The following is a 55,996-nucleotide window of genomic DNA, read 5'->3' as shown; positions in this document are numbered from 1 at the left end:
CACCCAGGTCCACATCCGCGGGCCCCAGCCGTGATAGCGGAAGGACGGGTGCCCGAACAACGCATCCTCGGAGGAGATCACCAGGTCGGCATCGGCGCACTGGTAGAAGTGCCAGCCGTAGCAGTAGCCCTTGGCCTCGACGATGCTGATCTTCTTGAAGTCCTGCAGCGCGCGGTTGCCGGCCTGGGAGTTCGCGTACCAGGCGCTGATCGTGGCGCCGTTGCGGAACGTGCCCTTCGGCGGGTAGGTCACCTCGCCGACGCCGTCATCCTCCAGCCGCAGCTCGGCCAGCCGGACGGCAGGGTCGTCGTTGCCCTCCATGAACTCCGGAAGGTCCGCACCACTGCCCAGGTTGTCTCCCACACCGCGGATCACGACGACCTTCACGTCGTTGTCCGCGTTGGCCGCGCGCAACACGTCGGCGTAACGCAGCCGAGCCATCGATGTCGGCGCGTTGAGGAAGTCCGGACGGTTGAAGGTGATCGTGGCGATCTTGATCTTCGGATCCTTCTCGTACAGGATGATCTCCTCGGGAGATGGTCGCTTCGATTCCGACATACCCTCTTCCTCAGCCGATTCCGGCGGCACTGTGGGCCGGCGACGGGCTCGCGGTCAACACCTCGGGGCCGTCCTCGGTGATCAGCACCGCGTCGCGGCGGAACACCGCTCCGATCCCGGCCTCCCACACGTAGGCGGTGATGGCCAGCACCATTCCCGGATCGAGTCGTTCCTGCGCCGACGTCTGCGCCAGGTCGGGCGAGATCACCGGCGGATCGAATCCGAGCCCGAGGCCGTGTGCCACCGGCATCGGCGGCAGCGACTCCCCCGCCGACTCGTAGGCGGTGAACAGTTCGCTGGCCGCGGCTCCGGGCCGGCAGGCCTCGACGAGCCGGTGCCAGAGCCGGTCGGACCGGGTGAACAGCTCATCGGCACCCTTGACCTCGCCGACCGGCCACGTCCGGCCGACCTCGCCGACGTAACCGTTGGCCAGCGCACCGGCCGCGAACGCCACCAGGTCACCCTCGGCGACCTGACGGTCACGACGTCCGACCCGCCATGCGTTGTCCCGCGGGGTGATCCAGGCACCGTCCTGGGTGGCCGAGGTACTCACCCCGCCGGCGGCCATCGCCTCGAGCATGACGCCGGTCAGGGCCTGCTCGGAGGTGCCGGGGTTCAGCTTCGCCACCGCCGCGGCGAGCCCGGCCTCGGCGATCTCGAGGGCGCCACGCAGAGCGCGGATCTCGTCGGGAGTCTTGATCCGGCGGGCCGCGCGCATCGCGGTCTCCCCGTCGACCAGCTCGGCGTTGGGGAAGGCCATCGGCAGCAGCTGGCCGAATGTCGGCGACAGCGCGTCGGTGCCGACCTTTCGCGCGCCGGCTGCGCCCTTGATGTTCTTGAGCACCTCGATCAGCGTCATCGGGTTCCAGGCCAGACCGTAAAGGTGTTCGTGGCCGATCTCGGGCGGCATGCCCTCGTCCCAGGTGCTGTTGAGGTGGATCTCACCGGTTTCGCGGACCAGCACGCAGATCGGGGCGAACGGGCGGGTGCCGGCCACCCAGAGCTGCGGCGCGCCGGTCACGTAGCGCACGTTGGCCTGCCGGCCCAGAACCAGGATGTCCAGGTCACGGGCGGCCATCTCGGCCAGCGCCCGTTCCCGGCGACCGGTGCGCAATGCGTGGTCGTCAGCAAGGATCTCGGTGCTCATGCGGCACGTCCGTACGGCGCGTAGGAGTAGTCGGTGATGGACTGATAACCATCTTCGGTGATGATCACGATCTCCTCACTGCGGTAGCCACCCGTTCCGTCTTCCCACACCACCGGCTCGAGGACCAGCGCCATGCCGGCGGGGAAGATGAAGTTGTCGTCGAACTCCTGGCCCAGATCCGTTCCGATCATGGGCATCTCGGCGGCGTTGGTGCCGATCCCGTGTCCCAGGTAGAAGTGCGGAAGCCAGGGTTTGACCCCGCCGTTGGCCGCGATCGCCGCCCGCGCGAGATCTCCGCACGAGGCACCGGCTCTGGTCACCGCCAGCACCGCGTCGAGGATCTCGCGCCATTTGCCGAACTGGGCCTGCTGGCGCACCGAGGGCTCCTCGCCGATCAGCCAGGTCCGGCCGAAATCCGAGCAGTAGCCGTCGTAGGTGATGCTGACGTCGGTCCACAGCACGTCACCTTTCTCCAGCTCCTTCTCGGTGGTGAGCAGCGGCAGGGCCAGGTCGCCCGTGGTGGTCCACACCGCGCCGCTGTCGCGCGTGGTGGGCATCACCTGCCAGATCGCTTCCAGCATGTTGGCGGTGGCTCCGAGTTCGAACGCGCGGCGGACGAACTGCGCCGACAGGTCGATCTGGCGCACCCCGGGGGCCAGCGACTTCTGCACGTCGACGACGGCCTGCTCGGTGATGCGGCAGGCCTTGCGGATCGCCGCGATCTGGTCGATGGTCTTGACCAGCTTGGCCGGTCCGATGACCTGGGCGGCATCCGACGGCGGGCCGGCCGGGAAGAGCTTGTCGACGTTGCGCTGCATCGCCCCGGTCAGCTCGTCCACCGCGACGCTGCGGCCGGCCGGAACCAGATCCGCCAGCACCTTGGCGAAATGCTCGACACCCTCGTCGAACTCGAGATAGAGCGGTCCGTGCACGTGATCGGCGGGAAGCTCGGACTCGAACGAGGAACCCTCCCGGAAGGGCATGAACAGATGTGGGTGCTCGTCATCGGCCAGCACGACCGCGATCGGGCGCTCGACGTGGGACAGCCCCGCGTCCAGCAGCGGCCAGCTGGCGCCGGTCGCGTACACCACGTTGCCGTTGCCGAGCAGAACCAGCGCGTCTACACCCTTGTCCCGCATCGCGTCCCGCAACCGCGCCCCACACTCCCGGTACATCCGGGCCCGATCCGGCAGCTCGGGAATGTCGAGCAGCGCGGTACCGGAATGCGTGGCCGAGGCGGTCATACGAGCCCCAGGAACTTCTGGACGTTGGTGCTGACGATCTTGACCGCGGCCTCCGGGCCCACCGCGTCGACGACGGTGGCCAGTGACTTCTCCGAGTAGCCGAAGGTGCTCTCGTTGTGCGGGTAGTCCGAGGACCACATCACGTTGTCGACACCGATCTGGTCGATCAGCTGCAGGCCGAGCGGGTCGACCATGAACGAGGCGCACATGTGGTCGTCCCAGTAGCTGCGAACCGGATGCTGGAGTTCGTGGTTGAACATGTGCCGGTAGGAGGCCAGCATGTGCTCGGAATCCTGCAACGCGGTGGGAACCCAGGCGATTCCGCCCTCGAACCAGCCGATCTTCAGCGACGGATGGCGGTCCAGGATGCCCGAGAAGACGTACTTGGCGAACTGCTCGCGGAACGAGTCGACGTTGACCATCATTCCGACGACGACACTGTTGTTCTGGCACGGCGTCTTCGGCGGGGTCTCACCGATGTGGTGGCTGACCGGAATACCGGACGCCTCGATCTCGTCCCACACCGCGTCCATGTCGGTGCTTCCGTAGTCGTAGATGTTGCCGTCGTCGTCCTTGCCCGGGTTCAGCGGCAGCAGGAACGTCCGCAGGCCCAGCGCCTTGAGCTCTTCGAGCGTGCTGCGGGTTCCCTTCGGGTCCCACCAGTTGATCAGCCCGACGCCGTAGAAGTGCCCCTTGGAGCGTTCCTGCAGGTCGGCGATGTGCTCGTTGTAGATCCGGAACACCCGCTCGCGCAGCGCCTTGTCCGGGTAATGAAACAGGGCCAGTACAGCGTTCGGAAACGCCAGCTCCTTGTCGATGCCGTCTTCCTTGAGCTCGCGGATGCGGGCCTCGATGTTGTTCGAGGCCGCGCCTGCCAGATCGTCGTACTGCATGAGCACCCGACCGAAATCACCGCCGGTCCAGGCCTTGCCCTTCATTCCGACCATGTAGGCGCCATCCTCGTACCAGATGCGCGGCGCCGCCCCCTTTAGCTCCTCGGGGAAGCGCTCGTAGAAGATGTCGTCGGCCACCGAGATGTGGTTGTCGGCCGAGAAGATCTCGGTGCCGACCGGCAGACCCTTCACCCCGCCGGTGAAGTGACCGTGGCGATTCTTGGGCGCCCCGAAGCCTTCGGGCGGATAGAGAGTGGCTGTTGCGCTGGTCATTGCGGTCTCCAATCGGGCTGTAGGACTGGTGTTTCGGTAACTACCAGGTCACCGGGACTTCGTAGACGCCGAAGGCGAGGTGGTCTTCGGCGAACGGCACATCCTCGAACGGGATCGCCAGTTTCATGTCGGGCATGCGGCGCAGCACGGTGGGGAACACGATCTGCATCTCGGCGCGGGCCAGCTGCTGTCCCACACATTGATGGCGGCCGTAGCCGAAGCCCAACTGCCCGCTGGCATCACGGGTCAGATCCAGCGTGCCGGGGTCGGCGTACATGGCGGGATCCCAGTTGGCCGGGGCCAGATCCAGGATGACGCCCTCACCGGCCTTGATGGTCTCGCCGCCGATCTCGATGTCGTCGAGGGCAACCCGGCGCTGACCGGTCTGGATGATGGACAGGTAACGCATCAGTTCCTCGACCGCGTTCGCAATGAACTTCGGATCCTCGGAGTCACGCAACAGCGCGGCCTGTTCGGGGTTCTCCAGCAGCGCCAGCAGACCGAGCCCGATCATGTTGGCGGTTGTCTCGTGGCCGGCGATGAGCAGGCCGGTGCCCAGCTGCGCGGCCTCCTTGACGTCGATCTCACCGGCGGTGACGCGCTCGGCGAGGTCGGAGATGGCGTCCTCGGCAGGCTCTTCCTGCTTCTTCTTCACCAGATTGATCAGGTACTGGTGCAGGGTCATCGCGCCCTTTTGCATGGCGTCGGCCGCCGCGTAGCGCGCCAGCCCGGCATTGGCGTGCTCCTGGAAGAACTCGTGGTCGGAGTAGGGCACGCCGAGCATGTCGCTGATCACTCGCGTCGGCACCGGCAGGGCCAACTTGGCGACCATGTCGGCGGGCTGGGGCCCGGCCAGGATCTCGTCGATGCACTCGTCGGTGACCTGCTGGATCACTTCACGCAGCGTCTCGACACGGCGGAACGTGAACGGCTTGGACAGCATCCGCCGGAAGCGGGTGTGCTCCTCGGCATCGGAGGTGAAGACCGACCGCGGCCGCTTGTCGACCGTGGCGCGCATGTGCTCGTTCCAGTGCGGGAATCCCGGGTAGCGGTCGTCCACGCTGATCCGCGAATCGGCGAACAACGAGCGGGCCGCCTCGTAGCCGGTCACCAACCACGGGGTGCTGTCGTCCCAGATGCGCACCCGGGACAGCGGCTTGGTGTCGTTCATCTCCAGCAGCTTGGCCGGTGGCGCGAACGGGCAGCTCGCCGCGCGGTCCATCGGGTAGGCGGGAACGTCGGCGTGGGTGGTTTCGTCCACCACTGTGTCTGTCATACGTTTTCACTCCTCAATGTGGATGGCCAGGGCTGGGCAGGCGGCCGCGGCCTTGCGGGTCTGTTCTGCGTATTCGGGTCCTGGTTCGGCGATCAACAACTCGACGACGCCGTCGTCGTCGCGCTGGTCGAAGACTTCGCCGGCATTGAGCACGCACTGGCCCGAGGAGACGCACTTGTCCTGATCGACGGTGACCTCCACGTCACGACACCTCCGTGACCGGGGCGTGCCAGAGACCGATGATCGCGTCGATCAATCCGGATGCGGCGGCCTGCCAGGTCGGGCGGCCGACCGCCGCCCCCTGGGCCAGCAGCCGTTCGCGTTCGGCGCAGCTGTGCATCAACAGGTTGCGCCCCATGATGTTTCGCTCGACGCGAACGTCGACCGGCAGATCCGGCAGACAGCCGTTGATGCCGTCGAGCACGCGGACCAGCGACTCCGAGGACAACGCGTCCTTGATGATGATGCTCTGGTAGGCCGGATCGGTCATCACCTGCGCGGCGAAGCGCGCGTACCAGGTCGGGTTCCCGAGCGCCGCGAGATGGTCGGTGAGCGGGCACACCAGCGCGGCCACCCAGTCGCGCATGTTCCCCGACTCACCGATCTGGGCGATGCGCGCCTCGCGGAGGTCTTCGATAGGGCCCCGGTGCTTGTGCTCGATGGCGCGTACCAGGTCGGCCTTGGTGCCGAAGTGGTAGCCGACGGCGGCGTTGTTCCCCTGCCCGGCGGCTTCGCTGACCTGCCGGTTCGACACCGCGAAAACCCCATGCTCGGCATAGAGGCGTTCGGCCGCCTTCAGGATCGCCTCTTGAGTGCTGCTGGCGCGGTCGGCGCGCACGCTTCTGGCCGTCGTCACGCCTCTAGTGAAGCGCGTCACATCGGCTAAGTCAAGCGACTGCTTTAAATGCATCATGGGCTGCCGTTTTCCGGTTTGACCGACTTGCGCACCATCACTTTGCCCGCGACGGTGCCGCCGTCGACCGGCAGCACGGTGCCGGTGACGTAGCGCGAGCGAGAGGTCGCCAGATACAGCGCCGCTTCGGCGACATCCTCGGCGGTGCCCTCCCGCTTGAGCGGACGATCGTCGCGCATCTGCTGACGGATGCGGGCCTCGAAACGCTCGAGGCGCGCGCGGTCCTCGTCGGTGGCCGAGGTCGCCAGGATCGGGGTGGGGATGTTGCCCGGCGCGACGCAGTTGACCCGCACCTCGTAGTGCGCCAGCTCGATCGCGGCCCCCTTGCTGAAATGGATGATGGCGGCCTTGGACGCGCGGTAGCTCGACACTCCACCGCCGGCCTGGATGCCGCCGATCGAGCCGAGGTTGATGATCGACCCGCCACCGTGCTCGGCCATGTGGCGCGCGGCCTCCCGGGTCCCGGCCATCACCCCGAGCAGGTTGACCCGCATCACCCGGTCGAACTCCTCGAAGTCCTCATCGAACAGGCCCTTGCGCAGCGGGCTCGAGATCCCGGCGTTGTTGACCATCACGTCCAGCCCGCCGAACGACGACACCGCAGCCCCCACCAACTCCGCGACCTGGGCCTGGTCACCGACATCGGCATGGCGATAAGCCGTCCGATACCCCTGGGCGTTGAGTTTGCCGACCAGCTCCTCGCCCAGATCGTCGCGGACATCGGCGACCATGACACTGGCCCCTTCGGCGGCGAACCGCTCGGCGATACCGCGGCCGATCCCGGATGCCCCGCCGGTGACGATCGCGACCTTGCCCGCCAGTTCGTCGGTCATGTGTTGTCGATCCCTTCGAAGAAGTCCAGCAGCAACGAGTTGACGGCGTCGGGCTGCTCGATCTGCGGGCAGTGGCCGGCATCGTCGACCACCGCGGAGCGGCCCAGCTTGATCTGCTCGGCGATCTGCCCAGCCCAGCCGGCCGGCAGCAGTTTGTCGCCGGCTCCGGCCACCACCAGGGCCGGCACGGTGATGCGTTCATAGGCCCGGGTGCTGCTCGGCGTGGCCGGCGCCTCCAGACCCGGCCGGCGGAACCTGGCCGCCGCCAGCGACTCCCACGCGCCCGGCGCGATGCTGGACTCGTAGCGCCGGCGCACGTAGTCCTCGTCGGCGGGATAGGACGGGTCGTAGAACAAGGCCGTGACGATGCTGCGCATCGCCTCGTAGGTGGCGTCGTAGTCGTAGAGCGCGCCGACGTGCTCGTTGCGCGCAATCTCACCGCCGCCACAGATCGCCACCATGCTGCGGACCGGCAACACCGGCGCCTCGGAAGTGGCGTCGACGAGGATGTTGATGGCGCCCATCGAGTTACCGACGAAGTGCGCCGACTCGACCCCCATCACCTCACAGAACCGGGCGATGTGGCGGATGCGCATGCCCCGGCCGTCGGTGAAGTCGACGACCTTGGCCGACTCGCCGAACCCGAGCATGTCCGGGGCGAGCACCCGATGCCGCGAAGCCAGCGCCTCGATGTTGCGCTCCCAGCCGATCCGGGCGTTGGCACCGAACTCCCCACCGTGCAGCAGTACGACCGGGTCGCCCCGGCCGGCCTGCAGATAGCCGGTCTTCAGGCCGTCGACCAGCACGCTGCGCTGGTCGATCACGCCGACTCCCGGGAGGTCTGGGCGAAGGCCAGCAGCTGGGTGGCCAGCAGCTCGAGCTGGTTGGCGACCACCTTGCCCTGGTCGCTGTCGGCGAGCTCGCCGCTGGGAGCCCACACCGGTTCGGCCGAGTTGATCGCCACCCCCAGCGGGGTCGGCCAGGCGCGCAGCGCGTGGCCGATGCTGCGCAACTGGGTCAACGTGCCGACCGCAGCCTGCCAGCCGTAGGCACAGCTGATGCAGCCCCACGGGGTGTTGTCGAGGTAGACGCGCGGATCCTCGCGCAGATCCTCGATGTAGTCCAGGGCGTTCTTCACCAACCCCGAGATCGCACCGTGGTAGCCGGGCGAGCCCACCACCACCGCATCGGCGTCACGCAGCGTCTTGACCAGCTCGAGCGCCCGCGGAGTGCGCTCGAGCTCATGCGGGGCGTACATCGGCAGGTCGAGTTCCTCGGCGGCGAACAACCTGGTGCGGCCGCCCTGACGTTCCACCGCCTGCAGGCAGAGCCGCAGTGCGCGCTCGGTCGACGAGTTCGCGCGCAGGGTTCCGCCGAGGCCGACGATGAACGGTTGATGTGTGCTGGTCACTTCGTCACTCACTTGATCGCAATCGGGCTGACAGGTGCTCCGACCGCACCGACCACCTTCAGCGGCGGTGCGACGAGCTGACATTCGTACACGCCGTCGGCGGCACAGTCGGCCGCCAGCGGGCCGAGATCCCAGTATTCGCCGAGCATCAGGCCCATGTCGCGCAGGCACAGCATGTGCATCGGCAGGAAGGTCCCGTCGACGCCGTTGCTCGGATCGGGGTCTTCCACCATGAGGTTGTCCGCGGCCACCGCGGCCACCTCGTGCTCGTGCAACCAGGCCGCACACGTCCAGTGCAGCCCGGAGCCCGCTTCGGCACCATCACCGGTGGCCAGGAACCGTGTCCACCATCCGGTGTGCACGATCACCACGTCGCCGGAACGGATCTCGACGTTCTGCTCGGCCGCGATCTCATCGAGTTCGGCAGGCGTGATCGGAACCCCGGGTTCGCAGAACACCTCTGCACCACGGTGCGCCACCACGTCCAGAAGCACCCCACGGGAGGTGATTCCCTTGGCGTCGACCTTGTCGATACCGCAGTGGAACGCCCCGAAGCTGGTCACCGAGTCAGCTGGGAAACCGTTATAGAGCTTGTCTTCGTAGTACACGTGCGAGAGCGCATCCCACTGGGTGGCCGCCTGCAACGGCATCACGATCAGGTCGTCGTTGAACCGGAACGGGTTGTCGGCGAAGAATGCGCTCACGTCCGAGGCCACCGCGTTGCGCAGCCATTGCGGACCGTACTCGACCAGAGTCGACGCGTCGCCGCCGTCGACGGTCATCACGTGTACGGGGTTCTGCCGGAACTTGAACGCGCCCTGCGGACCTGCGGCGCTGAAGTCGCCGCCCAGTGAGATGACCTTGCCCTGCTTCACCGTCGCTGCGGCCTCGGCGACCTTGTCGGCGGTGATGAAGTTCAGCGTGCCGATCTCGTCGGCCTCCCCCCACCGGCCCCAGTTGCGCACCTGGTCGGCCATCGCGCGGAAGTCGCTCATGTTGTCTGCCATGCTGCCTGCCCTCGTCAAGGTCCTGTCAGATCCGGTCAACGTCGCGTCCCGGCGGCGCCCCTGCGCCGGTCATCCGGGCCGAGGCGCATTGTGCATCGACTCGGCGAACCGCTGGGCCAGAATCCCGCCGTCGGTCCACAACACCTGGCCGGTGATGTATCCCGCCGCCGGACTGCCGAGGAACGCCAGCACCGCCGCCTGCTCCGCGGCATCGGAGACACGACCCAGCGGTGCGGTGAAGGAGTCGAGAAACTGCTGTCCGTAGGCCGACCGCAGCTGGTCGAGGATCGGGGTCTCGGTGACCCCCGGCGCGGTGCAGTTGATCCTGATGCCCCGCGCCCCCAGCGAGACCGCCCGGTTCATCCCGTAGAGGATGATCGCCTCCTTGGACAGCCGGTACCCGCCGTCGGCGAGCGCGTCGGGGTTGCGCGCACACCAGTCGAGACCCTCCTCGACCGAACCGGTGTCCAGCAGAGCGGCTGTCACCCCGGCGTTCTCGCGGTACCCCGAAGCCGCCAGCGAGGACACGTTCGTCACCGCCGACCCGGTCGGCATCCGTTCGGTAAAAGCCTCGGTGAACTGCCGCATGCCGAGGAAGTTGATTCGTACGACCAACAGCGGGTCGCCGATGCCCGAGGAGACCCCCGCGACGTTGAACAACGCGTCGACGTCGCCGTCGACCGCCGCCGCGGCCGATCGGACCGAGTCGGGGTCGGCGAGGTCCAGGGCGATGAACTCCGAGGGCCCGGCGCCGTTTTCGGGCGTCGGCGTCGGCTCGCGCAGGTCCAGGCCGGTCACCCGGGCGCCGAGTGCGGCGAGCTGGTGCGCCACCTGTGCTCCGATCCCGGAGGCGCAGCCGGTGACGACGACGTGCTTGCCGTCATAGCGCACCAGCTCGTCGAGTGCGGTCACCGTCAGCTCGCGGCTTCCCGCGCAGCCTTCTCTTGCTGGGCGGCCTTGACACGACCCTCGTTGATCTCGGCCATCGCCTCGGGGATCTCACCGGCGGTGAACTTGTTGCGGCCGGTGGGCAGACCGCCGAAGGCGTAGGTCTCGTCGAACATCGGGGCCTCGGACGGCTTGCGGCGCGCCTCGGCCTTCTCCAGCACCGGCTCCAGGCGCGTGGCCTTGTCCGCGACGGCCTTCGCGTCGCGTTCGATGAACTCGGGCAGGATCTCCTTGCCCATGATCTCGATGGACTCCATGGTGCCCTCGTGGCTGCGCGGGTTGAGCAGCAGGATGATCTCGTCAACACCGCTGGCCTCGTAGCCGCGCAGGAACTCCCGGACGGTGTCGGGACCGCCGATCGCGCCGCGACCCGGGCCGTAGGCCAGCGTCGGATCCTCCTTGACGGCCTCCTCGTAGCGCTCCCAGACCTTGGTCCGGCCGGGGGTGTGCATGCCGGTCAGGTAGTAGTGCATGATGCCGAACGAGAAGAACCCGCCGCCGATGCCGAGCCGCTTGAGCGCCTCCTCGTCGTTCTTTGCGACCATCATCGACAGGTCACCGCCGATGGCCAGGATGTTCGGGTTCATCGCCGGAGTGATCGGCGAAGCCTGCTCCTCGAAGTCCCGGTAGTAGCCGTCCACCCGCTCCTTGAGCGCTTCCGGGCCGGTGTAGGCGAAGCTCAGCGCGCCGATGCCCTTCTGCGCGGCCATCTCCACCGACGACGGACGGGTGCAGGCCACCCAGACAGGCGGGTGCGGCTTCTGCAGCGGCTTGGGAACCACGTTGCGGGCGGGCATCTCGACATGCTCGCCCTTGAAGCCGGAGAACGGCTCCTCCATCATGCAGCGGACCGAGACCTCGAGCGCCTCTTCCCACTGCGCCCTCTTGTCGGCCGGGTCGACGTTGAAGCCGCCGAGCTCGGCGACCGAGGAACCCTCACCGGTGCCGAACTCGACACGGCCGTTGGAGAGGTGGTCGAGCGTGGCCACACGCTCGGCGATGCGGGCCGGCGGGTTGATGTTCGGCAGCAGGTGCATGACACCGAAGCCGAGCCGGATGTTCTCGGTGCGCTGGCTGGCTGCGGCCAGGAACATCTCCGGGGCCGTCGAGTGGCAGTACTCCTCAAGGAAGTGGTGCTCGGTGAGCCACACAGTGGAGAAGCCGGCCTTGTCGGCCGCCTCGACCTCGGTCAGGCCGTCCTGGAACAGCTTGTGCTCGTCGCCTTCGGCCCAGGGCCGCGGCAGCGGGAATTCGTAGAACAGGGAAATCTTCATACTTGGTTACCTCCTTGAAGTTCCGGGTAGATCGATGGCTGATTCGGGTTGGTCAGAAGCAGGCCGGTCGGCCATATCGGTGGTGCTGTCGGCCATGTGCCTGGCAGCCACATAGCCGAACGTCATGGCCGGGCCGATGGTGGCTCCGGCGCCCGCATAACTGCGGCCCATCACCGCGGCGGAGGCGTTGCCCACCGCGTAGAGACCGGCGACCACGTTGTCGTCGGCGCGTAACACCCGCGCATGCTCGTCGGTACGCAGGCCGCCCGAGGTACCGAGGTCGCCCAGGATGATCTGGAACGCGTAGTACGGCGGCTTGCCCAGCGGGTGCAGATTGGGGTTGGGCAGTGTCGGATCGCCGTAGTAGTTGTCATAGGCACTGTCTCCGCGGTTGAAGTCGTCGTCGTGGCCGTTGCGCGCCAACTCGTTGAAGCGTTCGGCGGTGGAACGCAGCCGGTCGCCGGGGACGCCGATCGCCGCGGCCAGTTCCTCCCAGGTGGACCCCTGCTTGACGACTCCCGAATCCAGCCACGCCTGCGGCACCTTCCACCCGGTCGGAACCGGGGCAAACGGAATCTTCGGCAGCGGCAGATGCCCACCGACGACATACCGGTGGAAGGACGTGATGTCGGTGATCAGCCAGCACGGGATGTGAGTGACCCCGGACCGCTCACCGTCGATCATGGCGTGGGCGAAGTCCATGTAGGGCGCCGCCTCGTTGATGAACCGCTCCCCGTCGCCGTTGACGACGAACTGCGCGGGCATCATCCGCTCGTTGAGCATGAACTGCAGGCGCCCGTCCGGCCAGCAGATCGCCGGGAACCACCAGGCTTCGTCGAGCAGTTCGGTGGCTGCGCCGACCTTCTCCCCCGCCCGGATGCCGTCGCCCATCGACGCGGGATTGCCGAAACTCCAGTCCTCGGCCTGCCCGGGCAACTCCCGCACCCGGTTGAGTTCGGGCAGATGCTGTGCACGCCAGGCCATGTCGTGGTCGAACCCGCCGCTGGCGAGCACCACGCCACGGGTGGCCTGGACCCGCAGCGCCCGGCCGTCCTTCTCGATCACCGCGCCGACGACCCGACCGTCGACATCGGTGATCAGTTCGCTCATCGCAGCGTCCAGCCACAGCGGGACGTTCTGCTGCTTCATCGCCAGTCGCAGCCGCGCCGCCAGCGACTGGCCGATCGCGGCCATCCGCTCGCCGAACGCCCGCGCCCGGAACATCCGCCAGATCAGCTTGACCAGCACCGCTTTGCCCCGCCAGGACTGACGGACCTGGTAGAACAGCCGCAGGTCCTTGGGGGCGAACCAGATTCCCTTCGGCGCCAGCGCCAGCGGCGCCAGCAGGTTCTGTTCCTCGTCGCCGAGGACCCGCAGGTCGATCTCCGGCACGTTGATGGTGCTGCCCAGTGCCGAGCCGCCCGGAAGTTCGGGATAGTAGTCGGCGTAGCCGGGTTTCCAGACGAATTCCATCCACGGGCTGAGCTTTTCGAGGAAGTCCATCATCTCCGGAGCAGCCTCGACGTACTTGCGCAGCCGCGCGTCGCTGACCGTTCCCTCGGTGATCGTCTTGAGATAGGTGAAGACCTCGTCGGGGTCGGGCACGTGGCCGGCCCGGCGCTGCGACGGCGCCCCGGGCACCCAGATCCCACCGCCGGACAGTGCGGTCGAGCCGCCGAAGCGAGAAGCCTTCTCCACCACCAGTGCGGCCAGGCCCGCGCCCTCGGCGGCCAGCGCGGCGGTCATCCCGCCACCGCCGGAGCCGATCACCAGCACGTCGGTGACGTGGTCGAAGGGCTGATCCGTTTCCGGGGTCATGATGTCGTCACCGCCGTCCTGATCGCGAAGCCGGCGATGAGTTCCGGCGCCGCGCGGTAGAAATGGTTGCCGGTCTGGTAGCCGCCCAGTGCGGACATCGCCGCGAAGGCCGCCACCCAGGTCCGCACCTCATGCGCGGAGTTGCCCGCCTGTTCGGCGATCCAGGCGTTGTCCCAGCCGTCCACCTCGGTCAGCCGCCCGGTGTCGAGCAGGTCGAGGAACGCATGGTCCCAGTCCGGGTTGAGCGGGGCCAGCCGCCCCTGCCCGGCGGCGAACTCGCGAGCCGCCTCCATCACCGCCGTCTGCCGGGCCTGGCGTTGTTCGGTGGTCATCGGCACGCCGTGCACGATGCGCTCGAGCGCGGCCGGCGGCGCCGTGGCCAGGGTCGGCACCGGGGGGTCGTGGGACAGTCCACCCGAACCGACGACCAGCACCCGCTTGCCCAGACCGGCCAGATGCCGCCCGACGGCGGCGCCCAGGGCCCGCACCCGGCGTAGCGGTCCCAGCGGAGTGGCCACCGAGTTGATGAACACCGGGATCACCGGTACGTCCGTCGGGTCGCCGAACAGGCTCTGCAGCGGCTGCACGGTGCCGTGGTCGACCTCCATCGCCGCCGAGATCGCAACGTCCACGTCGGCGTCCAGCACGGCGCGGACGCAGTCGGTGGCGAGGTCGGCGGGCACGTTCAGTGGGCCCCGGTGACTTCCGTAGTCGCCGACCCCCTGGGCGGCCGTCCCGATGCAGAACGGCGGCATCGCCCGGTAGAAGAACCCGTTGTAGTGATCGGGCGAGAAGATCACCACCAGTTCGGGATCGAACGCACTGACGAATTCCCGTGCTGCCGTGATGGCCGCGTCGATGTCGTCAAGGAGTTCTCGTGATGGTCCCGGAAGGTTCAGAAGCGGACTGTGCGACATGCAGCACAGCGCCATCTGGCTTATCGCCGTCGGTGGGTTCGCCATGGGTACCGGAGCCTCCTCCCTGAGTCAGATGGAGCACACCGAACAGCGAGTCGGACAACTCGGGTGCGCTTTGGGCGATACACGCCCCGGCCACGCACCGGTCGGGGCGCAGGAACAGCACCGAGTCGGTGTAGACGTCGAACCAGGCCTTCAGCGCACCCGTGCGGTCGCCGACCACGACCACATCGGGGTCGTCATGGCCCGGCCAGTGCAACTGGGTCATGGGACGGGCCTCGATGAATTTGGCGCCCAACGCCTTCCATCGCTCGAAGGCGTCCTCGCCCAGCACGGCGCGCAGATTGTTGCTCCAGCACAACACGGCGAAGCCGGTGCCCAGCACCTCGTCGAGCATCACGTTCTGGTCGACCCGCGTGTCGACGCGGGGCTGGATGAACAGCGTGCCCGTCGGCGAGTTCTCCGACCGCGGCTCGCTGTGGAAGACCGCCCCTTGCTGATAGCGCGGCATGGGCTTGAACCGCATCTCGAGCACGTAGCGCTTGAGCGTCGGCACCACCGACGCCGCGTGGATCACCCGGTCACGCAGCGCGGCGACCTTGCGGTTGGTCGGTGAGATGACCCGGCCGACCATGGTGGACAGGTCGATCATCGCCCTGGCGTGTTTGCGGCGCTCCAGGTCGTAGGTGTCGAGCAGTTCGTCGCCCGCTTTCCCGGTCACCACGGCCGCCAGCTTCCACCCCAGGTTGGCCGCATCGCGGATGCCGCTGTTGTAGCCCTGGCCCTGCCACACCGGCATCAGGTGCGCGGCGTCGCCGGCCAGCATCAGCCGGCCCTTGCGGAACGACCCGGCGATGCGGGAGTGGTGGGTGTAGACCCGGTGCCGGATCATCTCGACGCGCTCCGGATGGGGCACCAACCGGCCCAGCATCCGCCGCACGAAGGCCGGGTCGTCGGCTTCCTCGTCGGTCTCGTCCGGGTGGATCATGAACTCGAACCGGCGGATGCCGTGTGCGATCGCGATCGACACGTAGGGACGGCGGGGATCGGCACCGACCTCGCTGTTGGGATGTCCCAGTGGATCGTTGGCGCAGTCGACGACAAGCCAGCGGGTCGACGACGTGGTGCCGTCGAACGACACCCCCATCAGCCGTCGGGTGGCGCTGCGGCCACCGTCGCAGCCCACCAGGTAGCGCGCCCGCACCGGTTCCCGACCGTCGGCGAATTCCACAGTGACCCCGTCGGACGACTCCACGCAGTTCTGCATCCGGTGCCCGAAACGGACTTCGACACAGTCGAACCGCTCCAGGCCGGCGAACAGTTCGGCGTCGACCATGGGTTGAACGAAGCCGTTGCGCTTGGGCCAACCGAAGCGGGCGTCGGGCGGGGCCATCTCGGCGAGCAGCTGCCGCTTGGCGTCGAAGAACCGCAGAATCTGGTTCGGCACGGTGTGCGGGAGCACCCGATCGACCAACCCGATCGACTGGAACGTGCGAAGCGACTCGTCGTCGAGACCGACCCCGCGCGGATAGTCGATCAGCGCGTCACGTTCGTCGACGACGAGGGTGCGGACCCCCTGCAGCCCGAGGATGTTGGCCAGGGTCAGACCCGAGGGGCCGGCACCGACGATGACGACATCGACGTCTGTGTCCGAGGTTCCGTCCGAAGCGGCGGCAGTCATCCGCGCCCCAGCAGGAAGTCCAGGTGCAGCCGGTCGAAGGTCTTGGGATCCTCGTACTGAGGCCAGTGCCCGCATCCCGGCATCACCTCGAACCGGGCGCCGGGGATCATCGAGGCGATGCGCTTGCCCTCTGCCACGTCGGCGGTCGGATCGTCACTGGTCCACACCACCATGGTCGGGGCGGTGATCGCGCCGTAGTCCTGGGCGCCGAGCAGGTTGCGGGCGCGGATCTCGGGATCCTGCAGCGCCATGATGTCGCGCATGGCGGCGGCGAACCCGGGCTGGCGGTAGACACGCTGCCTGCTGGCCACGATGTCGTCGTAGTCCTTGGTCTTGTCGGCCATCAGCCACTTGATGCGGGCCTGCACGGTCTCCCAGGTGGGGTTCTCGGCGGCGGCCATCGACAGCGTGATGATCCGCTTCATCACCTCGGGGTCGGCCTGTGACCCGCCGGCGGTGTTGAGCACCAGCCGATCGACCCGCTCCGGGTGGTCCACCGCGAAGCGCGACGCGACCCAGCCGCCCAGCGACTCACCGCTGATGTGCGCACGCTCGGCGCCGATCGCGTCCAGCACGGCGACCAGATGGTCCATGTAGTGGGTGATTTCGAGTGGATGCCCGGGTTTGTCGGTATAGCCGTGTCCCAGCATGTCCACCGAGTAGGTCGAGAAGTGTTCGGCGTGGGCCTCGAGGTTTCGCACGTACGCCTCGGCATGACCACCGGACCCGTGCAGGAACACCAGCACCGGCGCGTCGGGCGCGCCGGCGTGCAGGTAGCGGGTGCGGACCCCACCGGCATCGAGGTAGCCCTGCGAGAACGCGACGCCCTGCAAGTCGCTCCACACGCTCTCGAATTCGGTCACTGCGCCCCTTCCCGGGATCTTGACTGCGAGAATCCGATTCTCATATTTTGTAAGCAGTCTGCTCATTTATCGCACATACGTGTGCACTATAGTCAGAGCATCACTCTCCCGAGAGTGATCTGTCAAGGAAGGCCCGCATGAACCGACCGACCACCGAAGCCGAGGGGACCGCCGCGGGCCTCGGCGCGCCCGGATCGCAGACACTGGCCCGCGGCCTCAACGCGCTGCAGCTGGTCGCCAGCTCTCCGACCGGGATGACGGTGGCGCAGGTCGCCGACGACATCGGCGTGCACCGGACGATCGCCTACCGGCTGCTCAGCACCCTGGCCTCGTTCCGGTTCGTCACCAAAGGAGAGGACGGCCGGTACCGTCCGGCGGCGGCGCTGGCAGTACTCGGGGCGTCCTTCGACAACAACGTCCGTCAGTTGGCTGTGCCCACGCTGCGCAGCCTGGCCGACGAACTCGGCAGCACGGTGTCCCTGCTGGTGGCCGAGGGCGACCAGCAGGTCGCGGTTGCGGTGATCGCGCCGACGAACGTCTACTACCAGATGTCATTTCACGAGGGCAGCCGGTATGCGCTCGACCGCGGCGCCGCCGGCATCGCGCTGCTGGCCTGCATGCCGCCCCGCCCGGGCGAGCGCGACCTCGTCCCGCAGACCCGGATGCGGGGGTGGGTGATCACCCACGGCGAGATCGAACCCAACACCTACGGCCTCGCGGTGCCGGTGCACCGCAGGCCACCGGCACCACCGACATGCCTCAACCTGATCTCGCACCGCGAAGACGTGGTGCTCAGCGGACGACCCGCGGTCGTCGAGGCGGCCCACGAATTGTCGGCGATCCTGTCCTGAAGGATCGCCGGAAGGCACGACCCACAGCGCCGACAGGCCAGCAGAGAGGAGACAGCGGTGACCGACTGGGACCACGACATCGACGTCGTCGTACTGGGCAGTGGAGGTGCGGGGCTCACCGCCGCACTGGCCGCCGCAGTCAACGGCGCCTCGGTGGAGGTGTACGAAAAAGCGGCGACGGTCGGCGGAACAACCGCCGTATCCGGCGGAATCATGTGGATTCCCGCCCACAACCGTTCGGCGACAGGCGAACTAACCGCCACGGACGCGATGTCCTACCTGCGCGCGCAGTCGCTGGGGTACATGGATGACGAGTTGGTCGAGACATTCGTGCAGACCGGCGCATCCATGCTGGACTTCGTGGAGGCCCACAGCGAGCTGGAGTTCGAGGTCGCCCAGGGCTTCCCCGACTACAAACCGGAGCTTCCCGGCGGACAGCCCGAGGGCGGCCGCTCACTGAACACCAAACCGTTCGACCTGGCCGGAATCGGCGAATGGCGGGACCGGATCACCTCATTCCCGGCCGATTTCAGCAATGTGGGGATCGACGCCGAGACCCGGGCACGCATTCACGCCGCCGTGGACGACCAGGACGGCGACTACTGCGTGGCGGGCACGTCGCTGATCGCCGGACTGCTCAAGGCGCTGCTCGACGCCGGCGTGGTACCGCAGACCGAGGCGCGCGCCGTCGAGCTCGTCGCCGACCCGCTGGGGATCACGGGGGTGCGGATCCAGCAGGGCGACAGGGACTTCTACGTGCGAGCCCGCCGCGGCGTGGTGCTCGGCACCGGCGGTTTCGAGTGGGACGAGCGTCTGGTCGAGGCCTACCTGCGCGGGCCGATGCGCGGTGCGGTGTCACCACCGAACAACACCGGTGACGGATTGCGGATGGCGATGGCGCACGGCGCCGATCTGGCCAACATGGGTGAGGCCTGGTGGGTCCCCATCGTGCAGATCCCGGGCGACACCTACGAAGGCCACCCGCGCAGCCGCAGCGTCCGACTGGAACGCACCCGGCCGCGCAGCATCATCGTCAACCGGGCCGGCAGGCGCTTCCTCAACGAGGCCGGCGAGTACAACTCGATGGCCGGTCCGTTCCAGTTCCTCGATCCCCGGCACGGGTACGCCAACGACCCGGCCTGGATCGTGTTCGACTCATTGCATCTCAAACACTACGGATTCCTCGGGGTCGACCAGGACGGCCCGATCCCCGATTGGTTCTGCCAGTCGACGGATCTCGAGGAGCTGGGCGAGAAGACCGGGATCGACCCGGCCGGGCTCGCCCGGACACTGGCGGCGTGGAACACCAACGTCGCCGCCGAGCAGGATCCCGAGTTCGGTCGCGGCGCAAGCGCCTACGACGGCTACTGGGGCGACGACAAGGCGTCCACCCAGGCCGGCAAGACCCTCGGCCCGATCGACACCGCGCCGTACTACGCCGTACCGGTGCACATCGGCGCGATGGGAACCAAGGGTGGGCCGCGCACCGATCGCGACGGACGCGTCCTGCATGTCAACGGCACCGCCATCACGGGGCTGTTCGCCGCGGGCAACGCAATGGCCGGCCCCACCGGCAAGGCCTACGGCGGTGCCGGCGGAACCCTCGGCCCGGCGATGGTGTTCGGCTACCGGGCCGGCTACGCGGTGGCCACCGGTCAATCGGCCCCCTGAGGGCTGCCCTCAGGACGCCGACATTCCCATGGCCGAGCCGACGAAGTAGGTGGCCAGCAGCGAGACGCCGATGAGCACCACCCAGAAATCGGCGAGCCGGGACAACAGTGCGGGCGCATGCCGCACTTCCATGAACTCGCGAAAGATGATGCGGACCTTGATCAGTGCGATCACGATGGCGCTGACGGTCACGGCGGTACTGGCCCGCAGCACCCCGTCCTGATCGGCGGTGTGATCGAGCCAGACGTAGATCAGGGTCAACCCGGACAGGATCGCCCAGACGATCAGCAACCTCTTGTTCGACAGCGCGCTCATGGTCACCTCACGACGTAGAGAAGGGCGAAGATCAGGACCCATAGGAAATCCACTGTGTGCCAGTACGTCGCGCCTGTCTCGATGAGCTGCTGGGAGCGGCGCTGCGGGCCGCGCAGCTGGTAGACGACGACGCCGAGCACGACGAAACCGATCAGCAGGTGCAGGAGGTGGATCGCGGTCAGGAAGTAGTAGTGCGAAAAGAACTCGTCGGTGGTGACCGTGTTTCCCCGGCCGATCTCGGCCGTCCACTCGATCACCTTCGACACCAGGAACACGACTCCGAATGAGATCGTCAGGTAGGCGCTGGTCAGCGCGGCCCGGTAGGCACCCTGGCGGGCGGCCTGCACGACCCGGGCCATCGCCCACGAGCTCATCAGCAGTGCGATGGTGTCGAAGACACCGAACCGCAGGTCGAGTTCGCCCTGCGACGCCAGGAACAGGTCCTGGTTCTGGGTGCGGGTGAACAGGTACACGCAGAAGTACCCGGTGAACAGCAGCGATTCGAAGAATACGAACATCCACATGTCGGGCTGGCCCGGAATGAATTTCGTCCGGGCGACCTCGGGGGTGTCGGCGGCGGCCGTCTCGGTCATCGGGCACCTCCCGCCGGCTGGGGCTGGTCCGCTGCCGTGGGCGCCGGGTCCGGTAACGGGCCGGCGCCGAAGTCCTCGCGCTCGATCAGCCGGCGCAACAGCATGATGAACACCACCGTGTAGATGCCGAAGACCGCCACGTTGATCCACCAGGCGATCGCGCCGTTCCATGCGAAGGCGCCGCGCTGGAAGATCCATGCCGGTGCGACGACGACCTCGGTGAGGGCGTTGCACAGGTTCAGGTAGCCGAACCACTTCGGGAAGACCCGGTTCTTGTCGATCAGTATCGCGAGCATCCACACCAGCGAGCCGACCAGGAAGACCCCCATCGTTCCGCTGAAGGACAGGAAAGCCAGGTCGTAGAGCCACACGATCAGTTCGGGATCGCGGTCGGGGCGCAACGCGGCGACGGTGATCGCGACGGCCATCACCAGCATGCCGGGTATGGCGCTCAGGGCGTACATGATCATGTACGAGTACGCGAACACCCGGCTCACCGACATCCGCAGCATCGAGTAGGCGAGCAGGGCGTTCATCGGTCCGCACATGCCGGCGACGAGGAAAACCACCGCGAAACCCGTGGTGATGCCCCAGCTGTGACCGTTGACCCAACCGGTGATGGTCTCCGTGTCCCAACCGGGGCTCGGTGGCGGCTGGACGCGGGTGACGACGAAGAACAACAGGCCGTAGAGGTTGTAGAAGACCACCATCACCACCCACGCGAACCACAGCTCACGTTTGGGACCGTGTCGCAGCTTCCACCACATCCCCGCGCCGGGCGGTTCCACGGCGACGGCGCCGCGCTGCGCTGCGGCGGTCATGCCGCCACCCGGTCCTCGGCTCGTTGCGCATGGATGGTGCGGCCGACGACCACGGCGGTGACCACGATCCACACGGCGATGGCGATGTTCTTGACCCAGAACGAGAGCAGGCCGTCCCAGGCGAACGGTCCGGTCTTGGCCAACGCGGTGAAGGCCGCCGGCATCAGGGCCACCGCGATCAGAATGTTGAAGTGCGCGAACCACTTCGGGAGCACAAGCGCGGTCTGGTCATCCCAGTGGATCGCCAGGGCCACCAGCAGACACTGGGCGATCAGGTACCCGACCAGGATGGTGAACGACACCCAGGCCAGGTCGTTGTACATCTGGGTGAGCTCCGGCGCCCGATCCGGCCGGAACGCGCCCAGCAGCCAGAACATGTTGGCGATGAGGAACATGGCCGGAGGTCCACCGGCACAGGCGATCAGGCTGAAGGTCAGGATCGGGGTGCGGTGGGCCATCCGGTGCACCTGCGTCGCCAACATCATCACGACCGGAATCAGCCCGACGCAGAACCAGTTGAACAGGATCATGCTGTACCGGATGCCTGCGGCCTCTTCGCGATAGAAGGCGGCGACCTCGTCCGCCGACATGGTCGGCGACATCGGCTGCACGAAGCCGGGGAACAGGAAGAAAGCCGAGATCCAGATGACTGCCAGCACGGGCAGTGTCCAGAACAGGATCAACTCGCCATCAGGTCGTCTCATTGTCATGCCTCTTCGCCGAGCCCTGGTTGCCGATCGGCAACTTCGCCGACGGTAGCCGCTCGGCAACCAAGGCGTCAACAATCGGCTAGCGTGGCGATCGTGGCCACCTCACCGGGCAAGTTCAGCGAGATCAGCCGCACCGCCGCGCAGACCCGGGTGCTCGACGCGGCCCTGAAGCTGATCGCCGCGCACGGGGTCAGCGGAACCTCGCTGCAGATGATCGCCGATGCGATGAACGTGACCAAGGCCGCGGTCTACCGCCAGTTCAAGACCAAAGAGGAGATCGTCATCGCGATCACCGAGCGCGAGATGAGCACGCTCGAGGACGCGGTGGAAGCCGCCGAGGCCGAAGGGCACCCGATGCGGGCGCGAGAGGTTCTGCTGGAGCGGATGATCGACCAGGCCATCGAACGCCGCGGAGTGGTCAGCGTTTTGCAGTTCGATCCGGTGATCATTCGCCTGCAGGCCGAACACGAGCCGTTCCAGCACTTCATCGAACGGCTCTATGCGGCACTGCTCGGCACCGAAGCCGGCGTCCAAGCGCGCTTCCACGCGGCCATGGTGTCGAGCGCGATCAGCGTGGCGGTCATGCATCCGCTGCTCGCCGACGTCGACGGCGATTCGTTGCGCGCGCAGATCACCGCGATGACCCGGCGGATGCTGGATCTACCGGATCAGGAGTCGGCCGGGACGACGAGTCGCTCGGCGGCGGTGTAGGGGTCGTCGCGTCCCTCGGCGACAGCTTCGGCCAGCCCCTCGAGGTGGGGGTGCTGACGCAGCAGTGACGCAGCCAGCGACAGAATCTGCGACCGGGCCCGGGCGCCTCTGCGCGCCGGGCTGTCGGCCCGATGATGCGCCTCGATCGTGTCGACGAGTTCGGCGATCCCTTCGCCACGGGCCGCGATCAGTTTGAGGATCGGCACGTCGGTCTCGGCACGGAGGTCGCGCACCGTCTGGTCGGCGCCATCCCGGTCGGCCTTGTTCACCACGACGATGTCGGCGACCTCGAGCAGCCCGGCCTTTGCCGCCTGCACGGCGTCGCCGGCGCCGGGGTTGAGGATGACCACGGTGGGATCGGCCACCGCGGCGATCTCGATCTCGGACTGGCCGACCCCGACGGTCTCGAGGACGACCAGATCGTAGGACAGCGCCGAGCACAACCTGATCGCCGCGGGCACCGCCGCGGCGAGCCCGCCCAGGTGGCCGCGGGTGGCCACCGAACGGATGAGCACATCGGGATCGTTGATGTGGGCAGCCATCCGGATGCGGTCGCCGAGCAGCGCTCCCCCGCTGTAGGGCGAGGACGGGTCGACGGCCAGCACCGCGACCCGCCGCCCCCGGGCACGGTATGCAGCCACCAGCGCACCGACCGTCGTGGACTTGCCCGCACCCGGCGGTCCGGTGATACCGACGACGGGCACGGGTTCGACGCCCCCGAGCGCGCCCAGCACCTCGTCGCGGCGAGCGCTCTCGACCAAGCTCAGCAGCCGCCCCGTCGCACGGGCCGAGCCGCCACGAGCCGCGCCGATGAGCTCATCGATGGTCACGTGACTGAGAGTACGCAGGCTGGTTCTCGCGCTGCCGCCGGTCCCTTGCATGATTGAGAATGATATTCTCACATGCCGAGAGGCATCGTCTCACTGGAGCCCGAGAGTCACCGTTTCAAGGAGGACGCAGCATGCAGATCACCGGTTGTTCGGCCCTCGTCGTAGGCGGCGCGGGCGGCTTGGGCGAGGCGACGGTCCGGCGTCTGCGCAGCGCGGGCGCCAAGGTCGTGATCGCCGACATGGCCGACGACAAGGGCAAGGCTTTGGAGTCCGAACTCGGCGTGCACTACGTGCGGACCGACGCCACCTCCGAGGAATCGGTGAACGCCGCCATCGCCGAGGCACAAGCGCTTGCACCGCTGCGCATCTCGGTGGACACCCACGGCGGCCCGGCCAGCGGTGGGCGGCTGGTCGGCAAGGACGGCTCCCCACTCGATCTCGAGGGTTTCAAGACGACCGTCGAGTTCTACCTGACCGCGGTGTTCAACGTGATGCGGTTGTCGGCGGCCGCCATCGCCAAGACCGAACCGCTCGAGGAAGGCGGCCGCGGCGTCATCGTCAACACCGCCTCGATCGCCGGCTACGAGGGACAGATCGGCCAGCTGCCGTACTCGGCGGCCAAGGGTGGCGTGCTCGGCATGACGCTCGTCGCGGCCCGTGACCTCTCGCCGCTGGGCATCCGGGTGTGCACCATCGCCCCCGGCACCATCAACACACCGGCCTACGGCCAGGCAGCCGATCAGCTCGAACAGTACTGGGGCCCGCAGGTCCCGTTCCCCAAACGGATGGGGCGCGCGAGCGAGTACGGCCAGCTGGCACAGAGCATCATCGAGAACGACTACCTCAACGGCGAGATCATCCGTCTCGACGGAGCGCTGCGCTTCCCGCCCAAGTGACGAATCCACTTCCGCTGAGAGGAAAGGTCGCGTTCGTCGCGGGCGCGAGCCGGGGCATCGGGGCCACCGTCGCGGCGGCCCTGGCCCGCGCCGGCGCAGCGGTGGCGGTGGCGGCCAGATCCGAGCACGAGGGAAAGCTGCCGGGCACGATCGGGTCGGTGGCCGCGGACATCGTCGCCGAGGGCGGCCGGGCACTGCCGGTTGCCTGTGACGTCACCAGCGAGGAGTCCGTCGACTCCGCGGTGGCCGCGGCGGTCGCCGAGTTCGGCGGCCTCGACATCCTGGTCGCCAACGCCGGCGTGCTGTGGCTGGGCCCCATCGAGTCCACCCCGCTCAAACGCTGGCAGCTGTGCCTGGACGTCAACACCACCGGCGTCTTCCTGGTCACCAAGGCAGTGATCCCGCACCTGCGGGCCCGCGGCGGCGGCTCGTTGATCGCGGTGACGACCACCGGGGTGACGATGACCGACCAGGGCGCCAACGCCTACTGGGTGTCCAAGGCCGCCACCGAACGGCTCTACCTCGGCCTGTCCACAGACCTGCGGCCCGACAACATCGCGGTGAACTGCCTGAGCCCGTCGCGGGTGGTGCTCACCGAGGGCTGGACGGCCGGCGGTGCGGGAATGCAGATCCCGCCCGAGATGGTGGAGCCGCCCGAGGCGATGGCCGACGCCGCGGTGCTGCTGGCCCAGCAGGACGCCGGCGGGGTGACCGGCACCATCCAGCGCTCGGAGTCCCTCACCCTCTGAGGCCGAACGTTTTTCGCTCTCCGGGGGTCAGGACTTGGCGATCAGGCCGTCGACGATCTTGTTGAAGTCCGCGGTGCCGAACGACACGTACTCGGCCAGGTTCGCGTAGTCCAGCGAGGCCATCACCGACTTCTCCAGCTGAAGGTTCATCAGCCGCTTGGTCGCCTCGACAGCCTGCTGGGGAAGCTCGAGGAGCTTCTTGGCGCAGGCGGTGGCCTCGGCCAGCGGGTCGCCGACGACGTGGTTGGCCAGCCCGAGTTCGACGGCCCGCTGCGCCTTGATCCGCACCCCGGTCAGCGCGAACTCCTTGGCCTGCAGCAGGCTGATCTGGCTGCCCCACACCAGCGGGCCGCCGTCGGCGGCGACGAGACCGATGGAGACGTGCGGATCGGCGAAGAACGCGTTCTCGGCGATGTAGACGACATCGGACAACGCGGCCAGGCTGCAGCCCAGGCCGACCGCCGGCCCGTTGACCGCGGCCACGACCGGGATCCGGCAGCGCACCATGCCGATCACGATGTCGCGTCCGTGTTTGATCGTCTTCTGCCGCAGCGCTTCGTCATTGCGCAACTCGTCGAGGTAGTTGAAGTCGCCGCCGGCCGAGAACGCCCGGCCCGCACCGGTGATCACCGCTGCCCGGGCGCCCGCGTCCTCGTTGAGCGCGTCCCACAGTTTCGCCAGACCGACGTGCAGGTTGTCGTTGACCGCGTTGAGGTCGTCGGGCCGGTTCAGGGTGATGATGCGCAGCGCGCCATCGGCCCGGACGTCGATCTCTTCTGGCATGTCGTACATGAATAACTAGCCTCCCAGGCCGAGAATGCGTTGCGCGATGATGTTCTTCTGGATCTGTGACGTGCCGCCCATGACACTCTGGGCGCGGCTGTACATGTAGGCGCCGAACAACTCGTCGTCGCCGGTGCCGACCGTCTTCAGCGCGGCATGGCCGACGGATTGCTCGACCCAGGTCATCAACAGTTTGTCCAGCGAGCCCTGCGGGCCGTGGGTCAGACCGTCGAGTTGCTCGGACAGCCGCCGGCGTACGTGCAACCGGAGCATCTCGGTCTGCACCCACGCCCACGCGAGTTCCTCAGGCGGGGTCCCGACCAGGCCGGACGCCATCTGGCGCACCGTCTTTCCGTATCGTGCCGAGAATCCCAGCGTCGAGGGTTCGCGCTCATGGCTGACGACCGTCATCGCCAGCTTCCAGCCCTCCCCCGGTGCACCCACCATGTTCGCCGCAGGTACCCGCGCGCCGTCGAAGCCCACCTGGCCGAACTCCTTGGTCACGCCGCTGATCATCTTCAGCGGCCGCTGCTCGATGCCGGGCTGGTGCATCGTGACGATGAATGCCGAGATGCCCTTGTGCTTGGGCACATCCCGATCCGTGCGGGCCAGCACCAGACACCAGTCGGCCACATCGGAGTAGCTGGTCCAGATCTTGTGCCCGTTGAGGATGTAGTCGTCGCCGTCACGGGTCGCCGTGGTGGTCAGCGAGGCCAGGTCGGAGCCGGCACCGGGCTCGGAGAAGCCCTGGCACCAGCGTTCGGTGCCGTTGATCATGCCGGGCAGGAACCGCTGCCGCAGTTCCTCGCTGCCGTGGTGGCTCAACCCCACGACGAGGTAGCCGAGGCTGGGCCGGGCCGGCGCACCGGCCTTGGCGATCTCCTCGTCGACGATGACGTCGTAGACCGGCGGCAGATCCTGTCCGCCGTACTCCTTGGGCCAGGAGGTGCCGAAGAAACCCGCCGCGTAGAGCGCCTGGTGCCACTCCCCCGCCTTGGCCCAGTACTCGTCGCCGGAGGTCGGGAACTTGCCCTTCTGCTCGGTCAACCAGCCGCGGAGCCGTTCCCGGAATGCGGCCTCGTCGGGTGAATCACGAAAGTCCAATGGTCAACTCCTCCAGCTCGACCGGCCAGGCCTCGGTAGCGGCCAGCACCCGGCGCAGATAGATGTGGGCGAGGCATTCCCAGGTGTTGCCGATGCCGCCGTGCACCTGGATCGACGTCTCGCACACCGTCATCGCGGCGCGCGCACAGTAGAGCTTGGCCACCCGGGCGGCCTCCACTGCCTCGGCGACCGGCAGTTCGTCGACCGCCCAGGCGGCGTGCCGCAACACGCTCACTGACCCCTCGATCAACGCGAGGGATTCGGCGAGCAGATGGGCGACCGCCTGATACGAGCCGATGGTCGAGCCGTACTGCTCCCGCACTTTCGCGTATTCGGTTGCCAGCGAATGCGTTCCGCGCGCCGCTCCGAGGATGTCGGCGGTCGTGGCGGCCAGCGCCAGGGCATACCACCGGCCCGCGTCCTGCTCGGAGAGCTCGGCGAGCTCCACGGGGGATTCGACCGTTCCGGCCAGGCTTCGGGTCAGGTCGACCGTCTCCGGCCCGTCGGCCGCGGCCGGCAGCTGGCGACCGAGCCGGCGCTGCAGGTCGTCGGTGAGCACCGGGCCCAGGTACGGGACGTCGACGAGCCCACGGGCGAGTTCCTCGGCCACGATCGCGACCTCCACGCCCGAGGCGCCGTCGGAGCGAAGGGTCCGGAATCCGGTGGCGTCCAGCGCCTTCTCGAGACGGGTCAGCCGGGCCTGGTCGTCCAGGTCGGCCACCGATCCCGGCCCGAGATCGCCGGCGAGGTCGGCGGCCGCAGCGCGTAGCTGCTGCTGCTCTTCGTTCAGACGGACGTCCATAGACGCTCCTTCAGCACTCGGCGTAGCACCTTGCCTGATGGCAGGCGCGGAATATCGTCGACGATGACGACCCGGCTGGGTCGCTTGTAGCCGGCCAGCTGATCGGCGACCAGCGTCGCCAGCTCTTCGGGCGCCACGGTGGCCGACGTCGTCACCGCGGCGACGATGGCCTCGCCGTCGGCGCCGGCCGGGACCCCGAACACGGCGCAGTCCTCGACGGCGGGATGCCCGTGCAGGACGGCCTCGATCTCGGCCGGGGCCACCTGGAATCCGCGGACCTTGATCATCTCCTTGGCCCGGTCGGTGATCCGCAGCCATCCCTGCGGGTCGAGGGTGCCGACGTCGCCGGTGCGGTACCAGCCCTCGGCGAACGCCTCGGCGGTGGCCGCGCTGGGCAGGTATCCGTCCATCACCGATTCCGAGCGCACCTGGATCTCCCCTTCGGCGCCGGCACCGACCGGCTCACCGGTGTCGAGGGACACGATGCGGACGTCCACGCCGGACACCGGACGGCCGACGGTGTCCAGCCGGGCCTGTTCTAGGTCGTTGCAGGCGATCACCGGCAACTCGCTGGCGCCGTAGGCGGTCACCCAGCGCACCCCGGTGCGGGCCGTGACCGCGTCGGCGACGCTCTGGGTGACCGGCGTGGCGCACCACATGATGTAGCGCAACGACGTCAGGTCGAACGACTCCAGCCGCGGGTGGGCCGAGAGCGCCAGCGCGATGGGCGCCACCGCCATCTCGATCGTGATCCGGTCGGATTCGATGTGGGCAAGCATCTCGTCGATGTCGAAGCGTCGGTGCAGCCTGATCCACGCGCCGGTATCGAGCGCCATCACGATGTTGAGCAGACCGAGGATGTGCGACGGCGGCGTCATCACCTGCATGCGGTCCGACGCGGACAGCCCCAGGGCCTCGCGCCAGTGCCGCACCGCGGCCGCCAGCGAGGCATGGGTGTGCCGGACGGCCTTGGGCATGCCGGTGGTGCCGGAGCTGAACACCAGTACCGCGTCGGTCGCCGGGTCGGCAGCGGGAGGGGCGGCCCGGGTGGCGGGGGTGATCGGCTCGTCGAGGTGGCGCATGGCCATCACCTCGGCCAGCGCCGGATGGTCGCCGATTGCATGGGTGAAAGCGGTCAGCGACTGCGCGTGGCGGACCTCGGCAACCTTCCACGCCGGGCTGAGCAGCACCGCGGCCGCTCCCAGCTGCCAGATCGCGCGCAGCGCGACAACGAACTCCGGCCGGTTCGACGACATCAGCGCCACCCGCGCACCGGCCTGCACGCCCCCGTCACGAAGCTCGTCGGCCATCCCGGCGGCGAGCGCGTCGAGCTCGCCGAGGGTGTACTGCCGATCATCGAAGGCGAGCGCCACTCGCTGTGTCACGTCGCGCGCGCCCTTTCCCGGTAGCGGAGGACCATGATTTGGAGAGGGCTACCGTTTGTCGGGGAGAATACTATTCTCCTATTATCAGAATGACAATGACAGACGGTGGTCAGATGGCCGCAGACAGGGGCCCGCAGTGACGGAGTTGGACGCAGAGTTGGACGCAGGCAAGGACCAAGCCGAGGGCACCATCACCATCCACCTGGACGGCAGCACCGCTTCGGTGGCGCCGAAGCCCGGCGAGACGCTGCTGGAGAGTGCCCGGCGCGCCGGGATGGGGCCGCCGTTCTCCTGTGAGGCAGGCAACTGCGGTACCTGCATGGCACTGCTCAAGGAGGGCAGCGCCACGATGCGCACCAACGACGCGCTGACCGACGACGAGGTCGAAGAGGGGTACGTGCTCACCTGCCAGGCAGTGCCTGACACTCCTTCGGTCACGGTCGACTACGACGAGTGAGCCGACTGGACCGGATCCGTCGGTGAGACCGACGACGCGGCACGGCCGATGATCGCGGCGTCCTGATCGAAACGCGGCGCCGGACGGTACACCGGGTCGTACCCCGAAATCCGGATCGAGCTGCGGACCAGCTCGAAGTCGCCGGCGGTGATGATCACCTCCGGGGCGTCCCGCAGCGCCTCGGGAAGCGTCCGGACCGCCGCGACGGGAATTCCCAGCGGCTTGAGCCTCGCTTCCCAGCCGGTAGCCGAATCGCGTGACAGCGCCGCGCTTACGGCAGCCAGGACCGCGTCGCGGCGAGCCGCGCGCTCGGCCATGGTGGTGAAGCCCTCGATACCGGCCTCCGCGGCGAACGCCGCCCAGAACGCGTCGTGGGTGATGAACAGCGCGAGATAGCCCTCGGCGGTGTCGAACAACTGGGCCGGAACGTAATAGGAGTGCGCGCCCATCGGGTATCGGCGCGGTTCAGCTCCGTCGTTGAGGAATGCCGCCGCACGGTAATTCAGCTGCGAGAGCATCACGTCGCGCAGCGACACGTCGACCTGGCCGCCGCGGCCCGAGACGATCTGGGCCAGCAGCCCCAACGCGGCCGTCAGCCCGGTGGAGTTGTCCGCCGACGAGTAACCCGGCAACGTGGGCGGCCCGTCCGGATCCCCGGTCATCGCGGCCACCCCGGTCGCGGCCTGGATGACATAGTCGAACGCCGGGTCATCGCCGCCGTCCAGCCCGAAGCCGGTCAGCGCCACGCACACGATGCGCTCGTTGAACTCACGCAACGATTCGTAGGTCAGGCCCAGCCGCCGGATCGCCGACGGTTTCATGTTCACCAGCAGCGCATGGGAATCGGCGACCAACGCTCCGAGGGCTCGGCGCCCCTGCTCGGACCGCAGATCCAGGCACACGCTCTGCTTGTTGCGGTTCAGGCTGGCGAAGTAGCTGTCGCCGACCTGCCGGGAGATCTCGCCGCCGGGCGGCTCGATCTTGATCACCTCGGCGCCGAGGTCGGCGAGCATCATCGTTGCGTACGGACCAGCCAGCATGACACCGACCTCGAGAATCCGGATACCCGCCAGCGGTCCCGAGTTGCCCACTACCGCACAGCCTTGGCGAGCTCGGCGATCACCTCACGGGTGCGGTACTTCGACGCGACGAGCTCATCCCGGGTGTCGCCGATCGGCAGCAGCCGCACCGACAGATCCGTCACCCCGGCATCGGCGAACTGCTGGAACCGCGCCAGGATGGATTCCTCGTCACCGGCGGCGCACAGATCCCCGACATTGCGGGCATCACCGCGGTCGAGCAGGCGCTGGTAGTTCGGCGACGTCTCCGCCTCGGCGAGGATCCGGTTCGCCCGCTCCTTGGCGGCGTCGACCTCGGAGTTGGCGCACAGACACACCGGAATGCCCGCCACGATGCGCGGCGCCGCGCGCCCGGCATCGGCCGCGGCCTTGGTGATCTTCGGCGCGATGTGTTCACCGATCGCCTTCTCGTCAGCCATCCACAGCACAGTACCGTCAGCGTGCTCGCCGGCGATCTGGAGCATCACCGGCCCCAGCGCGGCGACCAGCACCGGCATCGGCGACTGCGCGCCCAGCACGGTCGGGTTGTGCACCGTGAACGTGTCGTTCTCCACGTCGACGGGCCCCGGGCCGGCGATCGCGGTGTTGAGCACCTCGAGGTAGTCACGGGTGTAGGCGGCCGGCTTCTCATAGGGCAGCCCGAGCATGTCCCGGACGATCCAGTGATGCGACGGCCCCACTCCCAGCGCCAGCCTGCCGGCCGCCATGGCATGCACCGAAAGGGCCTGACGGGCCAGCGCGATGGGGTGCTGGGCCTGCAGCGGTACCACCGCGGTGCCCAGCTCGATCCGAGACGTGTGCGCCGCCATCAGCGCGACCATCGTCAGACAGTCGAAATCGTCGGGCACCTGGGGCATCCAGGCGGTGTCCAGGCCGGCTTCCTCGGCCCACTCGATGTCGGCGACCAGCTTCTTGACCTTGCGCGCCATGTCGCCGCGCTCGGCTCCGATCATCACGCCGAGGCGCATCTGAACTCCCCTTCCGTCACCATCTGACCGGCGCAAGCCGCCTCATTCGGCAGTCTGTTCGGTCAACTCGCGTACGTCACGCACCAGGTCGTCCAGCGAGGTGCCGGTCGGGAACACCGCGGCCGCGCCGGCGTCGAGCAGCTTCTGCACATCGCCCTGGGGAATGGTGCCGCCGACCACGACCGCGATGTCACCGGCGTCGGCCGCCCGCAACGCGTCGACGGTCCGGGTGGTCAGCGCGACGTGCGCGCCGGACAGGATCGAAAGACCCACCAGTGCAACGTCTTCCTGCAGAGCAATGGACACGATGTCCTCGATGCGCTGCCGGATCCCGGTGTAGATGACCTCGAACCCGGCGTCACGCAGAGTACGGGCGACGATCTTGGCGCCCCGGTCGTGGCCGTCGAGTCCGGGCTTGGCGACGAGCACCCGCACGCCCATTCAGCTCCCTCTCTTCTTCGCGCAAGCGCTCATCAGAACACCACCGGCTGCTGGAATTCGCCCCACACCGACTTCAGCGTGGCGACCATCTCGCCCACCGTGCAGTAGGCGTTGGCGCAGTCGATCAGCTTGTGCATCAGATTGTCGTCACCCTCCGCCGCGCGGGCCAGTTCGGCCAGCGCCATCTTCACCGCGGCGCCGTCGCGCTCGGCCTTGACCTTGGCCAGCCGCTTGAGCTGCAGGTCGCGGCCCTCGGCATCCAGTTCGTAGGTGGCGATCTCGGGCGCTGCCTCGTCGGTGACGAACTTGTTCACCCCGACCACCGGCCGCTCGCCGGACTCCACCTCGTGGTGGATCTTGTAGGCCTCGTCGGCGATCAGCCCCTGCAGATATCCGTCCTCGATGCAGCGCACCATGCCACCGTGGGTCTCGAGATCGTGCATGATCTCGATGATCTTCTCCTCGGTGGCGTCGGTGAGCGCCTCGATGAAGTAGGAGCCGCCGAGCGGATCGGCCACCTTGGTCACACCGGTCTCGTAGGCCAGGATCTGCTGGGTGCGCAGAGCCAGCGTCGCCGATTCCTCGCTGGGCAGCGCGAAAGGCTCGTCCCAGGCGGCGGTGAACATGGATTGCACGCCACCCAGCACCGCGGCCATGGCCTCGTAGGCCACCCGGACGAGGTTGTTCTGCGCCTGCGGGGCATACAGCGATGCGCCCCCGGCCACACAGCCGAACCGGAACATCGAAGCCTTGTCGATGGTGGCCCCGTAGCGCTCGCGCACGATCGTCGCCCAGCGCCGCCGGCCCGCACGGTACTTGGCGATCTCCTCGAAGAAGTCGCCGTGGGTGTAGAAGAAGAACGAGATCTGCGCGGCGAACTTGTCGATGGTCATCCGGCCCCGCTCGACCACGGTGTCGCAGTAGGTGACCCCGTCGGCCAGGGTGAACGCCATCTCCTGGACGGCGTTGGCGCCGGCGTCGCGGAAGTGCGCGCCGGCCACCGAGATCGCGTTGAAGCGGGGCACCTCGGCCGCGCAGAACTCGATGGTGTCGGCGATCAGCCGCAGCGAGGGCTCCGGTGGCCAGATCCACGTCCCGCGGGAGGCGTACTCCTTGAGGATGTCGTTCTGGATGGTGCCGGTGAGCTTCTCCCGCGGCACCCCCTTCTTCTCGGCGGCCGCCACGTAGAAGGCCAGCAGGATCGCCGCGGTGCCGTTGATGGTGAAGCTGGTGCTGATCTTGTCCAGCGGGATGCCGTCGAACAGGATCTCGGCGTCGGCCAGCGTGTCCACCGCCACCCCCACACGCCCGACCTCTTCGCCGTATTCGGGGTCGTCGGAGTCGTAGCCGCACTGGGTGGGCAGGTCCAGCGCCACCGACAGTCCGGTGCCGCCCTGGTCGAGCAGATAGCGGTAGCGCCGGTTGGACTCCTCGGCGGTGCCGAATCCGGAGTACTGCCGGAAGGTCCACGTCTTGCCCCGGTATCCGGAGGCGAAGTTGCCGCGGGTGAACGGATAGGTCCCCGGCGGCGGCGGGTCGGCGGCGCGGTCGCCCGGCCCGTACACGGGTTCCAGCGGAATCCCGGACGGGGTCTGTACGAGGTGGTCGACTGGGTCGGTCATCACGGGATAACGTACTTGCAAAAAATGAGAATGCCAATACCGCCTGAGGGAAAGCTGCACGCCGCAGCGGGTGCCGACGCCCGTGGCGGCCGCTCCAAACCCCGGTACACAGCGAATATGGGATTCCCGTAAAATGAGAACGGCACTATCCGGTGCCGCGATGAGGAGGCTGCGTTGTCAGAAGGGCCCACCACCAAACCAGGCCAGGCACCTTTCACCGACCGAACGCTGGTCGTGTCGGGAGGTAGCCGCGGCATCGGGCTGGCCATCGCACTGGGTGCGGCCAAACGCGGCGCCAACGTGGTGCTGCTGGCCAAGACGGCCGAGCCGCACCCCAGGCTGCCGGGCACCGTGCACACGGCCGTCGCCGACATCGAGGCCGCCGGCGGCAAGGGCGTGGCGGTGGTCGGCGACGTCCGCAAGGAAGAAGACGTCGAGCGTGCGGTGCAGACCGCCGTGGAGCATTTCGGCGGCATCGACGTCGTGGTCAACAACGCCAGCGCGATCGCCACCGAACCCACCGAAGACCTGTCGGCCAAGAAGTTCGACCTGATGATGGACATCAACGTGCGCGGGACGTTCCTGCTCACCAAGGCGGCCCTGCCGCACCTGCGCAAGTCCGCCTCGGCTCAGGTGATGACGATCTCCCCGCCGCTGAACATGAACCCCTACTGGCTCGGCGCGCACCCGACCTACACCTTGTCGAAGTACGGGATGACGTTGCTCTCGCTCGGCTGGGCGGCCGAATACCGTGACGCCGGAATCGGGTTCAGCTGCCTGTGGCCGCAGACCTACATCGCCACCTCGGCGGTGTCCAACCTCGCCGACGGCGACGATCTCGTCAAAGCGTCACGCAGCCCCGACATCATGGCCGATGCCGCAGTGGAGATCCTCGCCAGACCATCGACCGACGTCAACGGGCAGTGTTACATCGATGCCGACGTGCTCGCCGCCGCGGGCATGACCGATTTGTCGCGCTATGGCGGTGGCGACGACCCGATGTGGGATATCTTCCTGGATAAATCATGAGCATCTCTTTGCTGCTGGAAATGGCGTCCTCGACCGACCCGATGCGGACGGCCGTGGTCTCCGACGACATCCGGCTCACCACAGAAGAACTGGGCACCCTGGCCGACGGCGGTGCCGGCGTCATCGCGGCCTCCGGCGCGCAACACGTCGCCTACGTCGGCACCGGCGGGGCGATGTTGCCGCTGCTGTTGTTCGCCTCGGCGCGCGCAGCGGTACCGGTCACCCCGCTGAACTACCGGCTCTCGGCCGAGGGCCTGCGGGCGCTGCTGGACCGCCTGCCCGACCCGCTGGTCGTCGTCGACGACGAATACCGCGACGCGGTCGGAGACGGCTACCGGGTGATGGGCTCCGACGAGTTCCTGGAAGCTGCCCGCAACAGGCCACCCGGCGCTGAAATTCCAGTGTTCGCCGACCCGGATGCGGTGGCCGTGGTGCTGTTCACGTCGGGAACCACCTCCAAGCCCAAGGCCGTTGAGTTGACCCACAACAACCTCACCAGCTACGTCACCGGCACGGTCGAGTTCGCCTCGGCCGAGCCCGGCGACGCCGCGCTGATCTGCGTGCCGCCGTACCACATCGCCGGGGTGGGGGCGGCCCTGTCCAACCTCTACGCCGGCCGGAAGATGGTGTACCTGCGCCACTTCGACGCCGCGAAGTGGGTGCGCCTGGTGCTCGACGAGGGCGTCACCTCGGCCACCGTCGTCCCGACGATGCTCGACCGCATCGTCACCGTGCTCGAGGCCGAGGGCACCGAGCTGCCGAAGCTGCGCACCCTGGCCTACGGCGGATCGAAGGTCGCGCTGCCGTTGGTCCGCAAGGCGCTGACCCTGCTGCCGGCCGTCGGGTTCGTCAACGCGTACGGCCTGACCGAGACCAGTTCGACGATCGCGGTGCTGACTCCCGAGGATCACCGCGCCGCGCTGGCCGCCACCGATGCGGCGGCGGCCCGTCGGCTCGGTTCGGTGGGTCAGCCGGTGCCCGGCGTCGAGGTGCAGATCCGCGGCGAGGACGGCACGGTGCTCGGTGCCGGCGAGCCGGGCGAGTTGTTCGTCCGCGGCGAGCAGGTGTCGGGCAAGTACACCGACATCGGCTCGGTGCTCGACGAACAGGGCTGGTTCCCCACCAAGGACGTGGCCTACCTCGACGAGGAGGGCTACCTGTTCATCGGCGGCCGCTCCGACGACACGATCATCCGCGGCGGCGAGAACATCGCCCCGGCCGAGATCGAGGACGTCCTCGTCGAACACCCGCACGTACGCGACTGCGCCGTCGTCGGCGCCGACGACGGCGAATGGGGGCAGATCATCGTCGCGGTCGTGGTGCCCCGTCCGGGCGCCGAACCCGACCCCGAGGAACTGCGCGGTCACGTCCGCGACCAGTTGCGCGGATCCCGCACCCCCGACCGGGTCGTATTCCGCGATGAACTGCCCACCAACGCGACCGGCAAGGTGCTGCGCCGCGAACTCGTCACCGAACTCAACGCCCAGTCGAAGGAGCCCGCATGATCAAGAACGGCACACGGATGCAGAGCCAGGTCTGCGACACTCAGGTCATCGTGGTTCGCAGCGCCGACAGCCTCGACGACCTCCGGGCCGGAGGAGCACTCATGGTTGCGATGGGTGGCGAGGTGGACTCCTCCCTCACCATCGACCCGGCGTTGTCGGACGGCACCCTGATGGGCAAGCGTTACGTCGACGACAGCGGCGCCGAGGTGCTGGTCACCAAGGCGGGGGCCGGCACCCTCAGCATCGGGGCGACCCCGCTGACGCTCAAGGAGGCCAAGCCGCTGCCCGCCAGCGACTGAGATGGCCGGGCCGCCGACCGCATCGGCGCGGGTTTGAGGTACCTGATCGCGGTGTCGGTGATCTCCGCGGTCGCGGTGTGTTTCCTGCCCGGACCGTGGAAACCGTCGGCTCGCCCCGACGAAGCGGGTCCCGTCCCGGCACCTGGCTGATAGCTTCGGCGCTGTGAGGCCACGCCGCCTGCTGTTGCGCTATGCCGCCGGTCTCACTTGGGCATATCTGCTCACCCTCGCCGAGGTCGTCGCGATCGTGGTCTCGCTGGGTGGCCGCCGCACCCTGACCACCGAAGGGCTGATCACCCTCGCGGTGCAGGTGGTCGTCGGCACCGCCATCGTCGCCGTCGGCGCGGTACTGACCGTGCGGCCAACGCTGAGCTGGCTTGCCACCGGGGCGACGCCGTCGGACGCTCAAGTGCGCACAGCGTCGAAGATCACCCGCCGCCAGGCCGCGATCACCCTGGCGCCGTGGGGTCTTGCGGCGGCCATCCTGATACCGCTGACCGTCAGCACCGGCCTGGCGGCCGTCATCGTCGTCGCCTCGACGATGCTGTTCGGTGCGGTCGCCACGGTCAGCACCGGGTTCCTGTTCACGCTGCGCACTCTCCGGCCGATCCTGGCCGGTGTGCCGCCCGGGCGGCAGCGCCGCTCCGTGCCCGGGGTGCGTGCGCGGCTGCTGATCATGTGGCTGGTGTGCACGGCGCTGCCGGGTTCCGGCATCGCGCTGCTTCTGATCATGCGCTCCAATGGCTGGCTCATCGACGATTCGACCTCGATCGAGCTCGCGCTGCTGGTGCTGGCCCTGGTCGCGGTCCTGCTCGGGCTGCGGGCGATGATCCTGGTGTCGATGTCGATCTCGGATCCGGTCAGCCAGGTCATCGATGCGATGGCCGACGTCGAGCGCGGCCACATCGACCGCACGGTCGAGGTGTACGAGTGGTCCGAGATCGGCCGGCTGCAGAGCGGGTTCAACAGCATGGTCACCGGGCTTCGGGAACGCGACCGGCTCCGGGATCTGTTCGGCCGCCACGTCGGCGAGGAGGTCGCCCGCTACGCGGTCGCCGCCGACGAGTCGACCTCGGGTGACGAACGTGACGTGGCGGTGTTGTTCATCGATCTCGTCGGCTCCACCCAGCTCGCCGTCGATCACGAGCCGCACGAAGTCGCCGAGGTGCTCAACGATTTCTTCCGCATTGTCGTGGCCCAGGTCGACGCCCGGCACGGCCTGGTCAACAAGTTCCAGGGTGACGCGGCGCTGGCGGTGTTCGGCGCCCCGCTGCAGGTCGCCGGACCCGCTTCGGCCGCGCTGGCCACGGCCCGCGCGCTGGCGGCCGAACTGCAAAGCCTGCCGCTGGATTTCGGAATCGGGGTGTCGGCCGGGCCGGTGTTCGCCGGCAACATCGGCGCCGAGAACCGCTACGAATACACCGTGATCGGTGACGCGGTCAACGAAGCCGCGAGGCTGGCCGACTGCGCCAAGGAATGCCCCGACCGCGCGCTGGGCTCGGGCGCGGCCATCGAGCGGGCCGATGCCGCGGAGCGGTCGCGATGGGTCAGCCGCGGCGAGACGACACTGCGCGGGCGCTCGGTGAGCACCGCACTCTACGGACCGATCCCGCCGCCGGCGGCCGCGACCGTCGATTCGGCTGCGGGCTGATCCGTCGAAGGGCCCGAGGTCGGCGACCTCCGAGCTCAGCCCTCACCCATCGCGGCGGCGGTGGCCTGTTGGATCATCCGTACCGCGTCGTTGCGTGACATCGACCCCAGCAGTTGTGCCACCGTCCGCATGGTGTCGCCGACGAACCAGGTCGGCCCGTTGGTCAGGTTGGCGAATGCTTCGGTGATCACCTCGTCGACCGAGGAGGTGTCGGCGGGGCGGTGATCCAGCGATTCGAGCCGGCCGCGAGCGTGTTCGAGCCGGCGCAGTGCCGGGGTGTCGGTCTTGCCCAGGATGAGGCCCAGGACGTCGACGCCGCTGTCGTGCAGCTCGGTCCACAGCGCCTCGGCGAAGACCATGTCGAACGCCTTGGTGGCCCCGTAGGCCACCATGTTCGGGCCACCGGCGAATCCCGCCCCCGACCCGAGGATGACGATGCCGCCGCTGCCCCGCTGCACCATCGCCGGCGCGAAGTGGTGGCACAGCTGCATCGGCACCGCACAGTTGCGCTGCAGCATCTCCTGCGCGGAACTGATCGGCTGGGACAGGAAGGGCTTGAAGTCGGCGTCAGCTCCCGCGCAGTAGACCAGGAACCCGATCTCCAGGTCGGCGGCCCCCTCGAGTACCACCTCGGTCGCGTTCGCAGCCGCCAGATCGACGGGCAGCACCCGGGTTTGCCCGCCGGTGCGTGCTTCGATGCCGGCCGCCACATCGGCCAGCACCGCCTCGCGCCGGGCCAGCAGGACGACGTGCACACCCCGTTCGGCGAGCGCCTCGGCGAACGCCGCACCGACCCCGTCGGAGGCACCGGCGACCAGTGCCCACGGGCCGTACTTCTGCGCGAAGGTCACCCGGCGCTCACCGCCCGGACCAGGACAGTGGTGAAGCGGCGCCGGGCGATGCGCCATCCGGCGCCGGTGCGGACCAGTGTGTCGTCGTAGAACCCGGCCGCGTTGACGCCGGAGCTGTTGTCCTGGGACATGATCAGCGCGTCCACGTAGGCCCGTGCGGTCGCGGTGTCCCCGTCGACCGCGATCACCTGGTTGGTGATGCGGTGCAGCGTGTGCCCGGCCATCTCGTGGGCGGCGGTCATGAACTCGACCACGGCGTCGATGCCGTGCCAGGTCCCGATATCGCCGTAGTCGAGTTCGCAGTCCCCGGTGAACACCGTGCGGAACAACGCCCAGTCGCGGCGGTCGATGCCGGTGGCATACCGCACCAGTACATCGCTGATCTGCTGAGAGTCGGTGCTCATCGGCGCTCCGCCGGCTCGTAGCGCAGCATCGTCACCTCGTGCTCCGGGTAGTCGCAGAACACCGGCTTGACCCGCATGCCGATCTCAATGTCCGCGGGCTCGACGTTGACCAGCTCCGTCGTGACACGCGGCCCCTCGTCCCACTCCACGATGGCCAGCAGCTGGGGCACCGCGTCGGCGAAGTGCGGCCCGACCGGGCGACGGGCCACGGTGAACGAGTAGAGCGTTCCCATGCCGGAGATCTCCCGCCACTCCAGGTCATCGGCGAGGGTTCCGGGCGCACGCACCCGCGGGTAGAAGACGTAGCGTCCCGACGACGGCGAGTACTGGATCATCACCCGGTGCTGGGCCAGTCCATCCCAGTACGGTGCGCTGGTCGGGGTTTTCACCGGCATCGGCCGCTGGAACGTCATGCTCATCGTCAGTCCCCTTCCAACACGAGGGTGGTCTGTTCGGACAGGATGCCGCCGTTGCCGGAGACGAAGGCCCGGTCGCACTGGGCGACCTGGGCGGTCCCGGCCCGGCCCATGATCTGTCTGGTGGCATCGCAGACGTGGTGCATGCCGCCGGCGTTGCCGCACTGGCCGAAGCCGAGCTGGCCGCCTGCGGTGTTGAGCGGGAAGTCGCCGCGGAACGTCAGGTCGTGGCTGGCGACGAACTCCATGCCCTTGCCCTTCTCGCAGAACCCGGCATCCTCGAGGCTCAGTAGCACGGTGATGGTGTAGCAGTCGTAGATCGACACCATGTCCATCTGTGTGCGGGTCAGACCCGACATCGCGAACGCGGTGTCGGCGGCCCGGGTGATCGGGGTGTTCAGCAGGTCGGCGGCGTAGGTCGGTGTCTTGAACGGCACGTGCTCGCCGAACCCCTTGATCCACACCGGACGGTTCCTGGCGCGCGCGGCCACCTCGGCGCCGGCAACGACGACGGCGGCGCCACCGACGCAGGGCATCACGATCTCGAGCATGTGCAGCGGGTCGGCGATCACCGGGCTGGCGAGCACATCCTCGACGGTCAGCGGCGTGTCGTGCCAGATGGCCCCCTCGGTGTGGTTGGCGTTGACCCGCTGGTCGACGACGATCTTGGCCATCGCGCGTTCGTCGTAGCCGTACACCGAGGCGTAGCGTTGGGCCACCTGCCCGTAGGGGCCGTTCTGCCCGAGGTTCCCGTAGGGGATCTCGAATTCGGCCTGGGGAGAACCGAACTGGTTACTCGACGCGCCGAAGAACACGGCATCGGTCAAGGGCTTGGGTTTCCTGTCCGAGGTGTGGGTGATGTAGCGGGCCGGGATCGCACACAACACCACGTCACAGATCCCCAGCTCGATCGCGGCGGCGGCGCGCCACACCATCGCCGCGGCCGTCGCACCGCCCAGGTCGACGTGCTCGGCGAAATTCGCGTCCACACCGAGGTATTCGGCGACCGTGGACGGAACGAAGATCTCCGACTCGCCCAGCGGCGACGTGGTGATCCCGTTGACCAGCTCGGCGGACAGGCCCGCGTCGGCCAGCGCGGCCGCCGACAGCTCCGCCCACTGTTCGAGGGTGAACGGTGCCACGCTCGCCTTGTTCATCCGTTCCGGCGGCAACTCCACGTAGCCGACGATCGCAGCTTCGCCGCGTAACCCCATGCATTCGCTCCTCTGCGATCGTTCGCCGGCTAGCGGCGGGGCAGCCCCAGGATCATCTGCGCGATGATGTTGAGCTGGATCTCCTTGGTCCCGCCGCCGAGCAGCTCGGCGGGCAGGTGGAAGTACTGCTCGACCACCGGGAACTCGTCGCTCCCGGTCGTCTCGACCAGCGCCGTGGGCGCGGTGAGCTCGAGGGTGGCCTTGAACGTGCGGCGCAGCATGACGTTCATCGCCACCTTGGCGATGCTCGACGCCGGGCCCGGCGGCTGCCCGTCGAGCAGCCGGATCACCTCCCGCACGGCCAGCACCTTGATCGCGTTGGCGTAGGCGTCGGCCTCCCCCAGCGCCGAGAACACCCGGTCCCGGTCGGGGCCTTCGCGGTCGGCCAGCCGGCGCAGGATGGCGGCCCGGTCGAAGTTGACGTAGCCGCTGATCGCCACCCGCTCCTGGGCCATGGTCGCGATGGCCAGGCTCCATCCGTCGGTGGGCCCGCCCATCAGCATCTCGTCGGGCACGAACACATCGGTCAGGAACACCTCGTTGAAGTGCGCTTCCCCGTTGGCCTGCCGGATCGGCGATACTTCGATGCCCTCGGCACCCATGTCCACGATGAAGTAGCCCAGCCCACGGTGTTTGGCGGTGTCGGGGTCGGTGCGGGCCAGCAGCGCACCGTAGTCGGCGGTGTGCGCGGAGGAGGTCCAGATCTTGTGCCCGTTGACCCGCCAGCCACCCTCGACCCTGGTCGCCCGGGTACTCAACGAGGCCAGATCGGAGCCGGCGCCGGGTTCACTGAACAGCTGGCACCAGCCGAGTTCACCGCGTTGCGTGGCGGGGATGAATCGCTGCTGGATGGCTTCGGGCGCCGCGCTGATCAAGGTCGGCAGGATCCACTCGGCGATGCCGAGTGAGGGCCGCACCAGATCGGGCCGCTTGGCGAACTCCTCGTCGATGATCAACTGCTGGCGCTGGGTGGCGTCGACACCCCACGGCCTGGGCCAGTGCGGGGCGATCAGTCCCGCCTCGGCGATCAGCGTGCGCTGCGGGCCGGTGGCCTGGTTGGGGTAGTCACCCTGGCGACCCGGGCGGTCGTTGCGCAGCGTGAGTGCCTCGTCGAGCACGGCGGCCACGTCGCGGCGGAACTCGCCGTCGAGATCCCCGAGTTTGACCGAGACATCCCGGTGGTGGTGCCGACCCAACTCACCGAGGCTGTGCGCGAAGCGTCCGGTCGGGCCGACGGAGGCGGCCAGGCTGGTGGCTTTGCGCCAGTAGAGGTGCAGATCGTGCTCCCAGGTGAATCCGATCGCGCCGAACATGGTCAACGTGTCGAGCACCAGTTCCGGTGCCGGCCCGATCGCCATCAGCGCCGCTCCCGCCGAGGCGATCCGGCTCTGCGCGGGGTCCTCGTCGACCGCGCGCACCGCGTCCCATGCCGCTGACGTCGCGAGTTCGCTGTTCACCAGCAGCATCGCCGCCTGATGCTGCAGTGCCTGAAATGTCCCGATCGGCTTGCCGAACTGCTCGCGGGTGCGCAGATGCTCGGTCACCGCGGTCACGCACCAGCGCACTGTGCCGGCCGCGGTGCAGGCGCTCAGCGCCACGGCCAGGCACCGCGCCCGGTCGTCGTCGATTCCGGTGAGCTGCCAATCCTGCCCGCAGGCAACGCCATCGAAGTGAGCGACCCCGACGTCGACCGTCTTGTCGGTGCTCGCGCAGGCTTCGATGCGTACGCCGGGCGAGGTCGCGTCGACGGCCAGCCATACGGTGTCCCGGCCGGCGCGGGCGGCCAACAGGACCAGCTGCGCCGAGCACAGGCCGGGTGTCGGTGGGGTCGTCCCCGACAGGGTCCAGGAACCCCCTGATAGCTCGGTCGCCACGCTGTCGGCGCCGGGCAGCACGACGCACGCTGGGACGCCCGTCGCCAGCCGCCCCAGCACCGCGCGGGCCGTCTCGTTGTCCTCACCCAGTTGCACCACCGCGCCGGCCGTCACCGTCTGCAGCAGCGGCCCGGGCAGCAGCGCCGTCGCCGCGGACTCCAGCACGCAGGCACCGTCCATCAGGGTGCCGCCCTGTCCGCCGACCGCCTCGGGCAGGTGAACGGCGTGAAAACCGTTGGTCACCAAGTCATCCCACCATTGCGGCAGTTCGCCGGCGGCTATCGCGTCGAACGTCTGCCGGGTCTTGTCGATCGGGGCGTGACGCGCCGCGAACTGGGCCAGGGCATCGCCGAGCTGGTGTTGTTCGGGGGTGAGTCCGAGCGTCATCGGGAACCCTCCGTCGCGGCCGCCGCGCGGGTTCGTCCGCGGAAGAATCGGGCGGCCGCCTCGATGGCCTCGGACGTGGGCCGCGGGTTCCAGCCCAGCTCGGACAAGGCTTTCGAGTGATCGAGCGGGGTCATGATGTGCATCAGCCGGATGTTCAGCGGAGTGAGCATGACGTCTCTACCCAGGAGCTTGGCCGCGGCGCTGCCCAGGTATCCGGCCGCCGACATGGCGCGGATCGGCACACCCCACCGCGGTGGAGTGACACCGACTGCGGCACAGCCGATTTCATGTATCCGCCGAGTGGACATGAAACGCTCGGAGACGATGTAGCGTTCGCCGACCCGCCCGCGCTCCCCCGCCAGGATCAATGCGAGTGCGGCATCCTCGATACCGACGACCTCGGACTCGTAGCCGTCGATGTAGAACGGCAGCGCACCGCGCACCGCGGCGGCCAACATTCCGCCGTGCGGGGTGGGCAGCCAGTCCCCCGGCCCGAAGGTGTTGGCCACGCACATCGCCACCCCCGGCAGGCCGGCGTCGGCGCAGTAGCGCATCAGCATGTCCTCGGCGGCGACCCGGGAGCCGATGTAGTCACCACCGACGTCGAGCCAGTTGTGCGCGGTGTCTTCGTCGGCCAGCCCACCCGGGTTTCGGCCGATGGTGCCGATCGAACTGGTGAACACGAATCGGCGCAGTTGGGCCTCGACAGCGACGTCGAGGACATTGCGCAGACCGTCGACGTTGGTGCGCCACAGCGGGCGCGGGTCGCGCAGCCACGGACGCGCGTCGACGACGCAGTAGTAGACGACGTCACACCCGTCCATCGCCGCCCGCAGCGCCTCGGCGTCGAAGATGTCGCCGTAGCGGATGTCGACGGGCAGGTCGTCGATACCGCGGGTGGAGCTGGTGGTGCGGATCATCACCCGGACGTCGTCCTGGCCGCGTGCCACCAACTGTCGTGTCACGTGTGAGCCGAGGAACCCGCTGGCGCCGATCACCAGCTTCGTTGCCGCCATTGCCCGTCAGCCCTCCGCACGCCTTTACGAGACGGTGCGTCTCGTCTTGTGGCACACTACGGTCGATGGTCCAGCATGTAAAGCCACGGCCGGCGGGAGCCGGTTGATGGCCGGCGAGCTCGCCGCGCCTCGGCGGCGCAGCGAGAAGTCACGCGTGGCCATCGTCGATGCCACCCGGGAACTGCTGCTGCAGCGCGGTTTCGACAAACTGAGCATCGAGGCGGTCGCGGCTCGCGCCGGCGTCGGAAAGCAGACCATCTACCGGTGGTGGCCCAGCCGGCACGCCCTGGTCGCCGACGTCATCCTCGAAGACGCCGACAAGATCCTGCGGCCGATCTCCTACACCGACGACGTCGCGGCCGATGTCTGCGACTGGGCGACCGCGCTGGCCACCACGCTGACCACCGCCCGCGGACACGCCATGCTGCGCATCCTGACCATCGCCGGCGTGGAGCACCCCGACACCCAGGCCCGGCTGCAGGCCGGGTTCAACACCCCGCTGCGCGACACCGTCTGCGACCGGCTGCTGGCCGCCGGCCTCACCGACGACACCGCGCGCGACGCCGCCGACGCCGTCGTCGGGGGCGTGGTCTACGCCATCCTCAGCGAGGGACGCTCCTTCGCACGCCGCCGCGCCGGCTCCATGACCCGCACCGTGCTCGCCGGCGTCTCGGCGCGTTGACCTGGCGGCCGCCCCGCCGACAGAGTTGGATGGGGTGATGACCGTGAGCAGCCGCTCCCGCATGGTGCGGGCATCCCGCGAAACGGTGTGGAGCGTCCTGGCCGACTTCGGCGCGGTCAGCGCCTGGGCCGAGGAGATCGATCACTCGTGTCTGCTCGATCATCACGCCGAGGCCGTCGGCACCGCCCGCCGGATCCAGATCGGCCGTGACACGCTCATCGAGACGATCACCCGGTTCGATCCGCCCAGCGTGCTGGCCTACGACATCACCGGGCTGCCCACCTTCGTCGCGGCCTCCAACCGCTGGACACTGGAACCCGGCATCTCGGGCGGCACCTTCGTGACCCTGACCAGCACCGTGCACGTGACGCGCCGGCTGCTGCGCTTCGTCGCAGAGCCGGCCATGGCCAGGCTCATGGCCGGGCGCTCCGAGGCGCTGCTCAAAGGACTGGCCACCGCATCCGAAGGAGTCGCCGCATGACGTCCACCCGGCCCGACATCGTCCTGGTGATGACCGACGAGGAACGCGCCGCCCCGCCCTACGAGAGCCCGGCGATCAGCGACTGGCGCTCGCTGACCCTCGCGGGCAGAAAGTGGTTCGACGAGAACGGAGTGAGCTTCACCAGGCACTACACCGGCTCGCTGGCCTGCGTGCCGAGCCGGCCGACCATCTTCACCGGCCACTACCCCGACCTGCACGGGGTCACCCAGACCGACGGAATCGGCAAGTCCTACGACGACTCCCGGCTGCGGTGGTTGCGCCGCGGCGAAGTGCCCACGCTCGGAAACTGGTTCCGCGCGGCCGGCTACGACACCCACTACGACGGCAAGTGGCACATCTCCCACGCCGACCTGACCGACCCCGCCACCGGCGGGTCCCTGGACACCAACGACGACGACGGGGTCGTCGACGAGGACGCGGTGCGCCGGTATCTCGAGGCCGACCCGCTCGAGCCCTACGGCTTCTCGGGGTGGGTCGGCCCCGAGCCGCACGGGGCCAAGCTGTCCAACGCCGGAATACGGCGCGATCAGCTCATCGCCGACCGCGTGGTGGCCTGGCTCGAGGACCGCTACGCGCGCAGGCGCGCCGGCGACCCCGCGGCGCTGCGCCCCTTTCTGCTGGTGGCCAGCTTCGTCAATCCGCACGACATCGTCCTGTTCCCGGCGTGGACGCGGCGCAGTCCGATCGGGCCGTCGCCGCTGGACCCGCCCCCGGTCCCGCCGTCACCCACCGACGACGAAGACCTGTCCGGTAAACCCGCGGCGCAGATCGCGTTCCGGGAGGCCTACTACTCGGGGTACGGACCGGCGCGGGTGGTCGAGCGGACCTACCGACGCAACGCCCAGAGCTACCGTGACCTGTACTACCGGTTGCACGCCGAGGTCGACGGGCCGATCGACCGGGTCCGCCGCGCGGTGACCGAGGGTGGGTCGGCGGACGGTCCCGACGACACCGTGCTGGTGCGCACCGCCGACCACGGCGACCTGCTCGGCGCCCACGGTGGCCTGCACCAGAAGTGGTTCAACCTCTACGACGAGGCGACCCGGGTGCCGTTCGTCGTCGCGCGGGTGGGCCGCGACGTCACATCGGCGCGGGTGGTGAGCACCCCGACCTCGCACGTCGATCTGGTGCCCACCCTGCTCTCGGCGGCCGGGGTCGACGTCGCCGCCACCGCTTCAGAGCTGTCCCGATCGTTCTCCGAGGTGCACCCGCTGCCCGGGCAGGATCTGATGGCGGTGGTCGGCGGCGCTCCCGCCGACAGCGAGCGCGCGGTGTACCTGATGACCCGCGACAACATGCTCGAAGGTGACACCGGCGCATCAGGGATCGCCCGGATGCTCGGATTGACCTCGAAGGTCCCCGCTCCCTTACGCATCCGGGTTCCCGCCCACACCGCGGCCAACTTTGAGGGGCTGGTGTTGCACGTCGACGACGCCGCGGCGCCCGGCGGCGGCGGGCATCTGTGGAAGCTGGTCCGCTCGTTCGACGACCCGGCCACCTGGACCGAACCGGGTGTGCGTCACCTCGCCGCGGACGGCATGGGCGGCCCGATGTACCGCAGCGATCCCCTCGACGATCAGTGGGAGCTCTACGATCTGACCGACGACCCGATCGAGGCACGCAACCGCTGGGACGATCCCGACCTGCTCGAGCTGCGCACTCACCTGCGCAGTCAACTCAAACAGGCACGCGCGGAATCGGTTCCGGAACGCAACCAGCCGTGGCCCTACGCGTCCCGGCGCCCGCCGGCGCCCACCGGGTGGGCGGGTCAGCTGCGCCGGCTGTTTCGCCGGCGCTGACTCGCCGTGCCGATCAGGCCCGCGCGAACTGCTTTTCGTCGTACAGGCGCGCCCACTCGGCACGCGGCTTGATCGACACGTCGACGTCGGCACCCTTGACGCGCAGCGCGCCGGCCGTCGCCTGGTCCTTCGGGGTCAGCTTGAACGGATCCCAGGAGAAGAACCGGCAGGAGTTCTCCCAGGTGATCTTGTTGATGTCGGAATCCGACGCTCCGGCGGCGTTGAGCTCGGCGAGCACCTGCTCGGGCGCGTCGGGCCAGAAGCAGTCCGAGTGCGGGTAGTCGCACTCCCAGGCGATGATGTCGATGCCGATCTCGTGGCGCAGCTTCAGCGAGGTCTTGTCGGTGACGTAGCAGGCCAGCGAGTGCTCGCGGAACACGTCGCTGGGCAGCTTGTCACCGAAGTCGCGGCGCAGCCACTTCTGGTTGGTGTAGTGGCGGTCGCTGCGGTCGAGATAGAACGGGATCCAGCCGATGCCGCCCTCGGAGAACGCGAACTTCAGGTCCGGATAGTTGCGCATCGCGGGTCCCCACAACAGGTCCTGCGCGCACATCGCCGACACCTGGGTGGCCAGGATGATCATGTTGTCGATCGGCGCGTTGGGCGCCATGCTGATCGCGCCGAAGCCGGTGCCGATGTGCAGACACATCACCACGTTCTCCTCGGAGAGCGTGCGGAACACCGGGCCCCAGTACTCGTCGTCGTGATAGCTCGGCAGGCCCTCGAGGTGCGGCAGCTCCGGCATCGTCACCGCACGGCAGCCCTTGGCCGCGACCCGGCGGATCTCGGCGCACATCGCCTCGGGGTTCCAGGTGGGCAGGATCGCGATCGGGATGAACCGGTCGGGGTAGCTGCCGGCCCACTCGTCGATGTGCCAGTCGTTGTAGGCCGACACCATGACCAGGGTGGTCTCTTCCCGGTGCATGTTGAGGTGCCGGGCCGAGAAACCGGTGAACGTCGGGAAGCACATCGAGGCGAGGATGCCGTTGCGGTTCATGTCGCGAACCCGCTCGTGCACGTCGTAGACACCCGGTCGCATCTCGGCGAAGCCGGCCGGATCACGGCCCCATTCCTCGGCCGGCCAGGACACCACCGCGTTGAGCCCGCTGACCCCCTGCGGGCGGCCCTGATACATCCACTGGTCGACGCCCTTGTCGTCGGTGACGACGATCGGGGCTTCGGGCTTGTACTTCTCGGGCACGTGGCGCAGGAACATGTCGGGGGGTTCCACGACGTGGTCGTCGATGCTCACCAGGATCAGGTCGTCAACGTTCACTGTGCCTCCTCGGTCTCCTCGCACTCCTCGCGGGCGCGGCGCTGCTACCTCAAGTAGTACCGTGAGATCCCGTGACCGTCTCCGCGTCTTCGGACAGAGTCTTGTCCGCAGCGGCCAATCTGGAGCCGGAGGGCGACCAAGAGCCGTTCGGCCCTACCCGCCGCCGGGTCATCGAGCTGCGCCGCGGTGGGCGCGCCCTGGCCGGCAGCTACCTCTACGAGGGCGACGCGCTGATCACCGGCTGGCACTCCCACGAGGTCCACCAGATCGAATACGCGCTGCACGGCGTCGTCGAGGTCGAGACCGACACGGCGCACTATCTGCTGCCACCCCAGCAGGCGGCCTGGATACCGGCTGGGCTCGAGCATCAGGCGGTGATGAATCCCGACGTCAAGACGGTGGCGGTGATGTTCGACCGGTCACTGATCGCCGACGACGGTGGGCGGGCCCGCATCCTCGCGGTGTCCCCGCTGATCCGCGAGATGATGATCTACGGGCTGCGCTGGCCGATCGACCGAGCCGAGGGCGACGACCGCTCCGACGGGTTCTTCCGCACCCTGGCGGCGTTGGTCGACGAGGCCCTCGACCACGAGGCGCCGCTGAGCCTGCCGACCTCCGAACACCCGATCGTGGCCACCGCGCTGGAGTACACCAAGGCCCACCTCGACACCGTCACCTGCGAGCAGGTCAGCCGCGCGGTGTCGGTGTCCGAACGCACCCTGCGCCGGTTGTTCGCCGACACACTGGGATTGCCGTGGCGCACCTATCTGCTGCACGCCCGCATGCTGCGGGCGATGGCCCTGCTGGCCGCGCCACGCCAGACCGTGCAGGAAACGGCGACCGCGGTCGGGTTCGACAGCATCAGCTCGTTCACCCGGGCCTTCACGCAGTTCTGCGGCGAGACACCGTCGGCCTACCGGCGCCGGGTCAGCACGTCGGACTTCTGAATGCTCTGAGCGTCCCAGCGCTGGCGGTACGCCCGACACGGGCGGCGACGAGACCGAATCCGGACCCGCGTCCGGTCGGGCAACCTAGAATGAGCCGCCGAAAGGTGGGGGGATGACCACAGCCGGGCACAGCCCCGATGCCGCGACGACGCCGCGCTACGAACCCGACGAGAGATGGGTCCCGGTAGACCGGCGCTGGTGCGGACTCGACCGTCGCAGTATCGGGCCGACGCTCGCGGTACTCGCCGTGGCCGGCGTTCTGACCTTCGTGCTCCCGGCCGTCGACGCCTCGATCGCCTACGACGACCCGGTGCGGCCCGGCGACCTGATGCAGCTCGAGGGGGACATCACCTTCGTCCCCGAAGCCGGCTGGGGCATCACCTCCGGAGTCCGCGCCGGCCGGCCCCCGGCGACAGGCTCCTACCCTGACACCGCCAGTCTCATCGACGGCGACGTGCAGTTCACGCTCACCGTCGGCGAGTTCCACGAGGACGAGAACGCTCTGCTCGACCAGGTCGGGCAAACCACCGACGCCCTGACCGGGGGGACCGGCGCGTCCATCTCCGCGGAGCGGTCCACCATCACCACCGACGGCGGCGCGACAGGGGTCGTGGCGCCGCTGAGCGGTCTGCAGACCGACGGACTGATCGCCGCCTTCGTCCTGGGAGACCGGGGGGTGGTCGTCAGGGTGATCGCGCCCGCCGACGGTGACCCCGACTCGGCAGCGGCGGTGAACCGGATGTTGAGCAGCATCAGCCGGCAGCACCGGGACGTCGCATGACGACGACCACCCCTACCGTGGCCGACTTGGACCGGGTCCGCGTCGATGTGCTCGACCGGGCCGGCTGGGGTCGTCGCTTCGTCGTCTACCAACCCCGCAACCTGGCCTTCTGGGCCTACCTGGCGCTGGTACTGAGCGGCATGCTCGGGTTCGCATCCCAGCTCAGCGGTCAGATCGCCGCCTACGGAGCGGCCGTGGCGCTGGCGGTGGTGATGTTCGGCATCTACGGCGCCCTGTTCTGGTGGTTCACCCAGCGCATCGACCGCTACGCCGAGCTTCCGGCCGCACTGCTGCTCCTGGCGTTCCTGTGGGGCGCGTTCGCCGCAACCGACGCGCTGGCGGCGACGGCCAACGGCGCGCTCGGCTCCATCTACGCCAAGACCTTCGGCCAAGCCTGGACGTTGGACTGGGGAGCCGGGTTGTCGGCACCGTTCACCGAAGAGCTCGCCAAGGGCGCCGGGTTGCTGTTGCTGATCGCGCTGGCTCCGCGGCTGGTGCGCACCGCCTTCGACGGTTTCATCCTCGGGGCGTTCATCGGCCTGGGCTTCGAGATCCTCGAAGACATCTCCTATGTCATCGCCGCCGCGGGTTCGCAATTCGGCGCCGATCCGGTGGCCGCGTCGATGGCGACCGTGTGGATCCGGCTGATCAGCGGAGTCGCCGCCCACATCGTCTACAGCGCGATCTTCTGCGCCGGGGTGATCTACCTGATGGGCCGCCCGGCCGAACCTCGCCGGGTCGGCCGCGGGATCGTGTTGCTGCTCATACCCGTGCTGTTGCATGGGCTGTGGGATTCCACCCAAGCCATCGCCGGGGCCAACGGACTGCTCGCCTTGTTGCTGCTGGTCGCCCAGATCGTGGTCGCGCTGCTGATCGTGGTGCGCGTCTTCGAGCTCACCATCGCACGGCAACGCGAGATCATGCGCGACGTCATGGCGCCCGAGCTGGCCCGCGGCGTCATCACCGACGCCGAACTCGAGGCGCTCGCCGGGAACCGTAAGGCGCGCAAGGCCTACCGGCGGGCAGAAGGCGGCCGGCGCGAGCGACGACAGCGCCGGTGGGTCCTGCACGCGGCATTCGACCTCTCCAACGCAGTGGCCGACGCCCGCGGCGCCGACACCGATGAAGTTCGCTTCGCACGAACCGAGGTCGCCCGGATCCGGTCGGGCTCCCCCTCCCCCTGGTGACGGGGGTCAGCGACTTCCGGTCCGGACCGGGTCGACCGGTGCCGCCTGGCCGGTGGTGGCGATGAAGTCGTCGAGCAGATCGATCACGTCGTTGGGCTTCTCCACGTGCGGGAAGTGGCCGACCCCGGGGAGCACCTCGAGACGGCACCCGGCGCGCAGCTCGTTGAGCGCACGGCCGTGCTCGACCGGAATGATCGGGTCCTGGTCGCCCCAGATGACCATCAACGGCAGTTCCGAGGTCAGATGCAGCCTGTTCAGCGCGCTCACGGCCTGCCCCCGATAGTCGACCACCGAGCGCAGCGTGCGCAGGAAGGCCTGCCGGGTCTGCGGATCGGACAACGACGAGTAGGCGCTCCACATCTCCGCACCCCGAGGTGACTGGATGTTGGCCTTGGCGAAGAGGCCGCGCAGCTTCTCGCCGGCCCTGACGACCGGGGCCGGCGCGACGAGCGGCATGAGCAGTTCGAAGCCCGGCGCCGAGAGCAGCCGCAGCGTCCAGCCGACGTCCTGGCCGAGGCCACCGCTGCTGATCAGCACCAACCGCCGGCAGTAGTCGGGGTGCTGATAGACGAACTGCAACGCCACACCGCCGCCCAGGGATTGGCCGACGACGGTCACCCGGTCGACACCCAGTTCGTCGAGCAGGTCGCGCAGCCACACCGCGAACGCGCCCAGCGAGTAGTCGCTGCGGGGCTTGGCGGAACGACCGTGCCCGAGCAGATCCGGGGCGATGACGCGGTACCGTTTCGCCAACTGCGGCAGCACCGCGCGCCAGGTGTCCGAGCTGCCGGCCATTCCGTGCAGCAGCAGCAGGGTCTCGCGGCCGTCGCCGGCACTGCCTTCGTCGCGGTAGGCGACACGGTCACCGTGTAGATCCAGGTACTTGAGATCGCTCATGGGTAGTGAATCCCCCCTCGGTCGCAGATCAATCGCCATGATCGCAGACCGGGCACCAGATCCGCCGACCCCAGTGGGCATCGTAACGACCGGCATGCACAGTGGGCCCGATCACAGGTGCGGATCGCGGGCCAGGTTTCGCCGACACCGTAGTGGGTATTTCCGGACCACACCGCACGCCGAGAAGGAGAACCGATGGCCGATCAGGCCGGGGCCGACCCGTTCACCGACGACCCGTTCCACGAGACGCTCGCCACCACCGGGCTGTTCCTGATCGTCACCGCGATCATCGCCCTGGCGGTCGCGCTGGGCAGCTGGACCGTGTCCGAGACGTTGATCGCCGTGTTCGCCGCCGCCGTCGCGCTGATCAGCTTCACCTCCAGCATCCTGTGCTTCAAGGCTCAGGCCGGCGAGGTGACGCCGGCCGCCACCGAGATCAGCGCAGCGCCCGCCTGACCCTCAATCGCGCACTCGGCACCGCGCCGTTGGCTATCGTTGCGACGGTGAGCACCGAGAGCAGCTCCGTCGGCTACGCCCGCTGCTCCATGGCCACCGAAGACCTCAAGGCCCAGTGGCGACTGCTGCGGGAACTCGGCGTCGACGCGGACCGCATCTACCTCGACCAGACCATCACCGGCGTGACCACAGACCGGCCGGGTCTCGATCAGGCCCTGGCCGCGCTGCACGAAGGCGACACGTTGGTGGTGCCCAAGCTGGACCGGTTGGCGCAATCGGTTCCCGAAGCCTGCGCCATCGCCGAGGATCTCGCCGCACGCGGTGTCACGTTGTCGCTGGGCGGGCAGTCCTATGACCCGACCCAAGCGGTGGGCAAGGTGTTCTTCGACGTTCTCGCCACCATCGCCACCTTCGAGGTCGACCTGCTCCGGATGCGCTCGCGCGAGGGCCTGACCGGGCTGTCCACGAAATCCGACACGATCGCACGCCTGGAGGCCACCCTCGAATACCCCCGCGTCCACGGGCCCTACAACGGCGTCTTGTTCTGCGATATCGACGATTTCGCGGCGATCGGCCGCAAGTTCGGACGTCCCGTCGGCGATGTGGTGCTCGCCATCCTGGCCATGCGGCTGCGCAACTGCGTGCGCCAGGGTGACACCGTCGGACGTATCGGCGACGACGAGGCTCTGCTGCTCCTGCCGGGCGTGCACGGCCTCGACAACGTCGTCATGATCGGCGAGAAGATCCGTGACTGCGCCACCGAACCCATCCACTACGCGGGCGCAACGATCCAGACGTCGTTGAGCGTCGGCGCCACCCTGGCCGTCCCCGGCGAATCGGCTTCGACACTGATGGCTCGAGCCCAATCCGCGATGCGCGCGGCCAAGCAGGCCGGCAAGAACACCGTCAGCGCCCTCTGACAACCACTGCAGCACAGCGTTTCTCATGCCGCCCGGCTGGCGTCTACGGTGCGGCACGCGGCTTCGAACCTGCGCCATTCTTCGTGGGTCGGCCGGACGAGGCCCGCGATCACCGCGTCGGCGGGCACCGTCAAGCCGGGTGCGATCCGACCCAGCGTCTCGGCGAGCGCCAGCGCCTCGGACATCGGACCGTCGTCGCCACGTCGGTAGATGCGGTGTCGCAGCGACTCCCGAACGTCGTCGATCCCGGCCCGAAGATCCACCACCGGGGCCCGCAGCCCGTTCCCGCACCGCGCGACGTGCTCCTCGAATCGATCCGCCCAGAATTCGACGGACCAGCCCGGCCATATCTCGGTCAGCCTGCCCAGCACCCCCGAGGTGTCGACGTCCTGCCAGACCCCGACGAACCTGCGGGGCGGATCGACGTGGATACCGGAGGCCGGCGCCGCCTTCAGCGTCACCTTCGTCCGGCCACGACCGGGCAGGGCGCTCAGGATGGCCGGACCGTACTTCGCCATACGGTAGTAGGGGCTGAGTGTCCAGAAGTGCACGGCGCCCCCAGCGTCGGTCACCGAGACCAGGTGACAGGGCATATCGCGGTTCGGCTGCGCGACGACCGGAGGTCGGCTGTCCCACGGCCGCACCGGACAGGTCAGCCCGACGTAGTCGGCGAGTTGGTGGGTGCCGCCGTGGGCCCAGCCCACCTGGAATCCGGGCCAGAGGTCGCCCAGCACGCAGAGCAGTGCCCGGCGCCGCTGCACATCGTCCATCAGTTCATCGCCGAAGAACAGCAGGCGCCGACGGTCGAAGTCCAGGAGCGCACCGCTGCAGCCGGGCTGAACCGGCTGCGGCTCGCGCTCCCCGGCCTGCCGGAACGTGGCGATGTGGCGGCGGGCCAGGTCCGGGCCGCCGATCAGGATGTCGAGAATGCGTTGCCCCGCCCAGTGCCAGTCATACGCGCGGCACTCGCCGTTCTCGACGACGACGATGTCTCCCCAGTTGTCCATGTCAGCCCCTAGCCACGAGGTTTCCGTGCGTCCTTCTCCCAGGAGTGTGCGACGGAGGTCTGACAAGTCGAGTGCGCGAGGGGGGACTTGAACCCCCACGTCCTAGGACACGGGAACCTAAATCCCGCGCGTCTGCCAATTCCGCCACTCGCGCTCGCAGCGCCACGATGGTAGCGCGGTACCGTTGAACGGTGTCCACTACGCGGCGTAGGAGGCCGGCGCTCATCGCATTGGTGATCGTCGCGGCCGGCGGCTGCCTCGGGCTGGCCTGGTGGCAGTGGACCCGCTTCGAATCCACCGCCGGCGATTTCCAGAATCTGGGCTACGCGCTGCAGTGGCCCCTGTTCGCCGGGTTCTGCGTCTACGCCTACTTCAAGTTCGTCCGCTACGAGGAAGCACCCCCGCAGCCACAATCGTCGGACACCGTCACCGAGATCCCGGCCGGCCTGCTTCCCGAGCGCCCCGGCGCGGCACCACCGGCCGGCAACGGCGATGATCCCGCCCTACAGGAGTACAACGCCTATCTGGCCGAACTGGCCCGAAACGACGGCGACGCGACACCGACCCGAGAGTGACAGGAACACCGCCAGTGAGCGCACCCGACTCCCCCGCCCCCACCGCACCCGTCGACGTCATCCGCAAAGCCCTGCTCGGGTACCGAGTGCTGGCCTGGGTGACCGGTCTGTGGCTGATCGCGCTCTGCTACGAGATGGTGATGAAGTACGGCTTCAACGACGACTCGCTGGGCTGGATCGCCGTCGTGCACGGGTGGGTGTACTTCGTGTACCTGCTGTTCACCGCCAACCTCGCGGTCAAGGTCCGGTGGCCGATCGCCAAGACCGTCGGCGTGCTGCTGGCCGGCACCATCCCACTGGTCGGCATCATCGTCGAACACTTCCAGACCCAGGCCATCAAAGAGCAGTTCGGAATCTGACCCGCGTTAGTTAGCTACACTCGACGAGGTGTCAGCCAGCCCCGGCGTGCGCTGCGGCGCCGCCGCGGCGGCCCGCGATCCCGCCTTGACCGGCCTTCGGGCCGTCGCCGCCCTGCTC

At 68.4% G+C, this 55,996-nt stretch carries 59 protein-coding genes and 1 tRNA gene (1 of these 60 cut by a window edge); 20 read left to right on the top strand and 40 right to left on the bottom strand.

What is annotated here, in order from left to right; translation table 11 throughout:
- From ACXAID_RS03320 to ACXAID_RS03240, 17 genes are all read right to left on the bottom strand, one after another.
- A protein-coding gene (locus ACXAID_RS03320) for an enoyl-CoA hydratase/isomerase family protein (RefSeq protein WP_475020756.1) crosses the window boundary here: on the bottom strand, nt 1-558 show its 5' portion. It extends 408 nt beyond the left edge of the window; only the first 558 of its 966 coding nucleotides appear in the window; the start codon lies at nt 556-558; its stop codon lies beyond the left edge, outside the window.
- Nucleotides 559-568: 10 nt separating this feature from the next.
- Nucleotides 569-1,705: a M24 family metallopeptidase gene (locus ACXAID_RS03315; RefSeq protein WP_475020755.1), complete on the bottom strand. Its 1,137-nt coding sequence runs from the start codon at nt 1,703-1,705 to the stop codon at nt 569-571.
- Entirely contained in the window at nt 1,702-2,949 is a 1,248-nt protein-coding gene (locus tag ACXAID_RS03310; protein ID WP_475020754.1) for a M24 family metallopeptidase, read from the bottom strand. Before ACXAID_RS03310 ends, ACXAID_RS03315 begins: the two co-directional genes overlap by 4 nt.
- The gene (locus ACXAID_RS03305) at nt 2,946-4,115 is read right to left on the bottom strand and encodes an amidohydrolase family protein (RefSeq protein WP_475020753.1); all 1,170 of its coding nucleotides are present in this window, start codon (nt 4,113-4,115) and stop codon (nt 2,946-2,948) included. The genes ACXAID_RS03310 and ACXAID_RS03305 overlap by 4 nt, the downstream gene beginning before the upstream one ends.
- A gap of 40 nt (nt 4,116-4,155) precedes the next feature.
- Nucleotides 4,156-5,391, bottom strand: coding sequence for a cytochrome P450 (locus ACXAID_RS03300; RefSeq protein WP_475020752.1), 1,236 nt, complete (start codon nt 5,389-5,391; stop codon nt 4,156-4,158).
- A 6-nt stretch (nt 5,392-5,397) separates the two neighbouring features.
- Nucleotides 5,398-5,592, bottom strand: coding sequence for a ferredoxin (locus tag ACXAID_RS03295; RefSeq protein ID WP_475020751.1), 195 nt, complete (start codon nt 5,590-5,592; stop codon nt 5,398-5,400).
- Between the two features lies 1 nt (nt 5,593).
- A complete protein-coding gene (locus tag ACXAID_RS03290; protein ID WP_475020773.1) occupies nt 5,594-6,301 on the bottom strand; it encodes a TetR/AcrR family transcriptional regulator in 708 nt (235 codons plus the stop codon).
- On the bottom strand, nt 6,301-7,137 hold the full coding sequence (locus ACXAID_RS03285) for an SDR family NAD(P)-dependent oxidoreductase (RefSeq protein WP_475020750.1): 837 nt from the start codon (nt 7,135-7,137) through the stop codon (nt 6,301-6,303). The genes ACXAID_RS03290 and ACXAID_RS03285 overlap by 1 nt, the downstream gene beginning before the upstream one ends.
- Nucleotides 7,134-7,961, bottom strand: coding sequence for an alpha/beta fold hydrolase (locus ACXAID_RS03280; RefSeq protein ID WP_475020749.1), 828 nt, complete (start codon nt 7,959-7,961; stop codon nt 7,134-7,136). The genes ACXAID_RS03285 and ACXAID_RS03280 overlap by 4 nt, the downstream gene beginning before the upstream one ends.
- A complete protein-coding gene (locus ACXAID_RS03275) occupies nt 7,958-8,548 on the bottom strand; it encodes an NADPH-dependent FMN reductase (RefSeq protein WP_475020748.1) in 591 nt (196 codons plus the stop codon). The genes ACXAID_RS03280 and ACXAID_RS03275 overlap by 4 nt, the downstream gene beginning before the upstream one ends.
- Nucleotides 8,549-8,556: 8 nt before the next feature.
- Entirely contained in the window at nt 8,557-9,555 is a 999-nt protein-coding gene (locus tag ACXAID_RS03270) for a cyclase family protein (protein ID WP_475020747.1), read from the bottom strand.
- Between the two features lie 69 nt (nt 9,556-9,624).
- Nucleotides 9,625-10,467, bottom strand: a complete 843-nt coding sequence (locus tag ACXAID_RS03265; protein WP_475020746.1) for a coniferyl-alcohol dehydrogenase — start codon at nt 10,465-10,467, stop codon at nt 9,625-9,627.
- Between the two features lie 2 nt (nt 10,468-10,469).
- Entirely contained in the window at nt 10,470-11,777 is a 1,308-nt protein-coding gene (locus ACXAID_RS03260; protein WP_475020745.1) for an LLM class flavin-dependent oxidoreductase, read from the bottom strand.
- A gap of 6 nt (nt 11,778-11,783) precedes the next feature.
- Nucleotides 11,784-13,595, bottom strand: coding sequence for an FAD-binding protein (locus ACXAID_RS03255; protein ID WP_475020744.1), 1,812 nt, complete (start codon nt 13,593-13,595; stop codon nt 11,784-11,786).
- The gene (locus ACXAID_RS03250; RefSeq protein WP_475020743.1) at nt 13,592-14,512 is read right to left on the bottom strand and encodes a 3-carboxyethylcatechol 2,3-dioxygenase; all 921 of its coding nucleotides are present in this window, start codon (nt 14,510-14,512) and stop codon (nt 13,592-13,594) included. The genes ACXAID_RS03255 and ACXAID_RS03250 overlap by 4 nt, the downstream gene beginning before the upstream one ends.
- Complete coding sequence (locus tag ACXAID_RS03245; RefSeq protein WP_475020742.1) at nt 14,460-16,193, bottom strand: bifunctional 3-(3-hydroxy-phenyl)propionate/3-hydroxycinnamic acid hydroxylase; 1,734 nt, start codon at nt 16,191-16,193, stop codon at nt 14,460-14,462. The genes ACXAID_RS03250 and ACXAID_RS03245 overlap by 53 nt, the downstream gene beginning before the upstream one ends.
- Entirely contained in the window at nt 16,190-17,056 is an 867-nt protein-coding gene (locus tag ACXAID_RS03240; RefSeq protein ID WP_475020741.1) for an alpha/beta fold hydrolase, read from the bottom strand. The genes ACXAID_RS03245 and ACXAID_RS03240 overlap by 4 nt, the downstream gene beginning before the upstream one ends.
- Before the next feature lie 137 nt (nt 17,057-17,193).
- Here ACXAID_RS03240 and ACXAID_RS03235 point away from each other — a divergent pair, with 137 nt between their 5' ends.
- Together ACXAID_RS03235 and ACXAID_RS03230 are read left to right on the top strand one after the other, a co-directional pair.
- Complete coding sequence (locus ACXAID_RS03235; RefSeq protein ID WP_475020740.1) at nt 17,194-17,907, top strand: IclR family transcriptional regulator; 714 nt, start codon at nt 17,194-17,196, stop codon at nt 17,905-17,907.
- A gap of 57 nt (nt 17,908-17,964) precedes the next feature.
- Nucleotides 17,965-19,578: an FAD-dependent oxidoreductase gene (locus ACXAID_RS03230; RefSeq protein WP_475020739.1), complete on the top strand. Its 1,614-nt coding sequence runs from the start codon at nt 17,965-17,967 to the stop codon at nt 19,576-19,578.
- 9 nt (nt 19,579-19,587) lie between these two features.
- Here the strand turns inward: ACXAID_RS03230 and ACXAID_RS03225 are convergent, their stop codons facing one another.
- From ACXAID_RS03225 to ACXAID_RS03210, 4 genes are read right to left on the bottom strand one after another with little or no spacing between them, the layout of a single operon-like run.
- Nucleotides 19,588-19,893, bottom strand: coding sequence for a cytochrome C oxidase subunit IV family protein (locus ACXAID_RS03225; RefSeq protein WP_475020738.1), 306 nt, complete (start codon nt 19,891-19,893; stop codon nt 19,588-19,590).
- A gap of 2 nt (nt 19,894-19,895) precedes the next feature.
- Nucleotides 19,896-20,486, bottom strand: coding sequence for a cytochrome c oxidase subunit 3 (locus ACXAID_RS03220; RefSeq protein ID WP_475020737.1), 591 nt, complete (start codon nt 20,484-20,486; stop codon nt 19,896-19,898).
- Nucleotides 20,483-21,307, bottom strand: coding sequence for a hypothetical protein (locus tag ACXAID_RS03215; protein WP_475020736.1), 825 nt, complete (start codon nt 21,305-21,307; stop codon nt 20,483-20,485). Before ACXAID_RS03215 ends, ACXAID_RS03220 begins: the two co-directional genes overlap by 4 nt.
- Entirely contained in the window at nt 21,304-22,011 is a 708-nt protein-coding gene (locus ACXAID_RS03210; protein WP_475020735.1) for a hypothetical protein, read from the bottom strand. Before ACXAID_RS03210 ends, ACXAID_RS03215 begins: the two co-directional genes overlap by 4 nt.
- Nucleotides 22,012-22,110: 99 nt before the next feature.
- On the opposite strand from ACXAID_RS03210, the gene ACXAID_RS03205 reads away from it, so the two are divergent.
- Nucleotides 22,111-22,728, top strand: coding sequence for a TetR/AcrR family transcriptional regulator (locus ACXAID_RS03205; RefSeq protein ID WP_475020734.1), 618 nt, complete (start codon nt 22,111-22,113; stop codon nt 22,726-22,728).
- Here the strand turns inward: ACXAID_RS03205 and meaB are convergent.
- Nucleotides 22,686-23,609 (bottom strand): methylmalonyl Co-A mutase-associated GTPase MeaB, encoded by a 924-nt coding sequence (gene meaB, locus ACXAID_RS03200; protein ID WP_475020733.1) that lies wholly within the window; start codon nt 23,607-23,609, stop codon nt 22,686-22,688. The two genes, ACXAID_RS03205 and meaB, sit on opposite strands and share 43 nt — an antisense overlap.
- 80 nt (nt 23,610-23,689) lie before the next feature.
- On the opposite strand from meaB, the gene ACXAID_RS03195 reads away from it, so the two are divergent.
- Both ACXAID_RS03195 and ACXAID_RS03190 read left to right on the top strand, forming a co-directional pair.
- Complete coding sequence (locus tag ACXAID_RS03195) at nt 23,690-24,454, top strand: SDR family NAD(P)-dependent oxidoreductase (protein ID WP_475020732.1); 765 nt, start codon at nt 23,690-23,692, stop codon at nt 24,452-24,454.
- Nucleotides 24,451-25,203 (top strand): SDR family NAD(P)-dependent oxidoreductase, encoded by a 753-nt coding sequence (locus ACXAID_RS03190; RefSeq protein ID WP_475020731.1) that lies wholly within the window; start codon nt 24,451-24,453, stop codon nt 25,201-25,203. The genes ACXAID_RS03195 and ACXAID_RS03190 overlap by 4 nt, the downstream gene beginning before the upstream one ends.
- Nucleotides 25,204-25,230: 27 nt before the next feature.
- Here the strand turns inward: ACXAID_RS03190 and ACXAID_RS03185 are convergent, their stop codons facing one another.
- The 4 genes from ACXAID_RS03185 to ACXAID_RS03170 are packed head-to-tail and all read right to left on the bottom strand — an operon-like array spanning nt 25,231 to nt 29,277.
- Complete coding sequence (locus ACXAID_RS03185) at nt 25,231-25,995, bottom strand: enoyl-CoA hydratase/isomerase family protein (protein ID WP_475020730.1); 765 nt, start codon at nt 25,993-25,995, stop codon at nt 25,231-25,233.
- Nucleotides 25,996-26,001: 6 nt separating this feature from the next.
- On the bottom strand, nt 26,002-27,090 hold the full coding sequence (locus ACXAID_RS03180; RefSeq protein ID WP_475020729.1) for an acyl-CoA dehydrogenase family protein: 1,089 nt from the start codon (nt 27,088-27,090) through the stop codon (nt 26,002-26,004).
- A complete protein-coding gene (locus ACXAID_RS03175) occupies nt 27,077-27,892 on the bottom strand; it encodes an acyl-CoA dehydrogenase family protein (RefSeq protein WP_475020728.1) in 816 nt (271 codons plus the stop codon). The genes ACXAID_RS03180 and ACXAID_RS03175 overlap by 14 nt, the downstream gene beginning before the upstream one ends.
- Nucleotides 27,877-29,277, bottom strand: a complete 1,401-nt coding sequence (locus ACXAID_RS03170) for a class I adenylate-forming enzyme family protein (protein WP_475020727.1) — start codon at nt 29,275-29,277, stop codon at nt 27,877-27,879. The genes ACXAID_RS03175 and ACXAID_RS03170 overlap by 16 nt, the downstream gene beginning before the upstream one ends.
- A 145-nt stretch (nt 29,278-29,422) precedes the next feature.
- Between ACXAID_RS03170 and ACXAID_RS03165 the strand changes: the two genes are divergently transcribed.
- A complete protein-coding gene (locus tag ACXAID_RS03165; RefSeq protein WP_475020772.1) occupies nt 29,423-29,734 on the top strand; it encodes a 2Fe-2S iron-sulfur cluster-binding protein in 312 nt (103 codons plus the stop codon).
- Here ACXAID_RS03165 and ACXAID_RS03160 read toward each other — a convergent pair.
- Genes ACXAID_RS03160 through ACXAID_RS03145 form a run of 4 tightly spaced genes read right to left on the bottom strand, consistent with a single transcriptional unit; the run spans nt 29,722 to nt 33,844 of the window.
- Complete coding sequence (locus ACXAID_RS03160) at nt 29,722-30,825, bottom strand: CaiB/BaiF CoA transferase family protein (RefSeq protein WP_475020726.1); 1,104 nt, start codon at nt 30,823-30,825, stop codon at nt 29,722-29,724. The genes ACXAID_RS03165 and ACXAID_RS03160 overlap by 13 nt on opposite strands.
- A complete protein-coding gene (locus ACXAID_RS03155; RefSeq protein WP_475020725.1) occupies nt 30,825-31,781 on the bottom strand; it encodes an LLM class F420-dependent oxidoreductase in 957 nt (318 codons plus the stop codon). Before ACXAID_RS03155 ends, ACXAID_RS03160 begins: the two co-directional genes overlap by 1 nt.
- A 42-nt stretch (nt 31,782-31,823) precedes the next feature.
- The gene (locus tag ACXAID_RS03150) at nt 31,824-32,222 is read right to left on the bottom strand and encodes a cobalamin B12-binding domain-containing protein (protein WP_475020724.1); all 399 of its coding nucleotides are present in this window, start codon (nt 32,220-32,222) and stop codon (nt 31,824-31,826) included.
- 32 nt (nt 32,223-32,254) lie between these two features.
- Nucleotides 32,255-33,844, bottom strand: a complete 1,590-nt coding sequence (locus ACXAID_RS03145) for a methylmalonyl-CoA mutase family protein (protein WP_475020723.1) — start codon at nt 33,842-33,844, stop codon at nt 32,255-32,257.
- Between the two features lie 174 nt (nt 33,845-34,018).
- On the opposite strand from ACXAID_RS03145, the gene ACXAID_RS03140 reads away from it, so the two are divergent.
- From ACXAID_RS03140 to ACXAID_RS03125, 4 genes are all read left to right on the top strand, one after another.
- Nucleotides 34,019-34,873, top strand: a complete 855-nt coding sequence (locus tag ACXAID_RS03140; RefSeq protein ID WP_475020722.1) for an SDR family oxidoreductase — start codon at nt 34,019-34,021, stop codon at nt 34,871-34,873.
- Nucleotides 34,870-36,378: a class I adenylate-forming enzyme family protein gene (locus ACXAID_RS03135; protein WP_475020721.1), complete on the top strand. Its 1,509-nt coding sequence runs from the start codon at nt 34,870-34,872 to the stop codon at nt 36,376-36,378. The genes ACXAID_RS03140 and ACXAID_RS03135 overlap by 4 nt, the downstream gene beginning before the upstream one ends.
- Complete coding sequence (locus tag ACXAID_RS03130) at nt 36,375-36,677, top strand: hypothetical protein (protein ID WP_475020720.1); 303 nt, start codon at nt 36,375-36,377, stop codon at nt 36,675-36,677. The genes ACXAID_RS03135 and ACXAID_RS03130 overlap by 4 nt, the downstream gene beginning before the upstream one ends.
- A gap of 163 nt (nt 36,678-36,840) precedes the next feature.
- Nucleotides 36,841-38,328 carry an adenylate/guanylate cyclase domain-containing protein gene (locus ACXAID_RS03125; protein WP_475020719.1) on the top strand — a complete coding sequence of 496 codons (1,488 nt, stop codon included), beginning with the start codon at nt 36,841-36,843 and terminating at the stop codon, nt 38,326-38,328.
- 35 nt (nt 38,329-38,363) lie between these two features.
- Here ACXAID_RS03125 and ACXAID_RS03120 read toward each other — a convergent pair whose 3' ends face one another.
- From ACXAID_RS03120 to ACXAID_RS03095, 6 genes are read right to left on the bottom strand one after another with little or no spacing between them, the layout of a single operon-like run.
- Nucleotides 38,364-39,179 (bottom strand): SDR family NAD(P)-dependent oxidoreductase, encoded by an 816-nt coding sequence (locus ACXAID_RS03120; RefSeq protein ID WP_475020718.1) that lies wholly within the window; start codon nt 39,177-39,179, stop codon nt 38,364-38,366.
- Nucleotides 39,176-39,583: a nuclear transport factor 2 family protein gene (locus tag ACXAID_RS03115; RefSeq protein ID WP_475020717.1), complete on the bottom strand. Its 408-nt coding sequence runs from the start codon at nt 39,581-39,583 to the stop codon at nt 39,176-39,178. Before ACXAID_RS03115 ends, ACXAID_RS03120 begins: the two co-directional genes overlap by 4 nt.
- Nucleotides 39,580-40,002, bottom strand: a complete 423-nt coding sequence (locus ACXAID_RS03110) for a Zn-ribbon domain-containing OB-fold protein (protein ID WP_475020716.1) — start codon at nt 40,000-40,002, stop codon at nt 39,580-39,582. Before ACXAID_RS03110 ends, ACXAID_RS03115 begins: the two co-directional genes overlap by 4 nt.
- 2 nt (nt 40,003-40,004) lie before the next feature.
- Nucleotides 40,005-41,213, bottom strand: a complete 1,209-nt coding sequence (locus tag ACXAID_RS03105) for a thiolase family protein (protein WP_475020715.1) — start codon at nt 41,211-41,213, stop codon at nt 40,005-40,007.
- A gap of 29 nt (nt 41,214-41,242) precedes the next feature.
- Nucleotides 41,243-43,474, bottom strand: coding sequence for an acyl-CoA dehydrogenase (locus tag ACXAID_RS03100; RefSeq protein ID WP_475020714.1), 2,232 nt, complete (start codon nt 43,472-43,474; stop codon nt 41,243-41,245).
- Nucleotides 43,471-44,490, bottom strand: coding sequence for an NAD-dependent epimerase/dehydratase family protein (locus tag ACXAID_RS03095; RefSeq protein ID WP_475020713.1), 1,020 nt, complete (start codon nt 44,488-44,490; stop codon nt 43,471-43,473). The genes ACXAID_RS03100 and ACXAID_RS03095 overlap by 4 nt, the downstream gene beginning before the upstream one ends.
- Before the next feature lie 106 nt (nt 44,491-44,596).
- Between ACXAID_RS03095 and ACXAID_RS03090 the strand changes: the two genes are divergently transcribed.
- From ACXAID_RS03090 to ACXAID_RS03080, 3 genes are read left to right on the top strand one after another with little or no spacing between them, the layout of a single operon-like run.
- Nucleotides 44,597-45,172: a TetR/AcrR family transcriptional regulator gene (locus ACXAID_RS03090; RefSeq protein WP_475020712.1), complete on the top strand. Its 576-nt coding sequence runs from the start codon at nt 44,597-44,599 to the stop codon at nt 45,170-45,172.
- Between the two features lie 43 nt (nt 45,173-45,215).
- Entirely contained in the window at nt 45,216-45,653 is a 438-nt protein-coding gene (locus tag ACXAID_RS03085) for an SRPBCC family protein (protein WP_475020711.1), read from the top strand.
- The gene (locus tag ACXAID_RS03080; RefSeq protein ID WP_475020710.1) at nt 45,650-47,473 is read left to right on the top strand and encodes a sulfatase-like hydrolase/transferase; all 1,824 of its coding nucleotides are present in this window, start codon (nt 45,650-45,652) and stop codon (nt 47,471-47,473) included. The genes ACXAID_RS03085 and ACXAID_RS03080 overlap by 4 nt, the downstream gene beginning before the upstream one ends.
- A 13-nt stretch (nt 47,474-47,486) precedes the next feature.
- Here the strand turns inward: ACXAID_RS03080 and ACXAID_RS03075 are convergent, their stop codons facing one another.
- Nucleotides 47,487-48,749, bottom strand: a complete 1,263-nt coding sequence (locus ACXAID_RS03075; RefSeq protein ID WP_475020709.1) for an amidohydrolase family protein — start codon at nt 48,747-48,749, stop codon at nt 47,487-47,489.
- 71 nt (nt 48,750-48,820) lie between these two features.
- Here ACXAID_RS03075 and ACXAID_RS03070 point away from each other — a divergent pair, with 71 nt between their 5' ends.
- The 3 genes from ACXAID_RS03070 (at nt 48,821) to ACXAID_RS03060 (ending at nt 51,664) form a co-directional block, all read left to right on the top strand.
- Nucleotides 48,821-49,696 (top strand): AraC family transcriptional regulator, encoded by an 876-nt coding sequence (locus tag ACXAID_RS03070; RefSeq protein ID WP_475020708.1) that lies wholly within the window; start codon nt 48,821-48,823, stop codon nt 49,694-49,696.
- Nucleotides 49,697-49,808: 112 nt separating this feature from the next.
- Nucleotides 49,809-50,477, top strand: coding sequence for a hypothetical protein (locus ACXAID_RS03065; protein WP_475020707.1), 669 nt, complete (start codon nt 49,809-49,811; stop codon nt 50,475-50,477).
- Nucleotides 50,474-51,664 carry a PrsW family glutamic-type intramembrane protease gene (locus ACXAID_RS03060; protein WP_475020706.1) on the top strand — a complete coding sequence of 397 codons (1,191 nt, stop codon included), beginning with the start codon at nt 50,474-50,476 and terminating at the stop codon, nt 51,662-51,664. Before ACXAID_RS03065 ends, ACXAID_RS03060 begins: the two co-directional genes overlap by 4 nt.
- 6 nt (nt 51,665-51,670) lie before the next feature.
- Here the strand turns inward: ACXAID_RS03060 and ACXAID_RS03055 are convergent, their stop codons facing one another.
- Entirely contained in the window at nt 51,671-52,561 is an 891-nt protein-coding gene (locus ACXAID_RS03055) for an alpha/beta fold hydrolase (RefSeq protein ID WP_475020705.1), read from the bottom strand.
- Nucleotides 52,562-52,756: 195 nt separating this feature from the next.
- Here ACXAID_RS03055 and ACXAID_RS03050 point away from each other — a divergent pair, with 195 nt between their 5' ends.
- Together ACXAID_RS03050 and ACXAID_RS03045 are read left to right on the top strand one after the other, a co-directional pair.
- A complete protein-coding gene (locus tag ACXAID_RS03050) occupies nt 52,757-53,017 on the top strand; it encodes a hypothetical protein (RefSeq protein WP_475020704.1) in 261 nt (86 codons plus the stop codon).
- A gap of 47 nt (nt 53,018-53,064) precedes the next feature.
- Nucleotides 53,065-53,937 carry a recombinase family protein gene (locus ACXAID_RS03045; protein WP_475020703.1) on the top strand — a complete coding sequence of 291 codons (873 nt, stop codon included), beginning with the start codon at nt 53,065-53,067 and terminating at the stop codon, nt 53,935-53,937.
- Between the two features lie 23 nt (nt 53,938-53,960).
- Here ACXAID_RS03045 and ACXAID_RS03040 read toward each other — a convergent pair whose 3' ends face one another.
- Nucleotides 53,961-54,944, bottom strand: coding sequence for a hypothetical protein (locus tag ACXAID_RS03040; RefSeq protein ID WP_475020702.1), 984 nt, complete (start codon nt 54,942-54,944; stop codon nt 53,961-53,963).
- A 72-nt stretch (nt 54,945-55,016) separates the two neighbouring features.
- Nucleotides 55,017-55,098 (bottom strand) — tRNA-Leu (locus ACXAID_RS03035).
- Nucleotides 55,099-55,135: 37 nt separating this feature from the next.
- Here ACXAID_RS03035 and ACXAID_RS03030 point away from each other — a divergent pair.
- Both ACXAID_RS03030 and ACXAID_RS03025 read left to right on the top strand, forming a co-directional pair.
- On the top strand, nt 55,136-55,519 hold the full coding sequence (locus tag ACXAID_RS03030) for a hypothetical protein (RefSeq protein WP_475020701.1): 384 nt from the start codon (nt 55,136-55,138) through the stop codon (nt 55,517-55,519).
- Nucleotides 55,520-55,533: 14 nt separating this feature from the next.
- Nucleotides 55,534-55,878: a DUF3817 domain-containing protein gene (locus tag ACXAID_RS03025; protein WP_475020700.1), complete on the top strand. Its 345-nt coding sequence runs from the start codon at nt 55,534-55,536 to the stop codon at nt 55,876-55,878.
- The last annotated feature ends 118 nt before the right edge of the window (nt 55,879-55,996 follow it).

The organism is Mycobacterium sp. ABE4_509, from assembly GCF_056160785.1.
This window is presented reverse-complemented; position numbering and strand designations above follow the sequence as displayed.

Coding starts and splice junctions, on each gene's coding strand:
- ACXAID_RS03315 (WP_475020755.1), bottom strand. CDS start 1,705: ATGAGCACCGAGATCCTTGCTGACGACCACGCATTGCGCACCGGTCGC.
- ACXAID_RS03310 (WP_475020754.1), bottom strand. CDS start 2,949: ATGACCGCCTCGGCCACGCATTCCGGTACCGCGCTGCTCGACATTCCC.
- ACXAID_RS03305 (WP_475020753.1), bottom strand. CDS start 4,115: ATGACCAGCGCAACAGCCACTCTCTATCCGCCCGAAGGCTTCGGGGCG.
- ACXAID_RS03300 (WP_475020752.1), bottom strand. CDS start 5,391: ATGACAGACACAGTGGTGGACGAAACCACCCACGCCGACGTTCCCGCC.
- ACXAID_RS03290 (WP_475020773.1), bottom strand. CDS start 6,301: ATGCATTTAAAGCAGTCGCTTGACTTAGCCGATGTGACGCGCTTCACT.
- ACXAID_RS03285 (WP_475020750.1), bottom strand. CDS start 7,137: ATGACCGACGAACTGGCGGGCAAGGTCGCGATCGTCACCGGCGGGGCA.
- ACXAID_RS03270 (WP_475020747.1), bottom strand. CDS start 9,555: ATGGCAGACAACATGAGCGACTTCCGCGCGATGGCCGACCAGGTGCGC.
- ACXAID_RS03260 (WP_475020745.1), bottom strand. CDS start 11,777: ATGAAGATTTCCCTGTTCTACGAATTCCCGCTGCCGCGGCCCTGGGCC.
- ACXAID_RS03255 (WP_475020744.1), bottom strand. CDS start 13,595: ATGACCCCGGAAACGGATCAGCCCTTCGACCACGTCACCGACGTGCTG.
- ACXAID_RS03250 (WP_475020743.1), bottom strand. CDS start 14,512: ATGTCGCACAGTCCGCTTCTGAACCTTCCGGGACCATCACGAGAACTC.
- ACXAID_RS03245 (WP_475020742.1), bottom strand. CDS start 16,193: ATGACTGCCGCCGCTTCGGACGGAACCTCGGACACAGACGTCGATGTC.
- ACXAID_RS03235 (WP_475020740.1), top strand. CDS start 17,194: ATGAACCGACCGACCACCGAAGCCGAGGGGACCGCCGCGGGCCTCGGC.
- ACXAID_RS03225 (WP_475020738.1), bottom strand. CDS start 19,893: ATGAGCGCGCTGTCGAACAAGAGGTTGCTGATCGTCTGGGCGATCCTG.
- ACXAID_RS03220 (WP_475020737.1), bottom strand. CDS start 20,486: ATGACCGAGACGGCCGCCGCCGACACCCCCGAGGTCGCCCGGACGAAA.
- ACXAID_RS03215 (WP_475020736.1), bottom strand. CDS start 21,307: ATGACCGCCGCAGCGCAGCGCGGCGCCGTCGCCGTGGAACCGCCCGGC.
- ACXAID_RS03210 (WP_475020735.1), bottom strand. CDS start 22,011: ATGAGACGACCTGATGGCGAGTTGATCCTGTTCTGGACACTGCCCGTG.
- meaB (WP_475020733.1), bottom strand. CDS start 23,609: ATGCAAGGGACCGGCGGCAGCGCGAGAACCAGCCTGCGTACTCTCAGT.
- ACXAID_RS03195 (WP_475020732.1), top strand. CDS start 23,690: ATGCAGATCACCGGTTGTTCGGCCCTCGTCGTAGGCGGCGCGGGCGGC.
- ACXAID_RS03185 (WP_475020730.1), bottom strand. CDS start 25,995: ATGTACGACATGCCAGAAGAGATCGACGTCCGGGCCGATGGCGCGCTG.
- ACXAID_RS03175 (WP_475020728.1), bottom strand. CDS start 27,892: ATGGACGTCCGTCTGAACGAAGAGCAGCAGCAGCTACGCGCTGCGGCC.
- ACXAID_RS03155 (WP_475020725.1), bottom strand. CDS start 31,781: ATGCGCCTCGGCGTGATGATCGGAGCCGAGCGCGGCGACATGGCGCGC.
- ACXAID_RS03150 (WP_475020724.1), bottom strand. CDS start 32,222: ATGGGCGTGCGGGTGCTCGTCGCCAAGCCCGGACTCGACGGCCACGAC.
- ACXAID_RS03145 (WP_475020723.1), bottom strand. CDS start 33,844: ATGACCGACCCAGTCGACCACCTCGTACAGACCCCGTCCGGGATTCCG.
- ACXAID_RS03135 (WP_475020721.1), top strand. CDS start 34,870: ATGAGCATCTCTTTGCTGCTGGAAATGGCGTCCTCGACCGACCCGATG.
- ACXAID_RS03130 (WP_475020720.1), top strand. CDS start 36,375: ATGATCAAGAACGGCACACGGATGCAGAGCCAGGTCTGCGACACTCAG.
- ACXAID_RS03115 (WP_475020717.1), bottom strand. CDS start 39,583: ATGAGCACCGACTCTCAGCAGATCAGCGATGTACTGGTGCGGTATGCC.
- ACXAID_RS03110 (WP_475020716.1), bottom strand. CDS start 40,002: ATGAGCATGACGTTCCAGCGGCCGATGCCGGTGAAAACCCCGACCAGC.
- ACXAID_RS03105 (WP_475020715.1), bottom strand. CDS start 41,213: ATGGGGTTACGCGGCGAAGCTGCGATCGTCGGCTACGTGGAGTTGCCG.
- ACXAID_RS03100 (WP_475020714.1), bottom strand. CDS start 43,474: ATGACGCTCGGACTCACCCCCGAACAACACCAGCTCGGCGATGCCCTG.
- ACXAID_RS03095 (WP_475020713.1), bottom strand. CDS start 44,490: ATGGCGGCAACGAAGCTGGTGATCGGCGCCAGCGGGTTCCTCGGCTCA.
- ACXAID_RS03090 (WP_475020712.1), top strand. CDS start 44,597: ATGGCCGGCGAGCTCGCCGCGCCTCGGCGGCGCAGCGAGAAGTCACGC.
- ACXAID_RS03080 (WP_475020710.1), top strand. CDS start 45,650: ATGACGTCCACCCGGCCCGACATCGTCCTGGTGATGACCGACGAGGAA.
- ACXAID_RS03065 (WP_475020707.1), top strand. CDS start 49,809: ATGACCACAGCCGGGCACAGCCCCGATGCCGCGACGACGCCGCGCTAC.
- ACXAID_RS03060 (WP_475020706.1), top strand. CDS start 50,474: ATGACGACGACCACCCCTACCGTGGCCGACTTGGACCGGGTCCGCGTC.
- ACXAID_RS03055 (WP_475020705.1), bottom strand. CDS start 52,561: ATGAGCGATCTCAAGTACCTGGATCTACACGGTGACCGTGTCGCCTAC.
- ACXAID_RS03050 (WP_475020704.1), top strand. CDS start 52,757: ATGGCCGATCAGGCCGGGGCCGACCCGTTCACCGACGACCCGTTCCAC.
- ACXAID_RS03040 (WP_475020702.1), bottom strand. CDS start 54,944: ATGGACAACTGGGGAGACATCGTCGTCGTCGAGAACGGCGAGTGCCGC.